59 protein-coding genes (1 of these 59 running past the window's edge) are annotated in these 57,671 nt (G+C 34.6%); 42 read left to right on the top strand and 17 right to left on the bottom strand.

Annotation, left to right across the window (positions count from 1 at the left end):
• The 6 genes from Q1V95_RS09905 to Q1V95_RS09880 all read left to right on the top strand — a co-directional run.
• Positions 1 to 618: the 3' portion of a hypothetical protein gene (locus Q1V95_RS09905; RefSeq protein ID WP_300673251.1), read on the top strand. 123 nt of this gene lie to the left of the window's left edge; 618 of the gene's 741 nt are visible here — the last part of the coding sequence; the start codon falls outside the window, past its left edge; the stop codon is at positions 616 to 618.
• A 429-nt stretch (positions 619 to 1,047) separates the two neighbouring features.
• A complete protein-coding gene (locus Q1V95_RS09900; RefSeq protein WP_300673249.1) occupies positions 1,048 to 1,767 on the top strand; it encodes a DUF2931 family protein in 720 nt (239 codons plus the stop codon).
• A gap of 2 nt (positions 1,768 to 1,769) precedes the next feature.
• Complete coding sequence (locus tag Q1V95_RS09895) at positions 1,770 to 2,951, top strand: hypothetical protein (RefSeq protein WP_300673248.1); 1,182 nt, start codon at positions 1,770 to 1,772, stop codon at positions 2,949 to 2,951.
• Between the two features lie 9 nt (positions 2,952 to 2,960).
• Entirely contained in the window at positions 2,961 to 3,524 is a 564-nt protein-coding gene (locus Q1V95_RS09890; protein ID WP_300673246.1) for a LemA family protein, read from the top strand.
• Positions 3,505 to 3,900 carry a hypothetical protein gene (locus Q1V95_RS09885; protein ID WP_300673244.1) on the top strand — a complete coding sequence of 132 codons (396 nt, stop codon included), beginning with the start codon at positions 3,505 to 3,507 and terminating at the stop codon, positions 3,898 to 3,900. Before Q1V95_RS09890 ends, Q1V95_RS09885 begins: the two co-directional genes overlap by 20 nt.
• A gap of 49 nt (positions 3,901 to 3,949) precedes the next feature.
• The gene (locus Q1V95_RS09880; RefSeq protein WP_300673242.1) at positions 3,950 to 4,321 is read left to right on the top strand and encodes a hypothetical protein; all 372 of its coding nucleotides are present in this window, start codon (positions 3,950 to 3,952) and stop codon (positions 4,319 to 4,321) included.
• Between the two features lie 10 nt (positions 4,322 to 4,331).
• Here Q1V95_RS09880 and uvrC read toward each other — a convergent pair whose 3' ends face one another.
• Positions 4,332 to 6,128 (bottom strand): excinuclease ABC subunit UvrC, encoded by a 1,797-nt coding sequence (gene uvrC, locus Q1V95_RS09875; protein ID WP_300673240.1) that lies wholly within the window; start codon positions 6,126 to 6,128, stop codon positions 4,332 to 4,334.
• A gap of 73 nt (positions 6,129 to 6,201) precedes the next feature.
• Here uvrC and hutH point away from each other — a divergent pair, with 73 nt between their 5' ends.
• Both hutH and Q1V95_RS09865 read left to right on the top strand, forming a co-directional pair.
• The gene (gene hutH / locus Q1V95_RS09870; protein ID WP_300673238.1) at positions 6,202 to 7,692 is read left to right on the top strand and encodes a histidine ammonia-lyase; all 1,491 of its coding nucleotides are present in this window, start codon (positions 6,202 to 6,204) and stop codon (positions 7,690 to 7,692) included.
• Position 7,693: 1 nt separating this feature from the next.
• Positions 7,694 to 8,161: a DUF2059 domain-containing protein gene (locus Q1V95_RS09865; protein ID WP_300673236.1), complete on the top strand. Its 468-nt coding sequence runs from the start codon at positions 7,694 to 7,696 to the stop codon at positions 8,159 to 8,161.
• A gap of 29 nt (positions 8,162 to 8,190) precedes the next feature.
• On the opposite strand, the gene Q1V95_RS09860 is transcribed toward Q1V95_RS09865, so the two are convergent.
• From Q1V95_RS09860 to Q1V95_RS09845, 4 genes are all read right to left on the bottom strand, one after another.
• Positions 8,191 to 9,357 (bottom strand): carboxypeptidase-like regulatory domain-containing protein, encoded by a 1,167-nt coding sequence (locus Q1V95_RS09860; RefSeq protein ID WP_300673234.1) that lies wholly within the window; start codon positions 9,355 to 9,357, stop codon positions 8,191 to 8,193.
• Positions 9,358 to 9,696: 339 nt separating this feature from the next.
• Complete coding sequence (gene ygiD / locus Q1V95_RS09855; RefSeq protein ID WP_300673232.1) at positions 9,697 to 10,524, bottom strand: 4,5-DOPA dioxygenase extradiol; 828 nt, start codon at positions 10,522 to 10,524, stop codon at positions 9,697 to 9,699.
• A 72-nt stretch (positions 10,525 to 10,596) separates the two neighbouring features.
• A complete protein-coding gene (locus Q1V95_RS09850) occupies positions 10,597 to 11,109 on the bottom strand; it encodes a YceI family protein (RefSeq protein ID WP_300673230.1) in 513 nt (170 codons plus the stop codon).
• Positions 11,110 to 11,324: 215 nt separating this feature from the next.
• Positions 11,325 to 12,500 carry an MFS transporter gene (locus Q1V95_RS09845; RefSeq protein WP_300673228.1) on the bottom strand — a complete coding sequence of 392 codons (1,176 nt, stop codon included), beginning with the start codon at positions 12,498 to 12,500 and terminating at the stop codon, positions 11,325 to 11,327.
• Between the two features lie 271 nt (positions 12,501 to 12,771).
• On the opposite strand from Q1V95_RS09845, the gene Q1V95_RS09840 reads away from it, so the two are divergent.
• The 7 genes from Q1V95_RS09840 (at position 12,772) to Q1V95_RS09810 (ending at position 18,771) form a co-directional block, all read left to right on the top strand.
• The gene (locus Q1V95_RS09840) at positions 12,772 to 14,100 is read left to right on the top strand and encodes a hydroxymethylglutaryl-CoA reductase, degradative (RefSeq protein WP_300673226.1); all 1,329 of its coding nucleotides are present in this window, start codon (positions 12,772 to 12,774) and stop codon (positions 14,098 to 14,100) included.
• Positions 14,100 to 15,179 (top strand): hypothetical protein, encoded by a 1,080-nt coding sequence (locus Q1V95_RS09835; protein WP_300673224.1) that lies wholly within the window; start codon positions 14,100 to 14,102, stop codon positions 15,177 to 15,179. The genes Q1V95_RS09840 and Q1V95_RS09835 overlap by 1 nt, the downstream gene beginning before the upstream one ends.
• A 194-nt stretch (positions 15,180 to 15,373) precedes the next feature.
• The gene (locus Q1V95_RS09830; RefSeq protein ID WP_300673223.1) at positions 15,374 to 15,760 is read left to right on the top strand and encodes a DUF423 domain-containing protein; all 387 of its coding nucleotides are present in this window, start codon (positions 15,374 to 15,376) and stop codon (positions 15,758 to 15,760) included.
• Between the two features lie 19 nt (positions 15,761 to 15,779).
• On the top strand, positions 15,780 to 16,316 hold the full coding sequence (locus tag Q1V95_RS09825; RefSeq protein ID WP_300673221.1) for a hypothetical protein: 537 nt from the start codon (positions 15,780 to 15,782) through the stop codon (positions 16,314 to 16,316).
• 5 nt (positions 16,317 to 16,321) lie between these two features.
• Positions 16,322 to 16,582 carry a hypothetical protein gene (locus Q1V95_RS09820; RefSeq protein WP_300673220.1) on the top strand — a complete coding sequence of 87 codons (261 nt, stop codon included), beginning with the start codon at positions 16,322 to 16,324 and terminating at the stop codon, positions 16,580 to 16,582.
• A gap of 108 nt (positions 16,583 to 16,690) precedes the next feature.
• A complete protein-coding gene (gene sucC, locus Q1V95_RS09815) occupies positions 16,691 to 17,884 on the top strand; it encodes an ADP-forming succinate--CoA ligase subunit beta (protein ID WP_300673219.1) in 1,194 nt (397 codons plus the stop codon).
• A gap of 98 nt (positions 17,885 to 17,982) precedes the next feature.
• Positions 17,983 to 18,771 carry a T9SS type A sorting domain-containing protein gene (locus tag Q1V95_RS09810; protein ID WP_300673217.1) on the top strand — a complete coding sequence of 263 codons (789 nt, stop codon included), beginning with the start codon at positions 17,983 to 17,985 and terminating at the stop codon, positions 18,769 to 18,771.
• On the opposite strand, the gene Q1V95_RS09805 is transcribed toward Q1V95_RS09810, so the two are convergent.
• A complete protein-coding gene (locus Q1V95_RS09805; protein WP_300673215.1) occupies positions 18,761 to 19,633 on the bottom strand; it encodes a mechanosensitive ion channel domain-containing protein in 873 nt (290 codons plus the stop codon). The genes Q1V95_RS09810 and Q1V95_RS09805 overlap by 11 nt on opposite strands.
• A 148-nt stretch (positions 19,634 to 19,781) precedes the next feature.
• Here Q1V95_RS09805 and Q1V95_RS09800 point away from each other — a divergent pair, with 148 nt between their 5' ends.
• From Q1V95_RS09800 to Q1V95_RS09765, 8 genes are all read left to right on the top strand, one after another.
• The gene (locus Q1V95_RS09800; protein ID WP_300673213.1) at positions 19,782 to 20,276 is read left to right on the top strand and encodes a sigma-70 family RNA polymerase sigma factor; all 495 of its coding nucleotides are present in this window, start codon (positions 19,782 to 19,784) and stop codon (positions 20,274 to 20,276) included.
• Positions 20,269 to 20,955, top strand: a complete 687-nt coding sequence (locus Q1V95_RS09795) for a beta-carotene 15,15'-monooxygenase (RefSeq protein WP_300673211.1) — start codon at positions 20,269 to 20,271, stop codon at positions 20,953 to 20,955. Before Q1V95_RS09800 ends, Q1V95_RS09795 begins: the two co-directional genes overlap by 8 nt.
• 79 nt (positions 20,956 to 21,034) lie before the next feature.
• Complete coding sequence (gene nusB / locus Q1V95_RS09790) at positions 21,035 to 21,940, top strand: transcription antitermination factor NusB (RefSeq protein WP_300673209.1); 906 nt, start codon at positions 21,035 to 21,037, stop codon at positions 21,938 to 21,940.
• Positions 21,941 to 21,960: 20 nt separating this feature from the next.
• Positions 21,961 to 22,491, top strand: coding sequence for a DUF1573 domain-containing protein (locus tag Q1V95_RS09785; protein WP_300673207.1), 531 nt, complete (start codon positions 21,961 to 21,963; stop codon positions 22,489 to 22,491).
• A gap of 8 nt (positions 22,492 to 22,499) precedes the next feature.
• The gene (gene yajC / locus Q1V95_RS09780) at positions 22,500 to 22,823 is read left to right on the top strand and encodes a preprotein translocase subunit YajC (protein ID WP_300673206.1); all 324 of its coding nucleotides are present in this window, start codon (positions 22,500 to 22,502) and stop codon (positions 22,821 to 22,823) included.
• A 158-nt stretch (positions 22,824 to 22,981) separates the two neighbouring features.
• Complete coding sequence (gene rpoN / locus Q1V95_RS09775; RefSeq protein ID WP_300673205.1) at positions 22,982 to 24,448, top strand: RNA polymerase factor sigma-54; 1,467 nt, start codon at positions 22,982 to 22,984, stop codon at positions 24,446 to 24,448.
• Between the two features lie 722 nt (positions 24,449 to 25,170).
• Positions 25,171 to 25,737 (top strand): NfeD family protein, encoded by a 567-nt coding sequence (locus Q1V95_RS09770; RefSeq protein WP_300673204.1) that lies wholly within the window; start codon positions 25,171 to 25,173, stop codon positions 25,735 to 25,737.
• Between the two features lie 13 nt (positions 25,738 to 25,750).
• Positions 25,751 to 27,325 carry a flotillin family protein gene (locus Q1V95_RS09765; protein WP_300673203.1) on the top strand — a complete coding sequence of 525 codons (1,575 nt, stop codon included), beginning with the start codon at positions 25,751 to 25,753 and terminating at the stop codon, positions 27,323 to 27,325.
• Between the two features lie 41 nt (positions 27,326 to 27,366).
• Here Q1V95_RS09765 and Q1V95_RS09760 read toward each other — a convergent pair whose 3' ends face one another.
• Positions 27,367 to 28,386, bottom strand: a complete 1,020-nt coding sequence (locus tag Q1V95_RS09760; RefSeq protein WP_300673202.1) for an LLM class flavin-dependent oxidoreductase — start codon at positions 28,384 to 28,386, stop codon at positions 27,367 to 27,369.
• A gap of 120 nt (positions 28,387 to 28,506) precedes the next feature.
• Here Q1V95_RS09760 and Q1V95_RS09755 point away from each other — a divergent pair, with 120 nt between their 5' ends.
• Positions 28,507 to 30,336, top strand: coding sequence for an alpha-L-fucosidase (locus Q1V95_RS09755; protein ID WP_300673201.1), 1,830 nt, complete (start codon positions 28,507 to 28,509; stop codon positions 30,334 to 30,336).
• Positions 30,337 to 30,440: 104 nt separating this feature from the next.
• Here Q1V95_RS09755 and Q1V95_RS09750 read toward each other — a convergent pair whose 3' ends face one another.
• Both Q1V95_RS09750 and ppk1 read right to left on the bottom strand, forming a co-directional pair.
• Entirely contained in the window at positions 30,441 to 31,322 is an 882-nt protein-coding gene (locus tag Q1V95_RS09750; protein ID WP_300673200.1) for an exopolyphosphatase, read from the bottom strand.
• A 9-nt stretch (positions 31,323 to 31,331) separates the two neighbouring features.
• Entirely contained in the window at positions 31,332 to 33,395 is a 2,064-nt protein-coding gene (ppk1, locus tag Q1V95_RS09745; protein ID WP_300673199.1) for a polyphosphate kinase 1, read from the bottom strand.
• 215 nt (positions 33,396 to 33,610) lie between these two features.
• Here ppk1 and Q1V95_RS09740 point away from each other — a divergent pair, with 215 nt between their 5' ends.
• The 3 genes from Q1V95_RS09740 (at position 33,611) to dnaK (ending at position 38,984) form a co-directional block, all read left to right on the top strand.
• Complete coding sequence (locus Q1V95_RS09740) at positions 33,611 to 35,191, top strand: T9SS type A sorting domain-containing protein (protein ID WP_300673198.1); 1,581 nt, start codon at positions 33,611 to 33,613, stop codon at positions 35,189 to 35,191.
• 108 nt (positions 35,192 to 35,299) lie between these two features.
• Positions 35,300 to 36,988 (top strand): LuxR C-terminal-related transcriptional regulator, encoded by a 1,689-nt coding sequence (locus Q1V95_RS09735; RefSeq protein ID WP_300673197.1) that lies wholly within the window; start codon positions 35,300 to 35,302, stop codon positions 36,986 to 36,988.
• Between the two features lie 100 nt (positions 36,989 to 37,088).
• Positions 37,089 to 38,984, top strand: coding sequence for a molecular chaperone DnaK (gene dnaK / locus Q1V95_RS09730; RefSeq protein ID WP_300673195.1), 1,896 nt, complete (start codon positions 37,089 to 37,091; stop codon positions 38,982 to 38,984).
• A 378-nt stretch (positions 38,985 to 39,362) separates the two neighbouring features.
• On the opposite strand, the gene Q1V95_RS09725 is transcribed toward dnaK, so the two are convergent.
• A complete protein-coding gene (locus tag Q1V95_RS09725) occupies positions 39,363 to 39,668 on the bottom strand; it encodes a hypothetical protein (protein WP_300673194.1) in 306 nt (101 codons plus the stop codon).
• 190 nt (positions 39,669 to 39,858) lie between these two features.
• Here Q1V95_RS09725 and Q1V95_RS09720 point away from each other — a divergent pair, with 190 nt between their 5' ends.
• The 7 genes from Q1V95_RS09720 (at position 39,859) to Q1V95_RS09690 (ending at position 47,100) form a co-directional block, all read left to right on the top strand.
• Entirely contained in the window at positions 39,859 to 41,661 is a 1,803-nt protein-coding gene (locus tag Q1V95_RS09720) for a hypothetical protein (protein WP_300673192.1), read from the top strand.
• Between the two features lie 178 nt (positions 41,662 to 41,839).
• Positions 41,840 to 42,310: a sporulation protein gene (locus tag Q1V95_RS09715; protein ID WP_300673190.1), complete on the top strand. Its 471-nt coding sequence runs from the start codon at positions 41,840 to 41,842 to the stop codon at positions 42,308 to 42,310.
• A gap of 11 nt (positions 42,311 to 42,321) precedes the next feature.
• Positions 42,322 to 43,035, top strand: a complete 714-nt coding sequence (locus tag Q1V95_RS09710) for a WG repeat-containing protein (protein WP_300673188.1) — start codon at positions 42,322 to 42,324, stop codon at positions 43,033 to 43,035.
• Positions 43,036 to 43,099: 64 nt separating this feature from the next.
• Positions 43,100 to 43,861, top strand: a complete 762-nt coding sequence (locus Q1V95_RS09705) for a toxin-antitoxin system YwqK family antitoxin (protein ID WP_300673186.1) — start codon at positions 43,100 to 43,102, stop codon at positions 43,859 to 43,861.
• Positions 43,862 to 43,951: 90 nt separating this feature from the next.
• Positions 43,952 to 45,325: a toxin-antitoxin system YwqK family antitoxin gene (locus tag Q1V95_RS09700; RefSeq protein ID WP_300673184.1), complete on the top strand. Its 1,374-nt coding sequence runs from the start codon at positions 43,952 to 43,954 to the stop codon at positions 45,323 to 45,325.
• Between the two features lie 42 nt (positions 45,326 to 45,367).
• Complete coding sequence (locus Q1V95_RS09695) at positions 45,368 to 46,459, top strand: hypothetical protein (protein WP_300673182.1); 1,092 nt, start codon at positions 45,368 to 45,370, stop codon at positions 46,457 to 46,459.
• Between the two features lie 2 nt (positions 46,460 to 46,461).
• Positions 46,462 to 47,100: a hypothetical protein gene (locus Q1V95_RS09690; protein ID WP_300673180.1), complete on the top strand. Its 639-nt coding sequence runs from the start codon at positions 46,462 to 46,464 to the stop codon at positions 47,098 to 47,100.
• Positions 47,101 to 47,302: 202 nt separating this feature from the next.
• Here the strand turns inward: Q1V95_RS09690 and Q1V95_RS09685 are convergent, their stop codons facing one another.
• Positions 47,303 to 47,662 (bottom strand): hypothetical protein, encoded by a 360-nt coding sequence (locus Q1V95_RS09685; protein WP_300673178.1) that lies wholly within the window; start codon positions 47,660 to 47,662, stop codon positions 47,303 to 47,305.
• Positions 47,663 to 47,690: 28 nt separating this feature from the next.
• Positions 47,691 to 48,092, bottom strand: a complete 402-nt coding sequence (locus Q1V95_RS09680) for a hypothetical protein (protein ID WP_300673177.1) — start codon at positions 48,090 to 48,092, stop codon at positions 47,691 to 47,693.
• 150 nt (positions 48,093 to 48,242) lie between these two features.
• On the opposite strand from Q1V95_RS09680, the gene Q1V95_RS09675 reads away from it, so the two are divergent.
• The 4 genes from Q1V95_RS09675 (at position 48,243) to Q1V95_RS09660 (ending at position 51,235) form a co-directional block, all read left to right on the top strand.
• On the top strand, positions 48,243 to 48,383 hold the full coding sequence (locus Q1V95_RS09675) for a hypothetical protein (RefSeq protein ID WP_300673175.1): 141 nt from the start codon (positions 48,243 to 48,245) through the stop codon (positions 48,381 to 48,383).
• A 279-nt stretch (positions 48,384 to 48,662) separates the two neighbouring features.
• The gene (locus tag Q1V95_RS09670; protein ID WP_300673173.1) at positions 48,663 to 49,610 is read left to right on the top strand and encodes a BatD family protein; all 948 of its coding nucleotides are present in this window, start codon (positions 48,663 to 48,665) and stop codon (positions 49,608 to 49,610) included.
• Positions 49,611 to 49,665: 55 nt separating this feature from the next.
• A complete protein-coding gene (locus tag Q1V95_RS09665) occupies positions 49,666 to 50,211 on the top strand; it encodes a hypothetical protein (protein WP_300673171.1) in 546 nt (181 codons plus the stop codon).
• 577 nt (positions 50,212 to 50,788) lie between these two features.
• Positions 50,789 to 51,235, top strand: a complete 447-nt coding sequence (locus Q1V95_RS09660; RefSeq protein ID WP_300673169.1) for a KTSC domain-containing protein — start codon at positions 50,789 to 50,791, stop codon at positions 51,233 to 51,235.
• A 67-nt stretch (positions 51,236 to 51,302) separates the two neighbouring features.
• On the opposite strand, the gene Q1V95_RS09655 is transcribed toward Q1V95_RS09660, so the two are convergent.
• The 5 genes from Q1V95_RS09655 to Q1V95_RS09635 all read right to left on the bottom strand — a co-directional run bounded on the left by Q1V95_RS09655 (position 51,303) and on the right by Q1V95_RS09635 (position 54,358).
• Positions 51,303 to 51,881: a hypothetical protein gene (locus Q1V95_RS09655; protein ID WP_300673167.1), complete on the bottom strand. Its 579-nt coding sequence runs from the start codon at positions 51,879 to 51,881 to the stop codon at positions 51,303 to 51,305.
• 99 nt (positions 51,882 to 51,980) lie between these two features.
• Positions 51,981 to 52,619 (bottom strand): porin family protein, encoded by a 639-nt coding sequence (locus tag Q1V95_RS09650; protein ID WP_300673165.1) that lies wholly within the window; start codon positions 52,617 to 52,619, stop codon positions 51,981 to 51,983.
• 6 nt (positions 52,620 to 52,625) lie between these two features.
• A complete protein-coding gene (locus Q1V95_RS09645) occupies positions 52,626 to 53,267 on the bottom strand; it encodes a porin family protein (RefSeq protein ID WP_300673163.1) in 642 nt (213 codons plus the stop codon).
• A gap of 6 nt (positions 53,268 to 53,273) precedes the next feature.
• Positions 53,274 to 53,909 (bottom strand): porin family protein, encoded by a 636-nt coding sequence (locus Q1V95_RS09640; protein ID WP_300673161.1) that lies wholly within the window; start codon positions 53,907 to 53,909, stop codon positions 53,274 to 53,276.
• Between the two features lie 17 nt (positions 53,910 to 53,926).
• On the bottom strand, positions 53,927 to 54,358 hold the full coding sequence (locus Q1V95_RS09635; protein ID WP_300673159.1) for a lipocalin family protein: 432 nt from the start codon (positions 54,356 to 54,358) through the stop codon (positions 53,927 to 53,929).
• Between the two features lie 175 nt (positions 54,359 to 54,533).
• Here Q1V95_RS09635 and Q1V95_RS09630 point away from each other — a divergent pair, with 175 nt between their 5' ends.
• From Q1V95_RS09630 to Q1V95_RS09615, 4 genes are all read left to right on the top strand, one after another.
• Positions 54,534 to 55,460 (top strand): hypothetical protein, encoded by a 927-nt coding sequence (locus Q1V95_RS09630; protein WP_300673157.1) that lies wholly within the window; start codon positions 54,534 to 54,536, stop codon positions 55,458 to 55,460.
• Positions 55,461 to 55,650: 190 nt separating this feature from the next.
• Positions 55,651 to 56,043: a hypothetical protein gene (locus tag Q1V95_RS09625; RefSeq protein ID WP_300673156.1), complete on the top strand. Its 393-nt coding sequence runs from the start codon at positions 55,651 to 55,653 to the stop codon at positions 56,041 to 56,043.
• 10 nt (positions 56,044 to 56,053) lie between these two features.
• Entirely contained in the window at positions 56,054 to 56,956 is a 903-nt protein-coding gene (locus tag Q1V95_RS09620) for a C-type lectin domain-containing protein (RefSeq protein ID WP_300673154.1), read from the top strand.
• Positions 56,957 to 56,994: 38 nt separating this feature from the next.
• Entirely contained in the window at positions 56,995 to 57,507 is a 513-nt protein-coding gene (locus Q1V95_RS09615) for a nitroreductase (RefSeq protein WP_300673153.1), read from the top strand.
• Positions 57,508 to 57,671 lie beyond the last annotated feature (164 nt).

The raw sequence follows: 57,671 nt of genomic DNA, 5'->3' as shown, positions 1-57,671 counted from the left end.
TTGCGAAATGTATTAATCCAACAATTAACCGCAAAAAAATATAAAGTAATCCAAGAAGATAATAAGTCTTGTGCAGTTCTAAAAGCCAATCTACTAGACGACAGTTCTTTTCTTAAAAACAAAGTAAAAATTGATTTTACAGACTGTAACGGAAAACTAATTACCGAAGCAAAAGGAAGTTCGGATGATAAAGATTTTGAAACAGGCTATCCTGAAGCATTGAAAAATGCCTTTCTGAAAATCTCGATGTCTAATCCAAAAACCACAACTACGCTCGAGGAAATTAAAGGTAAAAATGAAGTGGCAGTATTAAAAGAAATTACCGAACCAACGAAAACCACTTCGTTACCCAATCAATCTGTTAGCAACGCTTTGTCGTACACTAATGGTGAGCAGACCTATCAATTGGTAAAACTGGGTCAAAATCAATTTATACTTGTATCATCACAGAGTTCGGTTCCGTTTGCAAAATTAACCGAAAGCAGTAAAGCTGGTATCTTCCATGTGGCATTGCAAGACAACACGCCAACAATGGGCTACTCAGAAAATGGAAACATCATAATAGATATTCCAAAATCTGATGGTACTTTCTCCAAAGAAATTTTTATCAAAAAATAACCACCCAAAAGCAGCGAATCTCTCGCTGCTTTTTTTTTCAAAAAATAATATTTTGCTTTTAGAAAGTTTTTAAGAAAAAATACTTAAATTCAAATATTTAAACATCAATTCGTCATTATTAATATGCAGTCACAAGGAGACCTCAAAAATCTAAACAAATCAATTTCCGTCGTGTTATTGGTATGCATTTGTGTTCTCCTAATGATTTTCACTCTACAAGGACCTTATGACGAGTCGGCAATTTTTGAAGCATTTTTCTTTTTACTAATACCAATCACCGTTTTCCAGATTTTATATGTTATTGTGTATAAAGTTTCAAAAAAAACTATTGCCTTCTGGTTGATGATTGTACTCATAATATTTTCAGTAATTTTTTGTGGACTTCTCTGGTATGCAAGTCAATTAGCAAAAGGATTTAATCATTAGACTATGCTGAAAAAACTAAATATTTTTAACAAGATACTAGCATTAATTGTCCTTGCTTTAATTGGTGCTAACATTTACTATCTATTCCGATACAAAAGTTGGGATCGTTATTATTTCGCGTCCAGCGTTACAGTACCAAAGTCCTACCCTATTCATATTGACGAAATCTTTTTTAAGTATCCAAATGACGACATCGGAGCGAGCTTTTACAAAAGCACCGACGAAGTCAACAATTTTGGTAGCGATTGGGGACATGCTTATTACTTTCCAGAAGCGCCACATCCAATACGCCTACCAAAAGAATTAGCTTTATCTTATTTCGATTATCGCGCGAACAAATTTTATTCTACAAGAATTGCATTATCTCCAGACGAAATCAAAAAACACTTCACGGAAGCTGAAAAAGGAAAAAACTTTACAGATTTGTACAATGTTAATGGTGATGTCAAGGGTTTGATATTTCTTGTAGGAATCGCAAACAATGGTAACATCATGCTTTGGTTAAAAGGAAAAAACTACGCCAAACTTTTGTTCAAAAAACATTTGGAGCCAATCCCAATTTCGAAATCTTTTAATTACGAAAATTTTAAAACAGAGGAAGCATACAAAGCAAAATTTTTCGAATATTTATCGGACTCTATCAAACAAAAAATAAATGCTGGTTGGGAAGCAAAAGCAAACTACATCGATAGTACAAAACAATTTAAAGAATCTCTTGATTAACAATGTATGATTTAATTACTAAAATAACCAGCGAGCCAACACCTTTACCATTGCTAATTTTTTTAGTTGGTTTTTCGCTTGGCATCGCATTATTTCATTATATCTTTCTGTCGGCACTTTTTAATATGAACGCCAAAATAGCACGTCTATTTTTCATATTAGATCCCGTCGTACTAATTGTCACATGGCTTATTTGGCCACATTACACCATTGTCAGTCTTCTACTTTTATTTTTATCACTCATTTTATTTGCGATAATCGGAATGATTCTCTCCTTGTTTCGAAAAGATGAAGATACCGACGATTATGTTAGCAACAGAAATTTTAATAAAAAATACAATCAAAAAGCCGAAAAAACCTCTGCAAAGCAAATATTCTTTGTCATCTTATTTTTCGCATCAGGAGCTCTTTTATTTCACTTTTGGGGAGCTAGCGGAATTGTCCTTTTATTTGTCGGAGCATTAGCGATTGGTTTTGCAGCACCAACTAATAACAAACGTTTTCTAAAAGCGCAAGCCAATCTACCAACTTCAAAAGTGCGATCTGTCGCAATGGGCTTGGCAGAACTGCAAGGAAAATGTCAAACTCTGACGACTGCAAAATCTCCGATTATGGCGAAAGATTGTATAGGATTTCGGTACACCATCGAGGACGAAGACACCGATAAAGATGGTCACACAACTTACACAACAAAACTAGACAAAACGGTCTGCGAAGATTTTATGCTGATGGATGACACTGGATCTATTCTGGTGAAAGGTGCAAATATTTCTTTTGTTTGGTTAGAGCAAGACACCCAATATTATGACAACAGCCAGCGTTTCACGCAATACTTGCTAAAAGCGAATCAGGAAGTCTTATTAGTTGGTAACGTTAGTTTGGAAAACAACAAACCTGTCGTTGCCTATGATTCTTACAACAAAACTTTTGGCTTAAGCGATGTTAATCAACTTGAGCTCTACAACAATTCGGTTCCATTGTTGAAGCAAGCAAAAGCTTATGCTACAATTTTTGCGATTCTAAGTGCTATAATTTTGATAACACCAATGTATTTCAAAGGCAATAAACTTATTATTGAAAAGCCAAACTTCAACTTTTTCAATTTTAAAAAAGATAAAGAGCCTAAAACAATAACAGACTTTAGTGAAGAAGATAATGCTGAACAACCAAGCGCAACAGAGTAATTTAAAAAAATGAACGAAGAAATACTTTTCTATATAATAATTGCAGTTGTCATTATATTGATAATTGCCTTCATCATTGGTATATTTAACAAAATCATATTCTTAAAAAACAATGTTGACAAATCTTTTGCAAATATTGATGTTGTCCTAAAACAAAGAACAGACGAAGTTCCGAATCTCGTTGCAGTTGTCAAAGAAGCAAAAAACTACGAAGCAACAACTTTGGAAAAGTTGACAACTTTACGTTCTCAATATCAAAATACAGCTTCAACAGAAGATAAGGTTAAGCTTACAAACCAGTTTGAAAAAACTTTAAAATCAATACTAATCATTGCCGAAAATTATCCCACGCTAACTGCCAACAACAACTTTATGGCGCTACAGCAGAGGCTCACAGAGCTAGAAAACATTATCGCTGACCGCAGAGAATATTACAACGACAGTGTCAACCTTTACAATATTGGTATTCAGGAATTTCCGAATCTGATTATGGCAAAAGTCTTTTCGTTTAAGAAAAAAACAATGCTAGAAGTAACAGAACAAGAAAAGAAATATGATGGAATTAAATTTTAGCATATTCACGAATCTTCTTATCACCATTGAAAAGAATCCTTCTACAATGCTGCTTATCGCAACAATTGGCGTATTCTTTTATATGATTTTCTTGGGTTTAGTTCTTTGGCCATTTGACAATTTTATCAAAGCCAAAAATTTATCTCCTAAAATAAAAACATATTTCTATGCTCTCGGAATAACACTGTTATTTGGTTCGCTGACACAGATTTTATTTTATTTGCTAGGTGTTTCAGGACTCCATCTTGCAGCAATTTGGTTAACACTTCATACATTGAGTATCTTTTTTAGTTGTTTCCATTTCACTAAAATGGATAAAATTATGAGCAAACTAATTCAAGAAAAGAAGGCAAAACTAAATATGAAAACAACTTAGCTTAAAACACATTTTGAAAAATAAAAACATCGACAAGGCATAACACATCATGGAGTTAAATAGTTATATCCGCGAAATCATTACTACAATTGCAGTAGAACCTGCAACGATGGTATTTGTAGCTGCTTTCGGCATTATTTTGTACATGCTTGCCATTGGCTTATTGCTTTGGCCTTTCAATAGATTTTACAAAAATGCAAAATATGCAATGGTCGTTAATATCTATTTTTATGCAATCGGAATTACTTGGATTGTCGGTTTTGTGACCATGGCAATTCTCCTGCTGTTAGGCGTTTCGGGATTACATTTATTAGCAATTTGGCTTACGCTTCATGTTGTTTGCGTTTTCTTTTGCGCCTTCAACTACCAAAGTTTACAACGCGCAATCAACAAGTTATCATCTGCGAAAAAAAACAAATAGCTTCTTTACACTATTCTCCAGAATTAAAATATTCCCAAACGACTTTAGCTTTGGACTTTCCGAGGATTTCTTCCAAAGTTTCGAGGCTCGCCTCTTTTATTCTTTTTACAGATTTTAATTTTGATAGAAGCAATTCGATTGACTTTGGCCCAACGCCTGGTATTTCTTCCAACTCCGATTTTATAGTTGAATTTTTACGGCGTGTTCTATGATGTCTTACGCCAAATCTGTGCGCTTCATCGCGTACTCTTTGCAAAATTTTTAAAGTTTCAGACTTTTTATCTAAATATAACGGAATAGGATCATTCGGGAAAAATATTTCTTCCAAACGTTTTGCAATACCTACAATTGTAATTTTACCGTAAAGACCTAGTAATTTAAGACTCTTCACCGAAGAAGATAGTTGACCTTTTCCACCATCAATCAAAATTAGTTGTGGCAACTCTTCACCTTCGTCCAACATTCTTTTGTAGCGTCGATAGATGACTTCTTCCATCGTTGCAAAGTCATTAGGACCTTCCACAGTTTTGGGATGAAAAATTCTGTAATCGGCTTTGCTAGGTTTTCCATCTTTAAAAACAACACAAGCCGAAACAGGATTAGTCCCTTGTATATTCGAGTTATCAAAACCTTCGATATGGCGCGGTTCCACAGGCATTCTCAGCAAAGTTTTCATCTCTGCCATAATTCGGTTGGTGTGGCGATCAGGATCAACAATTTGCACTGCTTTCAATTTTTCTAAACGATATTCGCGCGCATTTTTCTCCGACAATTCTACGATACGTTTTTTATCGCCAACTTTTGGGACGATTAACTTAACATTCGGAATCTCAACTGACAAATGAAATGGTATCAAAATCTCCTTAGAATCCGAACCAAATTTCTGACGAATTTCGATTAACGCTTCTTCCAAGATATCTTCATCGGTTTCATCCAAAATCTTTTTAATCTCTGTAGTAAAACTCTGGATAATGTTTCCGTTTCTAATTTTAAAGAAATTAACGTAAGCCGCCGTCTCATCACTGGTCATCCCGAATACATCTACATCATCAATATTAGGATTGACAATGGTATTTCTGGTTTGATAATCTTCCAAAGCATCGATTCTTTCTTTAATCATCTGCGCATTTTCGAACTTTAGTTCTGCAGCATAACGCATCATTTGATTGCTCAAATACTCTTTTGCTTTTCGGAAATCACCTTTAATAATACCTCGTATCGCGTCAATTTTTTCATTGTATTCCTCTTCGGACTCCAAACCTTCGCAAGGTCCTTCACAATTTTTGATATGATATTCCAGACAGACTTTATACTTCCCAGCTTCTATTTTGTCCGCCGAAAGATTTAGGTTACAAGTCCGAAGTTTGTAGATATGTTTAATAGTATCAAGCAGAATCTTCGCAGGTCTAATCTTGGCATAAGGACCAAAATATTCCGAACCGTCTTTAATAACCGTCCTCGTCATAAAAATCCGTGGAAAAGGCTCGTTCTTAATACAAATCCAAGGATAAGTTTTATCGTCCTTTAACATCACATTATAAAACGGTTGATGCTCCTTTATCAAATTATTTTCTAATAAAAGTGCCTCATACTCACTATTAACAATGGTCGTCTCTAACCGAAAAATCTTCCCAACCATAATTTTGGTTCGGTAGCTCGACAGGTTTTTATTAAAATAAGACAAAACCCTTTTCTTAAGATTCTTGGCTTTACCAACATACAACAATTGATTATTCTTATCATAATATCGGTAAACGCCTGGATCGGAGGCCAAGGTTTTCAGCTGAAGTTCTAAATCGGAGTTCATACAACAAAAATACTAAATATGTCACTGCCAAAAGCTCATTAAATTTCATTATTTTTAACCAAAATTTACAAAAATGATATACGGTATTGACCAATTCTCTTATACAGATGTTTTAGAAATTTGTAAAAACCCTTCTAAAGCAAAACTTAACAAAACGGCAAAAGATCAAATTCTAAAGTCACAAAAAAACGTTGCAAAAATTGTTGCTTCGGATGATACGGTATATGGCATCAACACTGGTTTTGGACCACTTTGTGATGTGAAAATTTCTGAAGAAGAAACTGCACAACTTCAACATAATCTTATTATTTCGCACTCTGTTGGTGTTGGAAAACCGATTGATAAAGAACTTTCAAAAATTATGATTATTGCGAAAGTTCATGCCTTGTCAAAAGGATTTTCCGGTGTTTCTTTGGATGTTATCGAACGTTTGATTTTAATGCTCGAAAAAGATATTATCCCTGTTGTGCCAGAGCAAGGTTCTGTTGGTGCTTCAGGAGATTTGGCGCCTTTGTCACATTTGGTTCTTCCATTGCTTGGTCTTGGTCAAGTTTGGGATGGCGATACAATTGTTGAGACAGAAGTTGCCCTTAAAAAACATAAACTAAAAGCCTTGAAACTTGGTCCAAAAGAGGGTTTAGGCTTAATCAACGGAACACAATTTATTCTAGCACACGCGATTAAAGGTTTAGAAAAAATGGAATATCTTCTTGACCTTGCTGATATGACTGCAGCGATGAGTCTTGAAGCTTACAGAGGTTCGGCAAGTCCTTTTAAGAAAGAGTTGCACGAGATTCGTCCATTTGCTGGAAGCAAAAAAGTAGCTGCTAGAATGGTGAAATTCCTAAAAGGTTCTGACAATCTAAAATCGCATGAATTCTGTGATCGTGTACAAGATCCATATTCTATGCGTTGCGTTCCACAAGTACATGGCGCAAGTCGTAATGCTTTTGAACATCTTAAAATGATGGCAGAAACGGAACTAAATTCTGTAACAGACAATCCAATCGTGTTAAGCGCAGAAGAATCAATCTCAGGAGGAAATTTCCATGGACAATTGATGGCTTTACCTCTTGATTACGCTACTTTGGCAGCTGCTGAATTGGGAAATATTTCCGACAGAAGAAGTTATCTTTTATTAGAAGGAAAATTCGGACTTCCGAGATTATTGACAGAAAGCTCTGGACTTAACTCAGGATTTATGATTCCACAATACACCTCAGCAGCTTTAGTAACAGAAAACAAAACCCTTTGTTTCCCTGCTTCAGCGGATTCTATCCCGACAAGTTTAGGTCAAGAAGATCACGTATCAATGGGAAGTATTTCGGGAAGAAAGTTCAATCAAGTTTTGGATAATTTAGTGAATATTCTCTCAGTAGAATTGATGTTTGCCGCGCAAGGATTAGAATTCCGTAGACCTGCAAAATGTTCAAAAATTATTGAAGAAAATTTCAGCATCATTAGAAGGGTTGTTCCAAAATTAGAAGAAGACAGACTTATCGGAAAAGATATGTTAGCAATTGCAGATTTAATTAGAAATAGAAAACTAAACGTAATCGTTTAACATGAAAAAGATATTTCTAGTATCGGCATTTTTGGTTTCAGCAATATCTTTTGCACAAACAAAAGAACAAAAGGTCGAAAAACTATTAGACTTAATGGGAACAACCAGCAATATGAAATTGATGTTTGAGCAAATGATGAATCAATATCAGAAATCATATTCTTCCGTTCCTTCTGCATACTGGGAAAAAGTTCGATTAAAAGTCAATTATAAAGAACTTCAATCGAAAGTGGCGATAATCTACGCGAATCATTTCACAGAGGAAGATATTGATGGTTTGATTAAATTCTACGAAACGCCTTTGGGGAAAAAGACCATTAAAGAACTTCCACTTATTATGCAAGAAAGCATGACTGCTGGACAAGAATGGGGAATGGAAATAGCAAGAAAAGTTTTAGAAGATCTAGACAAAGATGACTCTATTAAAACGATGTCACCGCCACCGCAAATGCCTTCAAAAAGTAAATAATATAAAATCCCGAAATGCTCGGGATTTTTTTATTCACCAAATTTGTAATCGAGTGGTAACAAATTTTCAATTTTATTCCTTCCAAAATCGCCATCGGTCAACAAATCATCGGGTGACGAACAATTGCCATCAGGATAGATTTCAAAACTTTGACCTTCGACATACATATAAGAAGACTGCGAAATCGGAAGTTGACTTTTCACAAAACCACTTCCCTTTTTCTCATAAAAATACTTGCTGAACTTAACTTGCAAGATATCGGGAAAAGTCAAATACTTTTGTCCATTGGAAATTTCCAAAATTTTTGAATCTGCCAAATCTCTTTCTACCAACGCCAAAACAAATTGCGACTCTTTGCTTCGTTTTGCAATATCCATAACATCTTCGGGCAGTTTTATAGTATTATTTTGCTTTATCATTTTACGAAAATCAGCCAGCTTTTCGAGTTCTGCTTTTGTGGGATATTTCGGATTGGGGATTTTAATAATCTTGTTGATTTCAAAAGCTTCTTCTCTGGTCTTTTCCAAATAAAGACTTCGTAAAAAATGCATCAGACTGCCGTTGTAAGCATTCATCCTATTGATTTTTGTTTGACCGCTATTTTTGGTTTCTTTAAAAAAACTTGTGCCCGAAAATTTCTGAATTTTAGAATTAAAATCAACGCTAAAATTGATAAGATTGTATTGAATTTCGTAACCCAATTTTTTGTTTTCGATAATTAAAGTTTTGGGGGCTTTAACTTGCAGAAACTTCTTTTGTTTATCATAAGAAAATTTTAAACTACGGACATTTTTGATTTTAACATCATTTTGATTTTCACCAATAAAAGCACTAAGAAAGTAATTGATGTAATTGCGGTAAGCCTCCTCTGTATAAGGAATAATAACAACTTCTTCGATTTCGCTGACTTTGTTAAGGACAACTTTTAAGCTTTTATCAAAATAATCGGAAGCTTTGACAGAAACACTTTCGTAGTCATCTTTTTTAAACACCAAAATTGCATTTTTCTGTCCCAAAACATCCAATTGAAAACTACCATCTTGCGAAGAAGAAGTCGCAATTTTCGTTCCGTCAATATAAACCGAAACGCCCGATATCCTTTGAGACGCATCATTAACAACGCTGCCTTTGATAACTTGTCCGAAAACATTTAACATCGAAAAAAGCAGCAGCACAAAACTCAAAAATACTTTCATAATTCAATATTACTAAAATATTAGTGATAAAAAAAGCTTTTGCTGAGTAACAGATTTAACCTTCGGTAAATGCAATATCAAAAAAACAGATGTGAGAAATCCCCTAACAGGTCGCTCCTACGGAGCTCACACTTTTCCAACATTCAATTTTCTACTAACAGCGCGTTCCTACAGAACTTTTCATTCAGTTAATATTTTCTGAGAAATTTTCTTAATTAACTTAACACAAGCCTATTTGTAGACGAAAACAAATTGATTTTAAGAATTTTATTTTATTCACAAAAAAGGTTTTGCTCTTTTGGAACAAAACCTTAAAAAAATAAAACTATGAAAACTAAATCAATGAACCAGAACACTGGTCATACTTAGACTTCCGCCGATTAATGCATCGTTAAAAAGCGAAAGATTTTCTGATTTATCCTTTAATCCTAAAGTATAGATTAAAGGCAAAAAATGATCAGGCGTCGGTACTGCATATTGCAAACTTGTGCCTTGTTTTTGATAATCAATTAATTTTTGAAAGTCGCCATCCATCAACCAATGATTTGTTTTTTCGCGGGCTTCAATCGCCCAGTCCCAGCCAGAACCAACAGTGTTGATATTCTGCCAATCGACCATTCTTAGGTTATGGACAATGTTACCACTACCAATTATTAAAATTCCTTTTTCGCGCAATTTGTTAAGACGTTGCGCCAATTCAAAATGATATTGCGGCGACTTGGTATAGTCGATGCTTAACTGTATCACAGGAATATTAGCCTCTGGATACATGTGTCGAATTACTGACCAAGCGCCATGATCCAATCCCCAATTGTGATCTTCTTCAACCAAAGTCGGCGACAAAAGTTCGACGGTTTCGAGCGCCAATTCGGGGCTGCCAGGCGCAGGATATTCAACTTCGAATAATTCTTTTGGAAAACCATAAAAATCATGAATGGTCTTCGGATGTTGCATCGCTGTTACAAAAGTCCCTTCTGTAAACCAGTGTGCAGAAACACACAAAATCGCATTAGGCGTCGGGATTTCTTTCGAAATTTTTCTAAAGCCTTGCACAAAAATATTATCCTCAATCGCATTCATTGGAGAGCCATGTCCCAAAAAAAGCACAGGCATTTTTGGTGTCTTCTGAAAGCCTTCGGATATTTGATTTAGATCGTTTAGGTTCATATTTAAAAACGAAAAATTTAAGAAGCGAATGAACACTTCTTAAATCTTCCTGTGATATATAGATAGATAAGTTTAAGCTTGTTTTACAAACTGTAGGTCACCTGAGATTTTTACATCATCGCCAACCATAACACCACCAGCTTCTAGTGCTGCATTCCAGTTAAGACCGAAATCTTTTCTGCTAATTTTTCCTTCGAAAGTGAAACCAGCTTTTGTATTCCCCCAAGGGTCAACATTAACACCACCAAATTCTACTTCCAATTTCACTGGTTTTGTAACACCATTGATTGTTAAGTTACCAGTAATATCTTGGTTAAGTGAATCTGATACGAAAGTGATTTTTGGGTTAAGTTCTGCGTTAAAGAAATCTGCAGATTTAAGGTGATTATCACGATCTGTATTGTTTGTGAAAATTGAATCTACATCGATAAAGGCAGTTGTTTTTGCATTTTGGAATGTGTCATCGTTAGCTTCGATTTCTGCATTAAAGTTTCTGAACTCTCCTTTAACATTAGAAATCATCATGTGTCTAACTTTAAAATTTACTTCGCTGTGTGTTGGGTCTAATAACCATTTAGTTGCCATAATATTTGTTTTATTTGTTTGTTTAAATTTCTATTGCAAATCTAGCACCGCAACAGCTTAGTAAACATTGATTTATGATAACTTTATAGCTTAACCTATGTTAAGAAAAATACACTTTTGGTAGCTTAAAAACCCGAAAAGCTTTATTAATGAATAACTTAGAAAAATTTAAACCAAAAATTTAAAAATTGAGAAAAGTTCGACTTAACAAAAATTTATGATTTTTTGAAGTAAGAACTCACAAACATCATCACGACCATTGCCAATCCAAACAACGAAAATAAAGTGAACGACCAACGCAAATTTGACAACTCAGCAATATAACCAATTAAAGGTGGTCCCATCAAGAATCCCAAGAAACTGATACTCGACACCAAAGCAATTGCCATACTCGGCGGAATACTCGGATGAGTCCCAGCCAAACTATAGACTGTCGGCACACAACAGGCAACGCCCAAACCAACCAACATAAAGCCAATGGTTGAAGTCACCACAAACGGAAACAACACTGACATCATCATTCCGACAAACATAAGCAAACCACTAATCATTAATACTTTTCTGTTTCCCAATTTGGTTATGAGAAGTCCTCCCAGAAAACGTCCTGTTGCCATCATCACCATAAATGAGGTATAGCCGAGAATAACTAACGACGCAGGCGATTTAATAACATCTTTAAAGTAAACGCCCGTCCAGTCGAACATCGCGCCCTCCGTTGCCATACTAAAGAAGCCGACAATTCCTAATTGTATCAAAATAGAATCTGGTCGAAACTTTACTTTTTTACCAGCCGAACTTGCGTGTTCAATTTTTGGAACAAGATATTTAACATTCCAAAACGTGTTAATGATTACCAATCCTAAGATGATTAAAAAATGATAAGTGGTATTAATATGTAGATTAATCGTCAAAAGTCCAATTAAAGCGCCGAAGAATCCTGCCAAGCTCCATCCACCATGAAAAACAGTCATTATCGATTTTCCATACATTTTCTCTACAGCGACTGCTTGCGTGTTAACTGCGACGCTCGCCATATTTCCTGCAACACCGAAAAGCAATAATGAAGCAGCCAGCATATAAACATTGGTCGCGAAAGAAATACTCACCAAAATCAACGCATATATTATAGATACAATTGTGATAACTTTTGCGCTTCCATATTTTGTGTTGATTTTGCCCGAAAGTGCCATTGTGAAAAGTTGCCCCATTGGCAACATCAAAAGCATCGTTCCCAATTGTCCTTCGCTAAGGTGCAGATTTTCTTTAATCGTCGGAATACGGCTTGCCCACGATGCAAAGCAAATTCCTTGACAAAAGAAATAGCCAAAAACGGCTCTACGATATTGTGATAATTGGATGGGTGGCGACGACATTTTAGAAACTTCCGACATGATATTCTGCTTAAAAAAGAATGCAAAAATACGGCTATTTATTAAAAGAGTTTTTGTTCTTTAATTAAATTTAAAATTGATTTGTATTGAGACAAACGATTGTTGAGTTTATTAATTCTTGTTTTAAAACAAATCTTAACAAAAGTTTTAAGATTCAAAATCGATAATAGGAAAATATCAAAAAAAATGACAATTTTCAGACTTTCAAAAGCTTATTCCTAGATTTTAGCTGAAACGAATTCCTTATCTTTGAAACTTAAAGTCGTATTAAATGAATCATCAACCAGTAGAAGGATTTTCAAAATTATCCAAGCAAAGAAAGATAGATTGGCTTATCAGCGAGTATCTATCGAATGACAGAAGTTACGAACAAATTTTACAACAATATTGGAACAACGATTCTGATTTACAAAAACTACACGAAGAGTTTTCGGAAAACACAATTTCCAACTTTTATATGCCTTATGGGATTGCTCCAAATTTTTTAATTGATGGCAAACTTTTGGCGCTTCCAATGGCAGTTGAAGAAAGTTCGGTCGTTGCAGCAGCATCCAAAGCCGCAAAATTTTGGTTGGATAAAGGCGGTTTCAAAACAACCATTATCAATACCAAAAAATTAGGACACACGCATTTTATCTTAAATGTTGAACCTCATAAACTTCAGCATTTTTTCAATTTTAAATTAAAGAAAAAATTATTCGAAGCAACTGAAGATATTACTGCCAACATGAGAAAACGTGGTGGTGGAATTCTTAATATTCGTTTGATTGACAAGACGGAGGAAATGCCAAATTACTTCCAACTAAAAGCAAGTTTTGACACGCAAGATTCGATGGGTGCTAACTTCATCAACTCTTGTCTGGAGCAATTCGGAAAAACTTTAAAAGAAGAAGTAGCTAACGAAGCGGACTTTACACAAGCGGAAAAAGATTCCCTACAAGTTGTGATGAATATCTTGTCCAACTTTACGCCAGATTGTATTGTTCGTGCGGAAGTTTCTTGCCCGATTGATGAGCTGAAAGATGACAGCGGCATTTCTAACGAAGAATTTGCTTGGAAATTTAAACAAGCTGTTAACATCGCCGAAATCGAACCTTATCGTGCAACAACGCACAACAAAGGCATCATGAATGGTGTCGACGCTGTGGTTATTGCAACTGGAAACGACTTCCGTGCTACTGAAGCTTGCGCACACGCTTATGCATCACGCAATGGAAAGTATTCGTCGCTGACACATTGTACAACAGACAATGGTATTTTTAGATTTTGGATTGACTTGCCAATTTCAGTTGGTGTTGTTGGTGGTTTGACCAATCTTCATCCTTTGGTTAAATTTTCGTTAGCGCTTTTAGGGAAACCATCTGCACAAGAATTGATGAGTATTTTGGCTGTTTCGGGACTTGCACAAAATTTTGGTGCTTTACGTTCCTTGGTTACAACAGGAATCCAAAAAGGTCACATGAAGATGCACTTGTTTAACATTCTTAATCAGTTTGGAGCAACCGAGGAAGAGAAACAACATTTTGTCACTTACTTTAAAGATAAAACGGTGAGCCACCACGAAGTGATTGCAGAATTGAACAAATTGCGCGAAAAATAATGAGAAATTTGGGCGTTGCTTTCTTGGTTTTGTCTTTTAGCCTTTGCTTTTCGCAAAGGACGAAAGTCATTGTCACTAATTTGGCGCCCAAAACAGAATCTTCAACTTATCCCTTTGTAGAAATCCCGTCAAATAAAATTGCAAGCGAAAAAATAAATCTTTTTTTGCAGGTTACAGATTTAGAAAATATTCCGAACACACGAAAAAATCCTTTTCAATTAGTAAGTACGGGAACGACTTCTTTTTCGAATTACGTTTCATATTACGAATGGAAAAATTTTCGACCAAAGGAAAATATCTTGAGTTTATTTTTCAGTGGTGAAGCCTCTGGTGCCTATCCTGAAAATTTTGAACAGTGGAAAAGCTTTGACATCAGAACAGGAAATTTTGTTAATCTAAAAGATTTAATCGCACCCAGCGCAATTCCTAAAATTGAGAATTTAGCAGCGAAAAGCATAAAAAAGGAAATCGGAAAATTCCTCAAAGAGATTTCTAAAAACCCTGACGAAAGGGAAAAAGATCAAATTGATCTTTATCAAAATTGTCTCGAAGGCATCGACGTTCGCAGTATAGATTATTTGACTTATTATTTTGAAAAAGATAATTTGGTTTTAATTTCTAGCAAATGCTCTGTTCATACTAATCGTGCGATAGATGATTTAGCGGAGTTTTATATTAGAATTCCTTATAAAAACCTCGATCAATATTTGACAACTTATGGCAAAAATTTAGTTTCAGACAATCCGACTGCCATTCCGCAACCGACTTTAATGAATCGACTTTACAAAGGAAATATTGCTGGTAAATATCCAATCACCTTACTTATTAATGAAATTTTTGATGACACTTCTTTTGGTGCAAAATATTGGTATAACAAGCACAATATATTAATCGACCTTGATGGAAAGCAAAATGGCAATCACCTTTCTATAACAGAAAATGATCATCACGACGAACAATCAATGCAATGGATAAAGCGTGCAAAAATTGAACTCGATGCCAAAGGAAATACACTAAATGGTACTTGGGAAAATCAACAAACCAAAGAAAAATCAACAGTTGAGCTAACCGCTTATTAATTTTAAAACAACAACTAACAATGTTCGGACTCGGATTATCCATTTTTATACTCGCATTTGGAATCTTTTTAAAAGTAACAAAACATCCTGGATTTGCGCCTAGCAAAAGATTTGCATGGTTCTTTATTATCCTCGGAACCCTAACAACAGCAGGAAAAATATTCATATTAATTTCTCAAAATAAAATTTAAAAAATGAAAACATTTACATTAGTATTTGGAGCGTTTTACGGAATGCTTTCAGTGATATTAGGTGCATTTGGCGCACATGCTTTTAAGAGTATGCTTTCTGCGGAACGTCTAGAAAGTTTCGAAACTGGTGTTAGATACCAAATGTATGCAGCATTCTTTCTTTTAATTGTTGGTTACATTTTAAAATTCGATACAGGAAGTCAAAAATGGATTTCGTTAGCGATGATTATCGGAACATTCTTGTTTTCATTCAGTATTTATTTCTTGAGTTTCCAAGATTATTGGGGTGTTAACTTAAAATTCTTAGGACCAATCACACCACTTGGTGGACTGTTTATGATTATCAGCTGGGCAATGTTGATTTGGTATTTTGCAAAGAATAAAATTTAAACATAAAATTAAATATAAGATGAAAATAAAATTATTACTTAGCTTCCTTATCTTAAGCTGCTTGGCTTTTGGACAATCAACCGAAATTAAAGTTGGAAAAATTTTTAAAATAACCTATCCTGATAGTTACATGAGAGCTTATGATCTCAATAATGATGCTGCCTCTCAGAGATCAAATGGCGCACAAGGTAAGTACAGCATTGTTATTCAGGATGAAAAAGCACCTCTTGAATTTTTTAGTGTTAAATTCTCCACAATTGAGGAAACTTTAGAGTTTTATACAAAAGGACTTTTAGAATTAACTAAAGAAAATTCTGTAAAAGAAACAACACCCAAGAAGTTTAAAATCAATAATCAGAATGCCATACAAAAAGAAATAGAGGCCGTTATTTTTGACGAAGCAACGTCAAAGGACATTCCTATTTTCTATTTGTTCACAGTCATCGAAACACCAGAATATTACTATCAAGTTCTGTCTTGGACTCCAAAAGAAAATAAGGCAAAATTTTTGGAAGAGTTTCGCAATATTGCAACAAGCTTTAAAGAAGTCGATTAACAATAATGTTCTTTTTCATTTTCGGAATTAAATCCAAATCTGTCGCAAAAGAAGAGCGCAAAATAATGCGAAATGGATTTCCTGTCAATGCGATAATCACGGTTTCTAAAAAGTATATTGAATTATTTTTTATCCCGATTCTCCCAATTGGAAAGGAATACAGTATTTACATTCCGCACTCTGACGAGTATTTTGAAACTGGTCCATTTTCGAAAATGCCTACCGAATACTTGCAAATTTGTAAAGAGGTCGGCAAAAAGTATTGACACGATAAAAAATGTCAAATTAAATAATTGGGTTTAAATTATTTTATTCCCTCAATTTTATTAAATTTGTAATTCTTAAAAAACAGTAAATAAAACAATAAAAATATTATGAATCTTCACGAATACCAATCTAAAGAGATTTTATCAAAATACGGCGTTGCAATCCAACGTGGTATTGTTGCGAATAATGTTGATGAAGCTGTAGCTGCTGCTGAAAAATTAACTGCTGACACAGGCGCACAAGCTTGGGTAGTTAAAGCTCAAATCCACGCAGGTGGTCGTGGAAAAGGTGGTGGTGTTAAGTTCTCTCCTAACATGGAAAAACTTAAAGAAAATGCTAACAACATCCTTGGTATGCAATTGGTAACGCCTCAGACGTCTGCAGAAGGTAAAAAAGTACATTCTGTATTAATCGCTGAAGATGTATATTATCCAGGTGAGTCAGAAACTAAAGAATTTTATGTTTCTGTATTATTAGACAGAGCGCAAGGGAAAAACATGATCGTATATTCTACTGAAGGTGGTATGGATATCGAGCACGTTGCTGAAGTTACACCACACTTGATCCACCACGAAGTTGTAGATCCTGCTGTAGGTCTTCAAGGTTTCCAAGCTAGAAAAATCGCTTTCAACTTAGGATTAGAAGGTACTGCTTTCAAAGAGTTTGTTAAATTTATCACAGCGCTTTACAACGCTTATGTTGGTATCGACGCTTCTCTTTTCGAAATCAACCCAGTTCTTAAGACTTCAGATAACAAAATTATCGCAGTTGATGCAAAAGTATCTTTGGATGACAACGCATTGTTCCGTCACAAAGATTTGGCAGAACTTAGAGATAAGAGAGAAGAAGATCCAACAGACGTAGAAGCTGGTGACGCAGGTCTTAACTTCGTAAAGCTTGATGGTAACGTTGCTTGTATGGTAAACGGTGCTGGACTTGCAATGGCGACAATGGATATCATCAAATTATCAGGTGGTAACCCTGCTAACTTCCTAGACGTTGGTGGTACTGCCGATGCGCAGAGAGTTGAAACAGCTTTCAACATCATCTTGAAAGATCCAAACGTAAAAGCAATCCTTATCAATATCTTCGGTGGTATCGTAAGATGTGATAGAGTTGCACAAGGTGTTATCGACGCTTACAACAGCATCGGAAATATCCCAGTTCCATTAATCGTAAGATTACAAGGTACTAACGCTGAAATCGCTAAGAAAATGATTGACGATTCTGGACTTAACGTTCACTCTGCAATTACTCTTGAAGAAGCAGCTAACAAAGTAAAAGAAGTTTTAGGAGCTTAATTCTAGAATTTTCACAATAAATGAAAACCTCCAGATGTTATAATCTTGGAGGTTTTTTTATTTATTAAATTTTATTTAACTTTAATCAAAGTAAAGTTATGAAGTATTTGTATCTCTTGTTAAGTCTATTTTCCGTCTCTGTAATGGCACAAAAAGCACCAACTTATGGTGTAACAGATTTTAATTTCATTACACTGTATGAAGAAGATACTTATAATAGTGATACGTGGCTTTACAACATTCTCGATACTGGCTGGGATGTAACAGCATTTGACAACAATGGTCAGTTCAATTTCAAGCGTTTTCCAAATGGTGGAATCACCAATCTTGATGGCTGCATCAGCCTAGACAATTGGGACATGAAATACCTCAGAATTAAATCTAACGATGGTTCAGCATTCAAGTTTAATTCTATATATCTAAAACCTGATGCGAATCTTTTGGTGAATTTTAAAGGCTACCTGAAAGGAAATGAAGTTCCCAACGCGTCAAAAGATTTTAGAACGAATACACCAGAGCGTTGGTCAAAATTTGATTTCGCGGACACTCCCGCATTTGAAAACATTGACGAAATCCGAATCACGCTCAATGTAAGAACACATTTTGTAGGCATTGACGAAATCGACATTTCTGCACCAATTTTGGCGACAACGGAAATCAAGAAAAATCCGATTTCGATTGCAACACTTAGCAATGATTTAATAATCACATCACCATTTGACACTGCAATCAAAATTTTCGATTCACACGGCAAATTAATTTTAAGCCAAAATATTAAAACAGGAAAAACTTCTTTAAAAATGAAAACTTTAGCAAAAGGTGTTTATTTCCTGAATTACACGAATCAAGCCAACATCTATAATCAGAAGTTTCTGATTAGGAATTAGAAGCTTTTGGCGCATCAGTATTTTGCACCATAATATTTGTAGGACTCGTAAATCTAATACCACGTTTAGCCATCTCTTCTTTCACCGCAAGGATGGCATTACTTTTCAAAATCGCTGGACTCGAGCCTGGTTCAACTAAAAATTTAGCTTGAACGCTTACCAAACCACCGTTAATATTGGTAAACAAAACATCAGGTTGTGCTTCTTTGGCTTTATCAAGGTTAGAAATAACACTTTCTATCGCCTCTTTTACTTGAGTTAAATCTTCACTTAAGGGAATGTCAAAACTCAGAATCACTTTTCTTTGAGGCGAAGCTGTGATGTTATAAAAAGGCGCATTAAAAATAACTTGGTTCGGAACATAAACCTTTTTACCTTCGTCATTAATAAGTTTAGTCGTTAAAAATCCAATCTCTTGCACCGTTCCAGAATGGGCACCAATCGTAATGTTATCGCCAACAACAAAAGCTTTGTCAATCCCAACCAACATACCAGAGAAAATACTTGACACCAAATCTTTAAGAGCAACACCCGCAATAACTCCGGCAACACCCAAACTTCCCAAAAACTTAACAAAGAAACCACTGAAGCCCATTATTTCTAGGGAAATAAAAGTTCCCATAATCATAATCAAGAATCTGAAAACACCAACCAGCATCGCAACAGATTCGATTTTACTTTTTGGAAAGGCTTTATGAAAAAGCTTTACAGCAACTTTACTTAGATATTTACTTGATTTAAAAAAGAACAAAAACACCAATAATCCCACAATGAGATTTGGCGTGATCTCGGCAAGACGAACATACCAATCTTTTAACACACCATAGACTAACTCAATATAAGACGAAGTTTGCTCTCCCATAACATAAATTTGAAGTTCGGTATCAAAAAAAATACCATTTTTAGAATTCTTAAACCTTAGAGATTATCTTTCCTATTTTCTTTACAAAATAAAGTCAAAAACCATTATCTTTATCAAAAATAAATCAAAAAAAATCGCTTTCTAAAAATTGGACTCAAAACAGAAAGAATTTTCTCAACTTATCAAAGGCAACCAAGGACTTATCATCAAGGTTTCGCGTTTGTATACCAATTCTTTAGAAGACGAGCAAGACCTCTTCCAAGAGATTGTTTTGCAATTATGGCGCTCCTACGACTCCTTCAAAGGAAATTCCAAAATCTCAACTTGGATGTATCGTGTCGCGCTAAATACCGCAATTACTTTATTCAGAAAAAAAACAAAATCGCCATTAACGAGTGAGTTAGACGAAGTCCACTTCGAATACGAGCAAGAAGAGGACGACGAAAAACAAGCGCAGATTTCGTTACTTTATAAAGTGATAAAACTTCTCCCAAATGTAGAGCGTGCAATTGTGATGATGTATCTAGATGATGTATCGTACAAAGAAATCGCCGAAACATTGGGTATTACAGAGGTTAATGCTCGTGTAAAAATGAATAGATTAAAAAAGACGCTTAAAGAATTAATGACGCAACATGCCTAACAACGACTTCGACATAGACGACCTAAAATCGGTTTGGCAGAACCAAAAAGTAGCGGACGCTTATGAGCAATCCGACATCGAAGCCATGCTCAACACAAAATCCAGAAATTATGTGAAGTATCTTTTATGGATAAGCTTGGCAGAGTTTTTTGTGTTTATAGCTTTACTCATTTTTTCGCTCGTTTCCAAAGATGACCATGTCAATTTCCGCGAAATATTATCGCGTTTGCATATTCAAAATCAAAGTGAAGTCCTACACACGATGGACAAAATCTATTTGGTCATCAAAATTATGAGTCTAAGCTTGACAGGAATTTTCGTGTATTTATTTTATAAAAGCTACCAAAGAATTAGCGTCGAGGATAACCTAAAAGAATTCATTCTCAGAATTATAAATTTTAAAAGGAAAGTCAATGCTTTCATCGCGATTAACATTATTTTATTAATAGGATATATTGTTTCATTCAGCATTTATGTATCCGTTGTGTTGGGAGAGCAAAGCATACAATTAAGCCAAGCAACCAAGCTGGGATTCATTATTGGGATAATTGTAGCATTAATTTTAAGCATTTTGTTAATTGTTCTTTACTACAAAATTTTCTATGGAATTTTGTTAAAACGTCTAAGTAAAAACCTTGAACAACTTCGTCAAATAGAAAGCGAAAAAGAAAACCAATAATTTCACTTTTTTGCTACAAAAGTCAGCTTTTTAGAAAAATTAAAATGCGTATCTTTGCAGCCACATAAAGTTCTTTGAAATGCTTGGAAGACGACAAATCCGCGAAAAAGTAATAGAAAATCTCTATTCTTACTACCAAAACCCTATTAGACAGGAGAATGTAGAGAAAAATCTCATCAGTGAGATTAACAAAATCTACAACCTGTACATTTACCAACTTAATTTTATCGTAGCGTTAAAACACGTTGCAGAAAATCAAATTGAAATTGGTAAAAATAAATACCTTAAAAAAGAGGGCGACATCAATCCAAATCAAAAATTTGTAAGAAATCAAATTCTTGAAAGTTTGGAAAACAATGAAGAACGTAGAAGCTTCACGGACAAACACAAAGAACTAATCTGGGATTTCAACGATGAAGTCCTTGTAAAAACTTTCCAAAGAATAAAAGCTGGCAAACGTTACCAAGAGTATATGTCAACGGAAGATATCTCTTTTGACGAGGATCAAAAATTCATTGGAAAATTATTCCTAAGATACGTTGCTGAAAACAACGACCTACACGATAGATTCGAAGAAATGGAAATGAGTTGGGCAGACGACTATCACATCTCAAACTCCATGATACAGAAAACAATTGGTTTCCTAAAAGAAGATACTCCTAGCCATACTTTAGTTCGTGCAATTAAGGATGATGAAGACGAAGAATTTGCAAGAAAACTTCTTCGCCAAAGTCTTAACAACTGGGAAGATTCTGAAAAGAAATTGGAAGAAAGATTGGTTAACTGGGAGCTGGACAGAGTTTCATTAATGGATAAAATCATTTTGGTGGCAGCTATCACAGAGATGGATTATTTCCCACAAACGCCTTCTAAAGTTATCATTAACGAATACATTGACATTTCTAAAGTCTACGCAACTGAAAAGTCAAACATCTTTATTAATGGTATTTTGGACAAGTATAGCAAAGACAAAAACAGAGCATAATTCTTAATTAATATATTATTATGAGAAAATCATTTAAGTATTTAACAATCGCTGCAATGGCAATTAGCATCGTAGCTTGTAAAAAAAAGGACGAAACTACAGTTGTAGAAGATAATAGTTCAGCAGTTGTGGAAAACCAAGCAACTCCAGAGGCTGGCGCTGAAGACCACACAGGTCACGATCATGCAAATGAAGAGGCAGCAGATCCAGCGTTGCAAGAAGCACAAAAGAATCCTTTAACGACTGTAGCGCTTAAAGAATCGGACTTCGATTTTGGTGAAATTAAAAAAGGAGACGTTGTTAGCCATGTTTACGAAATTACAAATACAGGGAAAAATCCATTAATTATCTCTTCTGTTAAACCTGGTTGTGGTTGTACAGCTCCAGAGTTTACGAAAGAACCGATCCTTCCTGGAAAAACTGGAAAAATTACGCTTAAGTTTGATTCTACAAGTTTTGATGGTCTAGTAAGCAAAGCTGCAGACATCTATACAAATGTTGAGAAAGCACCAATCAGAATTGGTTTCACAGCAAATATCCAACCTAAATAATCACTGATATGACAATATTTTTGCAAGCTGCAGGAGGAGCTTCGATGACACCAACATTAATTATGATGGGTCTTATGTTTGTAGGATTTTACTTTTTGATGATCCGTCCTCAAATGCGTAAACAAAAGCAAGAAAAAACCTTCCAAGAAGCTTTGAAGCCAGGCGCAAAAGTTGTAACAACTTCGGGTATGCATGGGACAATTTTCAGTATTAATGACGATGGTGTTGTGCTAGAAACTTTGGCTGGAAAACTAAAATTCGAGAAAGCTGCAATCTCTAGAGACTTTACAGCAGCACGTTTCCCAGAAACTCTTGGTATTGCTAAAAAATAAGACGTTCTTATTTCGAGATACAAAAAAAGCCTTTCAAATTTGAAAGGCTTTTTTGTTGTTAATATTAAGCATCAAAAATCGTGCAAAACCCATTGCCTTTTAGAAAAAATTTGTAAATTCGTATCGCAGATGTATTTATTTAGTCCGCACATAAAGCTATGTTGAAACAAAATCTACAACTTAAACTAGGTCAAAAACTTGCTCCTCAACAAATTCAATTGATGAAGTTAATTCAGCTTCATACTTTAGAGTTTGAAGAAGAGTTGGAGCGCGAATTGGAAGAAAATCCGGCTTTAGAAAAAGTTTCGGAGAACGAAGGCGAGGAAGACTACCCAGACTCTGGTGAAAATGATTTTGACGACGAAGGCAACGAAAGCATCGAAACAGATTTTGATGTAGACGAATATCTTTATGATGACGAACCTAGCTACAAAACGGCTTCTAGCAACTATTCTCCAGACGACGAAGAATTTGATAATCAATCTTTATTAACAGAAGGCCAAAGTCTCTACGACTATCTTTTGGAACAAATTAGATTGGTGAAAATAGATGGCGAAGATTTACAAATTGCAGAATACCTTATCGGAAATCTTGACAACGACGGTTATCTTCGTCGAGAAATCAAATCTATTGTTGATGATTTAGCATTCTCACAAGGCATCTATACCACAGCAGAAAATGTGACAGAAATCCTTGAAAACTATGTTCAAAAACTAGATCCTGCTGGTGTTGGCGCACGTGATCTTCGCGAATGTCTTTTACTTCAAATTGAAAAAAAGGTAAGCGCTGATCATGCCGTTGGTTTGGCTGCAAATATTTTGAGAAATCAATTCGACGCACTTAGCAACAAGCATTACAACAAGATTATTCAGAAATATGACATCGAAGAGGAAGATCTGAAAGATGCTTTGGAAGTGATTTCAAAACTATCACCAAGAATCGGCGGTAATTTCGACACCCAAACGATTACCATTAACCAAGAGATTATCCCAGATTTTGTTATACAGATTAAGGATAACCAAGTGATCCCAATGCTGAATAGCAAAAATGCGCCTACACTGCGTGTTTCGGAAGAATATAAAGAAATCCTATCAACCTATTCTCATGATAAAAAATCTGCAGAACATAAACAAGCGGCTTTATTTATCAAACAAAAATTAGATGCAGCAAAATGGTATATCGACGCAATTAACCAACGTCAAAATACACTTTTGCAAACCATAACTGCCATTGTCAAACTTCAAAAAGATTATTTCTTAACAGGCGACGAAAAGAACATCAAACCAATGATTCTAAAAGATGTTGCAGACATTACGGGTTTTGATATTTCGACAATTTCTCGTGTTGTTAAAAGTAAATACGCTGACACGCCTAACGGAATCGTTTATCTTAAAAATCTATTCTCTGATAGTTTGACGAATGACGATGGTGAAGAGGTTTCGACTAAAGAAATTAAGAATCACTTGCAAGAAGTTGTCGACAACGAAGACAAGCGAAAACCTTTGACAGATGATGCTTTGGTTGGCATCTTAAAAGAAAAAGGCTACAACATTGCCCGTCGAACGATTGCCAAATATCGTGAACAACTCAACATTCCGGTTGCTAGACTTAGAAAAGAATTATAAAAATAGAGCGCTTCAATTTTGGAGCGTTTTTTCTTTTTGCAAAAGACCACAAAGCCACCGTGTATGTGTGTGATTTTCGTTAATAATTCAGACCGCTCCTACGGAGCTCGGCAAATTTTTGCTTCAAACATTCTATTATCAGAAAGCTCCGAAGGAGCTTAATAATATTTCTAATATCATTTTATTAAAAAAAGCGAATGCGTTTTGTCAAAAAGTTCCAGAGGAACATTCTATTAATAATAATTAAAAATCAAACAGAAAACCTCATTTCACTTCGGCAACAAAACATGAATTCGCTTCATTAAAGCGTTCCAGAGGAACGCTCTGTTAATAGCAAACAAAAACTATCGTTGCGAGCTCCGTAGGAGCGACCTGTTAATGTTATAGATCGCTCCTACGGAGCTAGGTTGATGTTTGATTCAAACTATCTATTAGCAGAAAACTTCTAAGGAGCTTAACAACATTTCCAATATCATTTTATTAAAAAAATATGTTTTTGTCAACAAGTTCCAGAGGAACGCTCTGTTAATAGCCTACAAAAAACTATGCGAAAAGATCCGAAGGAGCTTAACAACATTCACAGCATTATTTTGTTTCGCAAAATGGCAAATACATATCATCAAGCATTTAGCAAAAAGTTTATAAAAAAATAATGTCAACATTAAAAAAAGCTTTCATTTCTGCATTTTTTTTAGTATTTTTAAACAATTCTAAATAAAACTATGTTAGACTTTTTACAAGGGATGGACTCTTTGCAGCAAGCTTTTTGGTGGACTGCAATTGCAGCGAGTTTAATTTTTCTAGTTCAAACAATTTTAACGCTAGCAGGTAGCGATGCTTCCGACGGAATCAATGCGGATTTTGATGGAAATCTCGACCATGCCGATGCACCTTTTCAATTGTTTTCTTTCCGAAACTTGATTAATTTTTTACTTGGTTTTGGTTGGGCTGGCGTTGCATTTTACGAAACAATCAGCAACAAAACTCTATTAGTCATTGTTGCAGCCTTAGTAGGTTTGGTTTTCATCGTTTTGTATTTTGCGATTATCAAACAAATCTTAAAACTTTCCGAAGACAACACTTTCGATATCAACAAGTTGGTCGGCAAAAGCGGTGAGGTATATCTGACAATTCCGTCCGAAAAATCGGGACAGGGAAAAATTTTAATCTCTCTTAATGGTAGTAACCACGAGTTAACAGCTGTTTCAGAAAATGAAAGCATTCAATCTGGAAAATTGGTAAAAGTGGTTCGTATCGAAGACAAAATTCTTGTTGTTGAAAAAATTTAAATAAAACTATAAAATGATTGATGGAATTAATGGGACTTTTATCCTAATTGTAGTACTCGTTTTTGTACTATTCGTAACCTTTATGGCACTTATCTCGCGGTACAAACGTTGTCCGTCGGATAAAATTTTGGTAATCTATGGAAAAACTGGAGGAAGCTCAGCAAAATGTATTCACGGCGGTGGTGCTTTTGTTTGGCCAGTAATCCAAGATTTTGCTTATTTGGATTTAAAACCAATTTCTATTGAAGCCAATTTGACCAACGCCCTTTCTCGACAAAACATCCGTGTCGATGTGCCTTGTCGTTTTACGATTGCGATTTCTACAGAGCCAGACAGCATGGGAAATGCAGCAGAAAGATTGCTAGGACTTTCTCCAGAGCAAATTCAGGAACTTTCTAAAGATATTCTATTTGGTCAGTTGCGTTTGGTTATTGCAACCATGACGATTGAGGAAATCAACTCAGATAGAGATAAATTCTTAGATAACATTTCTAAAAACGTCGATACCGAATTAAAGAAAATTGGTCTAAAACTAATCAACGTTAACGTTACCGATATCCGCGATGAGTCAGGATACATCGAGGCTCTTGGTAAAGAAGCTGCTGCAAAAGCGATTAACGAAGCGATTATCTCAGTTGCGGAACAAACCAAAATCGGGGAAACTGGTAAAGCTGTTGCTGATAGAGAAAAAGACACGCAGATTGCAGAAACGCAAAGAGATCGTGATGTTAAAATTGCAATCACGCAAAAAGATAGAGAAATTAGCATTGCTTCTGCAGGAAAAGATGAGGCGATTGGTAAAGCGGAAGCTGAAAGAGATGCGCGTATTGCGACTTCGGAAGCTAACTCTTTAGCGATTAAAGGGGAAAATGAAGCGAAAATTACCATTGCAAATTCTGATGCCGAAAGAAGACAACGTGAAGCAGAAGCTTTGAAAATTGCCATTGCTGCAGAAAAAGTACAATCGGCAAGAGCTTTGGAAGAGTCTTATTTAGCAGAACAAAAAGCAGAAACTGCCAGAGCGGAAAGAGAGCGTTCTACACAACAAGCCAACATCGTTGTACCAGCGGAGATTTCGAAACAGAAAGCCATTATCGATGCGGAAGCGGAAGCAGAAAAAATCAGACTTCAAGCGAAAGGGGAAGCTGACGCAATCTATGCGAAAATGGAAGCAGAAGCGAAAGGTCTTTACCAAATCCTTACAAAACAAGCTGAAGGTTATGATCAAGTTGTTAAAGCGGCTGGCGGCGATACGAACAGTGCATTCCAATTGTTGTTGATTGAAAAGCTTCCTGAGTTAGTGAAAACGCAAGTTGAAGCGGTTAAAAATATCAAAATTGATAAAGTTACTGTTTGGGATGGTGGCAACAATCCCGAAGGCACCACATCAACAGCCAACTTCGTTTCTGGTATGATGAAAACGGTTCCACCTTTAAATGATTTATTCAACATGGCTGGACTTAATCTTCCTTCTTATCTAAAGGGTCAAGACGAAAAAACAAAAACTGTTGAATCGAATGTCGTTAAAGTGGTTAAAAAAGAAGAACCACCAAAATCAAATGATTCGTCAGGAGAAAATAAAGCATAACAAAAACGCCTTTCAAAAAATTTTGAAAGGCGCTTTTAATTTTATCGAACTTGGTCAGAAACTTTAGTTCCGAAAAGTTCAATTGATTTCAACATGATGTCGTGTGATGGATCACCAATGTCCATATGTCCAATAAATCTTGTCAAACCAAAAGCTTCTTTAACACGATTAATTTTCTCCGCAACCTCATCAGCATTTCCTATGAATAAAGCACCATCGGCGCTGCGTCCACCATCATACTGCATTTTTGTGTAAGGCGCCCAACCACGACTCGCTCCTATCCTATCCATTTGCGCTTTGTAGTTTTCGAAATAATCCTCTATTACTTGCGGATCTTCACTAACAAAAGTGTGCGAATGTATTGCGATTTGCATTTCACTTTCTGGATGACCAGCTTTCAGATATTCTTGTTTGTAAAAATCAATCAATGGCTTGAACTGCATTGGCATTCCTCCAATAATTGCAACAATTAAAGGCAAGCCCAAAGTCGCTGCTCTCAACACAGATTCTGGTGTTCCGCCAACTGCAACCCAAATTGGCAATTTACCATTATTTGTAGCTCTAGGATAGACGGTTTGATTGTTCATTGGTGCTCTTAGTCGACCTCTCCAACTTACATTTTCACCTGAATTTATTTTTAAAAGTAAACCTAATTTTTCTTCAAAAAGTTCATTATAATCCGATAAATCATAACCATAAAGTGGAAAAGATTCAATGAAGCTTCCACGACCAACAACAATCTCGGCACGACCATCCGAAATTTGGTCAATCGTTGCAAAATCTTCATAAACTTTTACAGGTTCTGAAGAACTCAAAACCGTAACACCACTTGCCAATTTTATATTTTTAGTAATACTAGACGCTGCAGCCAAAAGGATTTCTGGTGAGGAAACCGCATAATCTTCGCGGTGATGTTCGCCCATTGCAAAAACATCAATCCCGACTTCGTCCATTAATTTTACTTGGTCCAAAATTTCACGCATTTTGACACCAGCATTTCTATATTTTCCAGTTGTTGGGTCTATTGCTAAGTCTCCAAACATTCCTATTCCTAATTCCATTTTCAATTATTTTTATCAAAATTACGACGCTTTATTAAGATTAATATTGACTTAGGTTAAGAACGAACAAAGCAGAAATCGACAAAAATTTTATATATTTAAAATCAATAAATTCTCAACATGAAAAAGCTCTTTTGTTCCGCATTCGTTAGCATTTCACTACTTTTTTCAGCGCAGAAAAGCAATCAACCAACTTCCAAAATGGAATGGTTTCAGGATGCTAAGCTTGGCATTTTTATACATTGGGGAATTTATTCGGTTAAAGGCATTTCCGAGTCGTGGGCATTTTTTAACAATTATATCAACCACGACAATTATATGAAACAATTGGATGGCTTCACAGCTTCCAATTATCAACCAGAAACTTGGGCTGAATTAATTAAAAACTCTGGTGCAAAATATTCGGTGATTACGACAAGACATCATGATGGTGTTTCGTTGTGGGATTCCAAAGCAGACAAAGCCATTACAACGCTTAGAGATTCGAAAGCTAAAAAAGATGTTTTGACAGCATTTGTTGCAGCCTTAAAAAAGACAGGTCTCAAAACGGGTTTGTATTACTCACTTCCCGATTGGAGTCACGATTACTACGATGTTGCGACACGAACTAAAAAGCGTTATGACATTATCAAAGAACCTCAGCGTTGGAATAATTTTGTTAAATATTACCAAGCTCAACTTGACGAACTATCACAGCAATATCAACCCGATTTAATTTGGTTTGACGGCGATTGGGAACACACTTCCGAAGATTGGAAAGCACCGCAAACTTTAACCAATCTGAGAAAATTTAACAAAGATATCATCATCAATTCTAGACTCAACCAACATGGCGACTATGCGACACCAGAACAAGGCGTTCCAGTTGTAGCGCCAGAAGATGAATACTGGGAACTGTGTTACACAATGAATGATTCTTGGGGTTACCAGCCTTTTGACACACATTACAAAACACCGAATATGATTGTCAGAACTTTGGCTGACGTCATTAGTATGGGCGGAAATCTTCTGATTGACATTGGTCCAAAAGCTGATGGAACGATTGTTAAAGAACAACAAGATGTTTTAGAAAATCTTGGACGTTGGACAAAAAAGTATCCTGAAGCCGTCTATGGAACACGACGAGGTTTGGATTCTAAAAACTATCTAGGAAAATCTGCTTTTTCAAAAAATGAAAAAAAACTTTACCTCTATCTCGATCGCAACAAAGAGCATCTTAGTCTTCATGGTTTGCAAACAGAAATTTTAGGTCTTAAAATGTTAAATGATAATGCTGCAAAACTAGATTTTAAAAGCGATAAAAAAGGAAATCTCGACATCGACATTACCAATGCAAATTACGACCAAGATGTTAGCGTTATTGAGTTAAGTTTTAAGGAAAAACCAAAATTTGTGGAACCGACTTTGGAAAACAATTTTGATTTTAACCAAGTTATCAATTCTAAAAATACCAAACAAGCCGTTTATCAACTTGCAGAAGAAGTTGGTAAAACTAAAAATTTCGGTCTGTTTCAAAAATTGGGAATTACGGAAGATGGTCAAAATATGGCAATAAAAACGCAAAACGCCGAAATTAAAAATTGGCTTAGCAAGCATTCCGAAGCTTTTTACAATACTGGTGATAGTATTCCGAATGGTCATTATGATGGTTTGACAACGCTAAGTAAGGACCGACAAACCTTGTATCTTTTCGTAGACGGAAAACCAAATGGTCCAATCGCCATCAAAGGTTTGAAAAATCAAATTTCGCGTGTCAGAATTGTTGGTGAAGGATCGGTTATTAATCATCAGGTTTTTAATAAACTTTACTGGAGCAAAATCCCCGGCATCGTATACATCGACATTCCCGAAGATCGACTGGATAACAACCTCACTGTTATTGCAGTCTTGCTTGACAAACCTGTGGAACTTTTCCGAGAAAACATCAATGTCGTCGACAGTAATCTATAAACGAAAAACCTCCTGAGTTGGAGGTTTTTGTATTTTATATTTAACCATAAAAGATGAAAAATACTATCTTTTAAAAGTTTGCAAAAGCATTGATTGCAAAGCGGTTATTTCTTTTCAAGTTTTGAATAAATGCTTTTAATTAAACCATCTGCAACGGAAATTTTCGGAACAAAAATATGGTTAATGTCAGCCCAATTCATCACCGCATTGAAAATCTGAAGCGCTGGCACCAAAACATCCGCTCTATCTTCTCTAAGTTGATAGAAAGACATACGCTCGGGAACGCTCATTTCTTTCATGGTTTTATAATATTTTTTCAGTGTCGCCGCAGACATTGGTTTTCCGTCTTTGGTTTTGCTTAATGAAAAAATCTTGTTAATGTTACCACCCGAACCAATTGCTACGACATTGTTTTTGGAAAGAATATTCTTTTTGATTTCGGACTTCATTTCGAACCACATATCTTCGGTTACCAAACCTTGCAACAAGCGAATAGTTCCTATATTAAAGGACTTTTCATACAACATTTTATCGTTCTCATAAAATGTTAATTCTGTTGATCCACCACCAACATCAATATATAAGTAAGCTGTTTTTTTGTCAAGACTTTCGGCAACATGGTTTTCATAAATCAAAGTTGCTTCTTCGTCACCCGAGATTATTTCGATATTAATATTAGCTTCTTTTTTTGCTAAAGCAATAAGCTCTGCACCATTTTTGGCATCGCGCATCGCACTTGTCGCACAAGCTCTGTAATGTTCAACATGGTAAACTTCCATCAATTGATGAAAAATCTTCATAGAACTAAGAAACATTTTTTGACGTTCTGCTCCAATTTCGCCAAGGTTAAAAACATCCATTCCCAAACGTAACGGAATTCTTAACAAATTAAGTTTTGTAAATTCGGCTTTACCATTAACCTCTTGCACATCGTTAATCAAAAGACGTGCGGCGTTACTTCCAATATCTATTGCTGCAATTTTCATAATATAAAATTACAGATTTTTTAAATAATGATAGATTTCAATCTGTGAACGAATCGGCTTTTTACCATCTGCCTTAACATATTCGTTGCGGATATTCTTGTCCAAAATCCTAGCTTTCACATTATCATTTAGCTGAATCTCTAACATATCTTTAAGCTGCTTTTTAAGATCCTTTTGCAAAATCGGCGTCGCTGCTTCGATACGGAAATCGAGGTTCCGCGCCATCCAGTCTGCCGATGAAAGGTAAAAATTCTCTTGACCTTTATTATAGAAATACATAATTCTTGCATGCTCTAGATATTCGTCAACAATACTAATTGCATGAATTTTCTTTTTGAAAGTCTTTTGATTAACCGCACAATAGATTCCACGAACAATCATCTTGATATCGACACCAGCATTGGCAGCTTCATAAAGTTTGTTTATTAAAATTTTATCACTTAGCGAATTAACTTTGATAATCATTTCGGCTTTGCGTCCTGCTTTAGCTTCATCAATTTCTCTGTCGATATGCCAAATAATTTTATCTCTCATAAACTGTGGACACACCAACAAAGATTTACAAGTTTTGAGAACTGGCATTGGATCAGCTTTTGGCTTTTTAAGAACATTAAAAACTTTATTAATATCCGCCATTATCGAACGGTTTGCTGTCATCAACAAACTATCGCCATAGATTCTTGCCGTTTTCTCGTTAAAATTTCCGGTGCTAATAAAACCGTATTGTATGGTTTTGTTGTTCACTCTTTTCTTGATAACGCACAACTTAGCGTGTACTTTCTTGTTTGGAATTCCCACTAAAACTTTTACACCCTCAAGCTCCAAACGTTCTTTCCAAAATAGGTTGGCTTCCTCATCAAATCTCGCACGAAGCTCTAACATCACAGTCACTTCCTTACCATTTCGTACAGCATTAACCAACGCGTTGATAATTTTGGAATTGCTTGCCAAGCGATAAGCTGTAATCTGGATTGATTTAACATGTGGATCCATCGCAGATTCTCGCAACAAGTCGATAACTGGTACATAAGTATGATATGGGAATGTCAGCAAGACATCATTTTTGATGATAACATCCGTCACTCTTTCTTTTTGGGCAAATGCTGGATGTGTAAATTGCGTTCTCTCAACAGGTTTTTCATAAGCTTTGAAGACATCTGGAAAGTCCATAAAATGCCTAAAATTATGAATCTTTTGCCCCGGAATAATGCTATCTTTTTTGGAAAGATTTAATTTTTTAATCAAAAATTCCAAAAGCGCTTTATCCATCTCTTTATCAAAAACGAAACGTGTCGGTTTTCCTTTTCGACGACTTTTGATACCTTTTTCAATTTTGTCGGCAAGCGTTGTTTTGATATCGTTGTCCAAATCGAATTCGGCGTCTTTTGTTACTTTAAAACAATTGGCTTCGAACTCATCATATCCAAAATACGAGAAAATATGTGGCAAATTATAGATGATAACATCTTCCAAAAGCATCACATTTTTTTCGTTTTTATCTTCCGTTGGCAAAATCACGAATCTGCTGTTGGTTGTCGTTGGCACTTCAATCATCGCAAACTTACTTTCGTAAGTCCAGTCTTTACGACGCATCGCAATACCAATGTACAAACTTTTGTCGCGCATATAAGGCATCGGCACATTGTCATGCAAAAGAATCGGAATAACATTACTTTCCACCTCTTCGTCAAAATACTTAACAACAAAATCTTTTTGTTTTTCTGTTAAGTTTTTCGCATCCTTGATGTAGACATGCTGCTTCGCCATTTCCTTTTGAATGTCACGCCAAGTTTTATCAAAATCTTCCTGCTGTGTAATTACAGTTTTGGTAATCTTTTCCAAAATTTTTGAAGGTGCTTCATAAAAAGACTCTTGGATAATTTTGGTTTTAAAATCCATCGCTCTTTTTAATCCTGCAACTCTTACTCGGAAAAACTCGTCCAAATTATTTGAGAAAATTCCTAAAAATCGAATTCGAAGAGGTAACGGAACTGTGTTGTCTTTTGCTTCTTGTAAGACTCTTTCGTTAAAACCTAACCATGTAATATCCCTAGGATTATATATTTGCGCCATAAATAGAAATGCTAATTCTCAAATTTACGTTTAAAAACCCATTTTAAGAGGATTTTAATATTAAATAAAGATTATAAAACAGCCTTATTAAAAAAACAACAACCAACTAATAATCAAACGACTAAGCAAATTGTCTATATCATGTCTATACCATATACAATGAGTTATCTTAATTTTTTTTAATCTTTGAATCACCAACTCAAAACAAATTAGATATGAAAAAACTCTTCTACCTACTAACAATATTGTGTATTCAGTTGACCTACGCACAATACTTTTTTGAAGACTTCTCAGGTGGCGCAATTCCCTCCACTTGGACAATCAAAAAAACAAACCCAAAACATAATTGGGAAATATCTTTAGAACAATCTGACGGACGTTATGAAGCTGTTTGTAGTGCAGAAGGCGATTCTGGCACTGTAGACGAATGGCTCATTACACCATCATTCAGCCTACAAGGCAGCACTAAACCTTATATGGAAATGTTTACCAATTTTAGCACTTATGATGCTGGACAAAATGCTTTGAGCTTTGAGGTTCTATCATCAATTGACAATGGTACTACTTGGAAAAAATTATGGGACACTTCCGATTTCTACTATTGGTATGACTTTTCTACTATGTTAGTTAATGCAAAACTAGATGCGCTGAAAGGTCAGGCAAATGTCAAGTTGGCTTTCAGATTTCAAGGTTTAGATCCAGAACTAAACTCAACAGTTTGGTTAGGAAAATTAACCGTTAAAGAAGATACGAGAATACAACCACAAAACGTGGAAATATCAGTAGAAGGTGGCGCGTCTACAAGTGTTGTCGTTGGAGGAAGCATCCAACTAAATGCAAAAGTAAATCCTAGCACTGCCAATCAAAAAGTTGTGTGGGAAATCGTTGAGGGAGCAGATAACGTGAGTATCTGGGAAGGTCAAGTATACACTTACATTCCAGGCAAAGCAACAATTAGAGCAAAAAGTGTAGATGACCCTAGCATCTACAGTGATATTGTTATCACAGTCCTGAGAGATAGCGATCCATGTCAGCAAAAATATGATGGTACAGCTTCTTATTTGGCTGGAATAAATGGACAAAGCAATCAACTTGTCGCAAACGATATTAGTATCCAAGCTAACAATAAGTTTACTTTTAAAGGAATAAAAATGTCTGTTAACTATGACATAGACCACGCAGAAGATTATCCGCCATTCATCATTAACATCCACGAAGATAACAATGGAAAACCAGGAACAATCATCAAAACCTTTGACAACCTACAAGTTAAACAACCTTTCAGTGGAGGATTGTACCAAAGCATACAAATTAACTTCCCGACCACATTTGACTTCCCTATTAATGCGTCTGTTAAAAAGTATTGGTTAAGTGTTACAACGGCTTACAACGAATATCCAATCCGTTGGGTTGCTTATGACATCGACGACAACAGTTTACCAGCGCTAGGTTCAACTGACAACGGTGCGACATGGACTCCAAAAATCAATGACAATGGAAAAGGTGTTGAAAACATTTTCCAAATTCTAGGAACTTGTACGCCTGTATTAGCAACCGCAGAAGCTAATAACAAAAAAATGATTTCGGTATATCCAAATCCAACAAAAGGAACGCTATACATCGATTCTAAAGTTAAAATCGCCGAAGCACAATTATTCGACATGCAAGGAAAAAGTCTTAAAACGACATACAACCAAACCAGCATTTCGTTAAATGGACTTCCAAAAGCGGCTTATCTTTTAAAAATAAAAGATGTCAATGGCAATATTACAACTCAAAAAGTTATCAAAGAATAATTTTAAGTTATCAAGTTTGTGAGGCTGTCTCTTTTTAGAGGCAGCCTTTTTTTATTTAATAATGTCTAAATTTGCTAGTAGTAGATTAATATCTTAGCAAAAAAACAAATGCCCAATAACATTTTTAGACTTATTTCTGTAAAAATTATCATTCTATTTTTGATTACAAATTGTAGTTTGATGTTCGGGCAATTGTCGGAAAGTGATAGTTTAAAAAATGTAGTCACCTCGTTATATAAAGATGGTGACATTTTAGAAATCAATAGAATCGTTAACAAAAATGATTTCACGGACATCAATTATCCACTGTCTTTACTTAACAAAAACCTTGAAATTTCTAAAAAACAAAACAACAAAGATTGGCTTGCTGACACCTACCTCAGCCTTGGCATATTTTGGGGACAAAAGGGCAATCTCAAAAAAGCTTATCAATATTTTCTAGACTCAGAACGTGAAGCTAAGCAAGCAAAAAACATTAAAAAACAAGGTCAGGCCATTCTCAACCAAGCCAATGTTGAAACCGACCTCAACAGAAAGATTGTAAAATTCAAACAATCGATTCCTCTTTTGGAAACTCAAAAAGATACACTTAGCCTTATAAAATTATATCTAAATGTCGGCTACGTCTATTTTGAAAAGTTCAAAACCACTAAACCACAAGATTCGCTTTCTTATTTTACTGCACAGTCAAAATTGCAATATGACATTGCAAAGAAACTAAACGCCAATTTCCGAAATACGGAAATGCAAGGTTTAATTCTGAATCGTGAAGCCCAGTGGTACACCGAAGAAAAAAAATACGACCAAGCATTGGATTATTTTGAAAAATCAAAAGCATTGTTCCAATCTGGCAAGCAATTACGTTTAAAAATCTTTTCAGACATTAATATTGCCGAAATTTATTTAGCCAAAAAAGATTATTCAAATTTTGAAAAAACGATTGCCAGCGCCGAAAAAGAAGCCCTTGATTACAATATTGAAGATTATCTTGTAACCATATATGATGACTATAGGGAGTATTACACCGAAATCGGAAATCCCACAAAAGCATTAGAGTACACAAAAAAATATTACGAGATAACAATTTCACAAGCTGAAAAAACGAGCTCGGATAAAATAAAGGTTGTTGAACTCGAAAACGAAATCAAAACTAAAGAGCTTTCTTTATCACAACTGGAAACCAAGCAACGCACTTATTACATCATTTTTGCAATTTCGGCACTGCTGCTTTTAATTGCTTGTTTTAGTATTTATTTACTTCGAAAAAATAACAAGCGCAAACTAATCAGCATCGAAAAAGACAAAAAAATCATTGAAGTCGAACTCGAGAACAAACGTCTGAAAGAACTTATTTTGCAAGAAAAAGATAGCCTTAATCAGCAATATCTTTCATCTTTTGTAAAACAGTCCGAAGGTCTTAACACGTTCTTGGAAGACCTTTCTTTAAGATTAAAGAAAACTGAGAACCTTAGTCAAGCAGACATTAACCAAATCAAGTTGGAGTTTTCAAAACTAACCAATCAAAGTTCTGAAATCAAAAATATTTCAAACATTTCAAAATCAAATCTGCAAGAGCTTATTGTTAAATTAAAACAACAATTCCCAGAAATAACGACGGCGGACACCAATCTTATTTCATTATTGTATGAAGGTTTTAATTCCAAAGAAATTGCAACAGCGCTTAACATCTCTGCAAACAGCGTCAATACTAAGCGTTATCGTCTTCGTAAAAAATTAAAACTTGAGAATGATGACTCTTTTGACGTCTTCTTCAAACAGATTATTGCTCAAAACTGACAATTTGTCATTGTTGATAACTATTTGTGTCAGCATTTTGCAATGGCACAAAGATTGAGAATTCCATAACAACAATTTTAAAAATTAAAAAAATAAAAATATGAGCAAAATAATCGGAATTGACTTAGGGACTACCAACTCTTGCGTAGCAGTAATGGAAGGTAAAGATCCTGTAGTTATCCCTAACGCAGAAGGGAAAAGAACAACCCCATCTATTGTAGCATTTACTGAAGATGGCGAAAGAAAAGTAGGAGATCCTGCAAAAAGACAAGCGGTAACTAACCCTACAAAAACAGTTTACTCAATCAAAAGATTTATCGGGACGCACTTCAAAGATGACGCTTCAGAAATCACAAGAGTACCTTACAAAGTAGTTGCTGGACCTAACGATACTGTAAAAGTAAAAATCGACGATAGAGAATATACACCTCAAGAAATCTCTGCTATGATTCTTCAAAAAATGAAGAAAACAGCTGAAGATTATTTAGGTCAAGAAGTTACAAGAGCGGTAATTACTGTTCCTGCGTACTTTAACGATGCACAAAGACAAGCTACTAAAGAAGCTGGAGAAATCGCAGGTCTTAAAGTAGAAAGAATTATCAACGAACCAACAGCTGCAGCTTTAGCTTACGGTCTTGATAAAGCACATAAAGATCAAAAAATCGCAGTTTATGACCTTGGTGGTGGTACTTTCGATATCTCAATCCTTGATTTAGGTGACGGTGTATTCGAAGTATTGTCAACAAACGGAGACACGCACCTTGGTGGTGACGACTTCGATGATGTTATCATCAACTGGTTGGCTGACGAGTTTAAAGCTGAAGAAGGTGTTGACCTTAAAGCTGACCCAATCGCATTACAAAGATTAAAAGAAGCTGCTGAAAAAGCGAAAATCGAATTATCAGCGTCTTCTCAAACAGAAATCAACTTGCCATATATCACAGCAACGGCTTCTGGACCTAAGCACTTGGTTAAAACTTTAACAAGAGCGAAGTTCGAGCAATTATCTGCTGACTTGGTAAGAAGATCTATGGAACCTTGTAAAAAAGCTTTATCTGACGCAGGTTTATCAGCTAACGATATCGACGAGGTTATCTTGGTAGGTGGTTCTACACGTATCCCAATTATCCAAGAAGAAGTAGAAAAATTCTTTGGTAAAAAACCTTCAAAAGGTGTTAACCCAGACGAAGTTGTAGCGGTAGGTGCTGCTATCCAAGGTGGAGTTTTAACAGGTGATGTTAAAGATGTACTTTTATTAGATGTTACGCCACTTTCTTTAGGTATCGAAACTATGGGTTCTGTGTTCACTAAATTAATTGACGCGAACACAACGATCCCAACCAAAAAATCTGAAGTTTTCTCTACAGCGTCTGACAATCAGCCTGCAGTAAGCATCAGAGTTGGACAAGGTGAGAGACCAATGTTCAGCGATAACAAAGAAATCGGTAAATTCGACCTTACAGATATTCCACCAGCGCCAAGAGGAGTTCCTCAAATCGAAGTAACTTTCGATATCGACGCTAACGGTATCTTGAGCGTTTCTGCGAAAGATAAAGGAACTGGTAAAGAGCAATCTATCAAAATCCAAGCTTCTTCAGGTCTTTCTGATGCAGAAATCGAAAGAATGAAGCGTGAAGCTGAAGAAAATGCTTCTGCTGATGCTAAGAAAAAAGAAGAAGTTGAAGTTTTCAACAAAGCAGATGGATTAATCTTCCAAACTGAAAAACAATTGAAAGAGTTTGGTGACAAGCTTTCAGCTGACAAAAAAGCGGCTATCGAATCTGCAGCAGCAGAATTGAAAACAGCTTTCGAGGCTAAAGATTTTGATGCTACAAAAACTAAAACTGAAGCTTTAGATGCTGCATGGATGGCTGCTTCAGAAGAAATGTACGCTCAAGGTCAACAAGCAGGATCAGATGCTGGACAACAACAAGGAGGTGCTGCTAACGGCGGTGCAGACGATGTTCAGGATGCTGACTTCGAAGAAGTAAAATAAACTCAGCGAGTTAAGCAATATAAAATCCCTTCACGAAAGTGAGGGGATTTTTTTGTATTTTTTAGGAGCTATTTCCCGCTTTTCGCACTCGCTTTTGCAGTCCTTTTCAAATCCATCACATCTGCAAAGAGCTCAAACAATTGCTACAATCGGGGCTAAAATGTGCTTTTTTTGAAACCTTGTCAAGGTTCTGAACCTTGACAAGGTTAAGTTTCCCCAAAGAACTTAGCTTTCTGAATTCCCCCAAACCTGTTAGGTTTCTAAAACCTAACAGGTTTATGTTTTTCACTTCACAGCATGTTGTTCTAAATGACAATCCGCATGTCATTCCGAGGTACGAGGAATCTCTTATAAATATGTGTGAATTTTACAGAAAACTTACCAATTCCGAATGGCTATTGGTAATGAAAGTAACAAGGTAGTGGTTTCCAAAATTCTCAAGGAAGATATACCAAGTTGTATTTGCGTTTGCTTTGTAGAATAAAATTTATTTTTCCAAGGCAATGCTTTAATAAAATCCCTTGTTCTGGCTCTTAATTCTTCCACCGAAATTCCTCTTTCCCATTCCTTTTCGAAATCGAAGGATTTTCTTTTTCGGATTCTGTTGATTTCTTCAATCAATGCTGGATTTTCTAATGATTGAATCCATTTGATTATTTCAATTTTTTCGGCAGATAGATTCATTTTTTGGAAAATTTTTATTAACAAAAATAGCTAATTTCGAAATTTATATCAATTCGAAATTCTTGTAAAAAAGATAATCTTTTTACCATATCTTTTAAAGAAAGTGATTTTTCAAACAAATTACTTTTCTTAACCAATATTAATTTCTTAATTCTAAATCAAAAATTTATATTTGTTACACAATACAAAGATGAAACGGATATCCCTAACTTTCTTTATAGCATTCTTGACTTTAATAACGATTAAAGCTCAAAATCTTACGCCTATTTTTAAATCCGATAAAAAGACGGATGAACTCTGCGATAAAGCGCGGACCGAAATGCTAAAAAACGACAACAATACTGTTGCTTTAAATTTAGCGTCTGAGGCTAAACAATATGCTATTTCAGAAGGGAGTCCTTTGTCAATTGCAAAAGCCAATTCAACTTTTGGGTGGATATTTTTGGATAGCAAAAATTTGCCTGTAGCGGAAGAATTTGTCAATAAAGCGTTTAAGGATATTGAAGGTTTAAAGGAACCTGAAGCCATCGGTATTCTAAATCATCAATATGCGATTGTTGTCGATAAGAAAGGAGAATTAAAGAACGCCTTATCTCACTATTTTAAGGCTTATAAATATTATGTGGATTCGAAAGATTACTTAAAACAAGCTCAGGTGGCAGGCGAGATTAGTCGGATTTACGCGATGAATAAAGATTTTGAAACTTCTGATAAATATTCTAAGATCGAAGAAAATTTACTGAAAACACATCCCAACACAAAACTTCAATTGTCATTTAACAATAAGAAGAACTATGTATTAATGGATCAAAAAAAGTTTCAGGAGGCGTATCAACTAAACATGACATCTGCAGAACTTGCCATGCAAAATAAATTACCCGAAGAAGCTTCTTCCGCGTATTATAATGCTGCTGGCGCACAATTTGAAATGGGTAATGCAAAAGAGGCGATTGATCTTGTTAATACTGCTATAAATACTGCAAAACAAGGAAAAGTTGACTATACTTCTTACCTTGTAGGTTATTCTCAAATTTTAATGAGTTTAGGAAAGAATAAGGAAGCGGAGGAACTCTTGTTGAAAACAATTTCTGATGTCCATAAAAGTGGCGACAAATTCATGGAATTGCAAGCGCGAGACCTACTTACGGAATTTTATAAAAGCCAAGGAAAATCTGAGGATGCTGCAAAACAATTTCTTGTAAATTCTAAAATAAAAGATTCTATTTCCAGCGCAAAGCAGGCGATTTCTTTAAAAGAATTGGAGTATCAATATAAAGATGAAGAGAAACAAAAACTTTTGGAGAGTTACAAATTATCTTCACATCTAAAAAATTGGCTTATTTTATTGGCATTCGTACTTTTTGCAGGTGCTTTATATCTGTTTTTTAATACCAGAAAAAATTTCAAATTAAAACAAAGCCTTTTCGAAAAAAAGGAAAAGTTGTTGCTTTCTGAAAAAGACATTGCATTAAAAGAAAAGGAAATTGCTCAAAAAGAGGAAGAAAAAGCAGTTTTGAACAAAAAACTTGCGGTAGAAGAGCAAAAATCTTTACTATTAGAAAAAGAGAATACAGATCGCGAATTAGCGTCTATCACTTTGTATGTTCAGGAAAAGAATAGAATGTTGGAGGATTTACAACTAAAAATGCAGCAACTTCTTAACGATACTTCGATTGAAAACCGCGACAAACTTTTAGAAATTACAAGAAATCTTAAACAAAGCATTAGTTTTGAAAAAGATTGGGACAAAATAAAATTGCATTTTGAAAAAGTGCATCCCGATTTTTTCATCAAGCTGTCGGAAACATATCCTAACCTTACTCAGAATGAGTTAAAGCATTGCGCTTATATCAAAATGAATATGAGTAATAAAGAGACTGCTAACCTTTTGGGCGTCGATCATACGACTGTGAAAATGTCTCGTTACCGCATTAAGAAGAAAATTAATTTGTCGCAGGAAGACGATCTCGCGCAATTCATTCAAAATATTTAGCGAAAATAAAATATTCAATATCAATCCGTTACGAAAGATGTAGACCATTTGTAACGGATTTTTTTTTGCATGGTAACCATTTTGTAAACCCCGTTTTTTTTTATTTCAATACTGACACTAATAGTTTTGAGTAATAATTATTTATTCAAAATAGTACTAATCTAAAAAGTTTAAAAAAATGGGATTATTCGGAACAATCAAAAACAAATTAGGAATCGGCGGTGTATCAATAGAATTCACAGTGCCGTCACAAGTTGAAAAATCATCAAGATTCGTTGATGGAAAAATCACGCTTACTACAAAAAGCGATCAAGAAATCGTAAAAATTCAGGCTATTTTAGAGGAGGAATTTACTACCGGAGTTGGCGAAAACAAAAAGAAGAAAAAATTTGAATTGGGGAAATGGAGCAGTTTTGAAGCATTTACCATCCGAACTGGTGAGGTAAAAGAAATTCTGTTTCGCATTAATTTCGAAGAGTCAAAATCGGATATGGACAAACTTTCCGAGAAAGGTGGCTTGATGGGAGGTTTAGGAAAAGGTTTAAAATTTATGAATCAAGAAAAATCTGCATTTTTTGTGGTTGTTGATGTCGATGTAAAATCTGCAGTTCTGGATCCATCAGAAAAGAAAGAAATCAAGTTAATCTAAATTTTATTCTGATGAAAACACAATTGAAAATTATAGCAATATCTTTCTTAGGATTGTGCACACAGACTAATGCACAGATTTTGGGGAAAATTTTAGATAAAGCGGACAAAGCAGTAAAGAAAGTAGACGATGTATCGCGCAGCGCCAAAAATACGATCAATACAGCTACGAATAGTACGACACTTTCCACATCTAACACTGCCGGAAGCGGAAGCTCAGATTATTTTGATGATAATTCCATAACGTTCAGTAAATCCAGAAACGGAGCATCAGAAAAGAATTTTTCCAGCGAGGATATCAACAAAAAAAAATTGGTCAATGTTTCCTATGGAATTCTGGATTTAAAAGGAAATGAAATCCTTCCCGTCGATTATGATGATATTAGTTATTTTGGAAAGGCTGAAATCTACTTAGTTCGCAAAAATGATAAAGTTGGCGTATTTGATTTAGAAAATAGAATTTGGAAGTTTCCTATCAAATTTGAAGAGATTAAGTATTTAAGTCCTGATTTTCCATTAACTAAGATTAGAAAAAATAAATATGAAAATGAATATTGGATTGATGATAAGGGAACGCAAATTCTTTCGTCAAAGACTAAAGTAATCAAAGTTTATTCTGAATGGGCGTACCATTATTTGATTTTTTCTAAAAACGATAAAAGTTACAAAATGGAATACGATGACCACGCCAAAGTTTTCAAGTGGCATCAAATAGAAAAGGAATAATTAGGGAGGAAAACAGGCAAATACCATTTAAAAAAGCATTTTATATAATCAAAAAGTCCATCAAATGAGAATAAAGCTTATTTTTTTAACAGTGTTTTTCGCGCAGCTTTTTGTAAGTGCGCAAACGCCGTTTAACACCTTTTACGATAATGGAACTAAAAATGAAGTAGGTCAACTTAACGAAAATAAAAATCCTACAGGATTGTGGGAGTATTATTATGACAATGGCCAATTGTGGAAAACTGGCAACTTTAATGACGGAAAATGCAATGGCGATTGGAAATATTACGATACAAAAGGCGCTTTGTTAAAGTACGGAAGCTTTGATAACAATAAGCAAATTGGCGAATGGGTTTTCTACAAAGATGGTTTTTTATACAATAAAGCGACTTATGAAAACGGCGTTATACAAATGGATAAATGGTTTTACAAAAACGGAAATCAAGAAGCTATCGGATATTACTTGAATGGTCAAAAGAATGGAAAATGGTCATTTTATTATGAAAACGGCGGTTTAAAACTAAGTGAAAATTATAAAGAAGGTAAATCGCACGGCGAATGGTTATGGTATTTCCCAAACGGCGCATTGGCTTGCAAAGGAACTTATAAAAACGGATTAGAAACTGGTCAATGGAAATGGTATTTTGAAAACGGAAATCTTAAAAATGTTTCCAACTACTCCGAAGGACAAAAAAATGGAAAATGGCGATTTTATCATGAAAATGGAAAGCTTGCGGAAAAAGGTATTTTTAAAAATGGTATAAAAGTCGGAAAATTCAAGTTTTATGATGAAAAAGGGCGGCTTAGTGAAACCAAAAATTTTTGATGGAATTGGTGATTAATTAATTTCAGAGTTTTATATCAAATCATAAATTTTCTTCTTTTATTAAGTTAACAACATTAAAAAAACACTGCAATGAAAACCTATACCCTTAGTCTATTTATTTTTTTTAACACTGTTCTAGTTTTTGGACAACGCGTTGCTATGGCGGATATTGACAGTGTAAAGTCAGAGGGAAAGTTTAATAAAGCGGAGCAAAAAACAGGCAAATGGAAATATTATTACAATAATGGAAACCTAAAATACATTGGAAAATATAAGAACGGACAATTGCAGGGTAAATGGATAGGATATTATGACAACGGGCAAGTAGAAATCATCTCGAACTATAAAAACGGCAAAAGACAAGGATTGTCCAGAGAATATCATAAAAATGGTCAACTCTCTGGAACAGGAAAGTACGAAAATGACTTAGAAACAGGAAAATGGGAAGGCTTTCACGAAAATGGAAAATTGCAAAATGTTGGTATTTTCTCTAACGGAAAACCAGAAGGAGAATGGAAGCGTTTTTATGATAACGGACAGCCAGAGACCATAGGATTGTATGTTGATGGAAAACATACTGGCGTTTGGACTGCTTATTTTAATAATGGAAAGATAGACAAAACGGGTAACTATGATAAAAGTCTAGAAGTTGGACTTTGGACGTATTATTATGATACAGGACAATTGAAAGCTAATATCAATTTCTTGGATGCTAAGTGGGATGGAGAATACACATTTTATCGTCCAAGTGGCAAAATAGAGGTTGTTGGTCAATATAAAAATGGAAAGAAAGTTGGAGAATGGAAAAATTTTAATGAAAATGATGTTCTTATTTTGGTTGGCAGCTATGATAACGATTTGGAAACTGGTGAGTGGAAAAAATTCTACGATAACGGGCAACCTTTTTTTACTGGTGTTAGAAAAGAGGGAAAGAAAACAGGCGAATGGAAATTTTATCATGAAAATGGTCAATTAAAATCAGTAGGGAAATATGCTGATGATTTAGCAACAGGAGAATGGAAAGCTTACTACATCAATGGACAATTGAAAAATATAGGTTCTTATCTTGCTGGAAAAACAATTGGCAAATGGGAACGATTCTATGAGAATGGAAACCCAAAGGCAATTGGAAATTTAGAAAACGCTAAAGAAAATGGCTTATGGAAAATTTATCATGAAAATGGAAAATTGTATTATTCTGGAAAATTTGTAGACGGTTTTGGGAATGGGGAATGGAAATGGTATAATGATGCAGGAAAGCTTGTTAAAATCTCAAACTATACAGATGGAAAGAAAGTCGGCATTTGGAAGTGGTACAATCCAAAAAATAAAAAATTGATACAATTAGATAATTACGACACAAAAGTTCGAACTTATTACAATGAAAAAGGTAAAATAATAAAGAAAGTTTCTACTGATGAACCTATGCAGGATGATGATATAGAACCCAAAAATCAGAATTAACATTCGAAATTAGTCTTCTCAATTTTTCAAATCCAGTTAAAAATGAATGAAAATCTAAATAATAAAAAACGTCGCAAAATCTTTTACATTTTAGGTGCTATAATCATTCTTGGCTTGCTGGCTGAAGGTTTGAGTGGAGAATTTTTCTTCAAAAATTTATTTCTTGACAAAAAAATTCCTGAAAAGTACAAAAACTACCTTGATTTGAATAAAAACAAAACTTACACTGCGGGCGATTATGTCATAAAACCCTTTATAAAAAGTGAGTTTTATACAGAGAAATTTGTGAGTTCAAAAAATGAATTAATTATTTTGTCTTTAACGAAAAATCCAAAAGAAGAATACTCGGGCCGAGATAATGCCAGTATTAATTATCAAAAAATAGACAGAACTGGTACAATTATATCAACTTACAAAAAAGTAAAAATCAACCAAGTAGATCAAGAGTTTGTTATGGGAGACTATATCGTGAATCCTAGATTTGGGTATTATAACACTTGGATTTTGGATAATGATACTATAAAAAAATCTTTCATACCTGTGAACAAGGATTTGTCTTGGAGCAACGAAAAACAGGAAGAACTGCTTGATAAAATCAATGAAAAATCACCTTATTATTACAAAACCAATGACTACGAACGTCCTGAGCGTTTTGGTTCTATTGTTTACTTTTTAAACAACAAATGGTATTATTTCTATACCAATTTTGAAAAAATTTCAATGATTAAAGATCATAAGGGAATATGGAAGGAAGAATACAACAATAATTCGCCAGAAGTGTTACCCGTCTATATGCAAATCACAGAATATGGTTCAGAAGACGTTTCTAATGGATCAATGGCGGTAGGAACACATAATGTAAAAACATTTGATGCCAACTTTTATTGTCAAATTCCATTCAAAACTGACACTTTGAAATTTAAAATGGCTAAAACTTTTTTTGATGACTATGATTTGGAAAAAAAATGGTGGCATATAAAAGGTGAAGACGTCCAAAAGTATAAAAAAGATTTTCAGAAATTAAATTGGGAATACTCTTTTTTCATCAATAAAGATTTTGATTTTATACTGTTCAATGGCGGAAGTTACGATGCTGAAAATACTTTGTATATTATAACATCTAAAAAGCAATAAATATGAAAACAATCTCAGTCTTCATCCTGCTTGCTGTTATTTCTTGCAACAAAAGAATGCAACAGCCAATTGTAGATCATTCAAAAAATGGAAAATCTGAAACTAGAGCTTCTCAAGAAAAGTCCGTTGATAGCGTTTACAAAAATTGGATAGCATATTATGTAAATCATGATAAACATTTCCGACCTGATGCTATAAAAAATCTTGGAGAATCTGATTTTGATGCTGATAGAGAAGGAGGCACAGTGCCTGTTTATGAAGCCGATTTTGACAAAATTTATACACCATTTTTGATTTACAACCCATCACGAACTAGGTACTTGGATTTTGAAAATTGGGTTCTTGACGACGATGGTAATGCAGGTTTTGATGTTGACCAAGAATTAAATTTGGTTGACCTAAAAACAAAAAAAGTTAAAAAGATAGCCTTTTATGGATCTTATTATTGGGTTGAAGATGCCTATTGGAAAAATGATGATGTATTTGTAACACTAGAAAATAATTATGATCATGTACTTAACAAAAGTGAATACAATCTAAAAACGCACAAAATGACTAACTATCAATTTGTTGACACGTTGAATTTTGTTAGTGAATATACACAGGAACGGCTTAAACGTCACGGAATAAAAACCGAATAAAACAAATTTTCATCTTTCAGAAATAAATGCTAGGAATTAAATTTTAAAAATAAAAGATTACACAACTACACCAATTCTCCTGATGGATAAAGGAAATTTCACTTTGCTTGCTATGTCGTTCTCAAAATAGAATCCTATATTTTTTATCGATTACCAAATATTTTTTATTAATATATCTAAATCAGCGAGCAATTTATTTCTATCAATTTTCAATATTTTCTTTTTCTATTCTTGTTATCATTTGCGTAATCGCTATTGTTAAATTCTCTCGCAAAAAAATGTCAATGTTTTCTTTTTTATCAAATAAATCATAGCCCACTCCTATCGTAATTGCAATTAAGTTTTTCTTTTTAAAGTACTTAAGATGAGAACATCCAGATGGATCGCCATATCGAAATAAATCGCCATCAACTCTTAATTCGATGTGAAATTGAATGCCGTTTATCGAGTAAGCATTATCATTCAATTCTTCCAATATTTTCACGATTTTCTTTTCAAAAGGACGAACAAGAGGACTGGTATCTGCTCCACCATACTTCGAAAACATTGAAAATTTATTCATCAATATCCATTTTACAAACTATATTGTCTTAAATTTCTTGCCAATTAATTAATAGCGGGCGATATTTTGTTTCATAAAACGCCAACACTGTCGCTTCAATTTCATTTTGAGATAGAATACTTTTTTGGGGCAGTTTCACTAACGCACCTTTTGAATTTTCGTAAAAAATCTCTGTTTCACCTACATTGATTGGCTCTGGATTACTCGAAATAAATGTTTGATTATTGTCTAGGTAATACACAACTCCATAATTATTTTTCACAAAAATTGCTAGCTGAGGAAATCCTGTTTCGCTAAAAGTAAAAATAAAATAATTTGAATTCAATGCGGGGCGATTATCCAAAAACTTAATTAGTTCATCCTTTTGTTTAATAACTTTTTCACCATTAAAATCACTAGCATACATTTCAGAGGTATTATTTTTTTCCATAGTTATTAATAATTTAAGTATCTTTTTGTGTTTCTACTTTTTATAAATGTCATCAGCATTAAGTTGCATCACTATTTTATCAAGAAGGTTTTATACGATGTCTTTTCCATAAACAAAAAGCTACCTAAATATAAACGAAAACTGCTTTAAATGAAACATTTCCTTTCTAATAAAAAAAATGGAATGACATATGACTTTGTTTGTGAGGACGAGAAGTATGTCGAAAAAAATAACGGACTGATTGTAACATTAGAAAACAATTATGACAAAGTACTTCATAAAACTGAATAGATTTTATGCCTTAAAAAAAATCGCACATTCCTAAACTCAACAAACGTTAATAATAAGCAATAAATCATGTTCTTTTTTAAAAAATTAATAATAAGATTAAAATTAAAAAAAACACGAACTCCTCTCCTACTACTATTTCCTTAATTTTCGTATTTTGGTAGTATTGAAAAATATAAGCTGATTCAATATTTCGATTGACTTTAAAACTAGCATTTGTTTTATTAAAAATGTGAAATAAATCTTACCAAATAATTTCAATAAAAACTCTAAAAAACACCGATGAAGAATTTTAAATATACTTTTCTGCTCGTACTAATAATAGTAATTTTTCCATGCACTAATTTTTCTTCCCAAATAAAAAAGGAGAAAGAATTCGTTTGGTTTGTTGTACAACCTGAGGTTGAATTAGGTAAAAATATTGATTTCAACGTATATTTTGAAGATAAGCCAGAATCTATTTCCATCAATGCCAAAGTAATCGATGGTTTAGAACTTACGGACGGCTTAGATAATGTACGACCAAGCTACGCAACTAGCATAACAGACGATAATGATAAAGTCATTACAAGCTTTTATAAATTCTACACTTACGCCAAACCAACCAAACTCGGACGTATTGACTTTCCGACAATCACGGTAAAATACAAAGGAAAGGAGTACAAAAGCACTCCTTTCCACATCAATGTTGTGGACAATATTTGTGTTAATCCCAACAATGTTAAAGTCGTTTGGTCAACAGATAAATCCAAGTACAAAAAAGGAGATAGCATAAAACTTAGCCTTTACGAATATTCAAAATTTTCGCAAACACAAAGAATACATTTACCTGCTAAAAATGTGTCTCTTGCAGGAAAAGACAATCAAATCAACCTAAACGTTGAAGATACTTTGGACAATATTGCGGGGATTGACGATTTTGAAGAAACGCTCTCAAAGAATTTCGACATTGTAAATATTGATTGGAACATGTCCAACTTTCGACAATCGATGGAACAAGTTGGTAATGAAAATTACGTGAAAACTTTAATTGTTGAACTTGCCCTAACTCCAAAAAATAAAGGAACTTATAGTTTTGGTCCTAGTACATTCGATTATCAGATATATAAAAGTAATACTGATTATTTTGGCAAATTTACTCCCAACGATCAAGGGAGCTATACTGTGACTGACAAAGGCGCTTCAAAACTAAAACTTATCTCAAACAAAGCATCAATTGATGTTGAATAAAATTTAATTTCATTCCAATTTTAAAAATTTAAATTACCTAAAACACAAAAAACTTATGAAAAATAAACTATTACTAAGCTACCTCTTTCTCGTTTTCTCAACCATTATGACTTTCGCATGTCGCCCAGTGAGAACGCCATACAAAGATCTTTTGGAAAATTATAATGCCAAAATGAATATTATTGTGGAAGGTTATTATCAAGAAAACACGCAAAAGACAGGCGTCGTATTCTATGTTACCAAATCTTCGGATCCAACTATTAAAACAAAGAAAGAATATAAAGTTTTTGAATACGGTCCATTTGGAAGTCGGTGTGAAATGTATGAAATGGAAGCACATGTAGATTCCAAAATTATAGGAAAAGACAAGCCTCGATTATTGATTTTGTATAAAGATAGGAGTAACACTGAAAAGTTGGTGACTCCAATTTTTTGGGATGCTGGTGCAGATGCTTCCAATAACAAAATTAAAACGACTGAATATGATTACTCTAACAATAAAACTTTTTTCAATGAATGTGTAATTCGTTTAGCAGAAGTTTGGAAAAAAATCGCTTCTGAAAATACTAAAGGTTTATCATGGAAGAAAGCTAATTCGTAATATATTTTAAGTCTTTTTTTACAAAACCATGATACCTTTACCACTAATTCTGATCTTCATTTTTGTCTTGTTAATACGCTTAACAATTAATAATGCTAAAATAAAAACTGATCCTCGCAAACACGACATTATAAGAGTTAGCGTTCTGCTTGTTGCCATTCCACTAATAACTTTGATTTGTTATTTAATTGACCAAGATCAAGGACTCTTAGGTGCCTTCTATCTAAGTTATTATTTTACAGGAGTCTGGCTTTTATATCTTCTTGTTGAGGCCATTAGCCTATACATTGCGAAACAAAATGAGCTAGCAAGCACAAGCCTATTCTTATTTTTCATCTCGGCAGTTGTCATCGGATTAGGAACATATGCGCTTTTCAACGCTATTAATTAAAGAATAAAAGTTTTGCTTTAAATTGCAATACTTACTTAAACCAAAAAAACGCTTACTTTATCCGAAGCCAATATACAATCAACACATTATCAATTTTTTAACATTGAATTTCAAAAAATATTTTGTAGTTTTGCACTCCGAAATTCAGAACATAAGTATAACTGAAATCATTTAAAATCTAGAAAAATGAAAAGAATTGGCGAACACAGAAAACTTCTTGGTGTAGATAAAGATGTAACTCTTAAAGAGTTGAAAACCATTTACAGAAACACAATGAAGGATTCGCATCCTGATAAATTCGTCAATGATGAAGAGGGAAAACTAGAAGCGGAAGAAAAAAGCAAATCTGTTATTGAAGCTTATCATTTTTTGGTGAGCATCAACAAAGAAACGCAAGAAAAATACAAAGAAGAATACACCGAAACTATTTCTAAAAGCAATATTGAAGATTTCGATTACGAAAAATCAATCTTGAAAATTCAACATTTGAATGGTAAAATGTACGAGTACATTGGTGTTCCAAGAAATACATTTATCAAAATGGTAAATGCAGATTCACCAAGTCGTTTTGCAAGAAGACACATCTACGGCAACTTCATTTACCGTAAGTCTGGTGAAGCGATGGTTGACTAAGCAACTTTTTACAAAATAAAATCCCTCCATATATTTGAAGGGATTTTTTATGCTAAAATTTAAGATTCTAAGGTACCAACTTATTAAAAGGAAGATACAATTTACCATCGGTTACCGTAATTGTTTTTCCAGGAAAATCTCTAGAAGTTAAAGTTCCAGAAAAAGTAGCTTTTATTCCATTTTCTTTGCTAAGTTCCGTAATATTCAAAACAAAATTTTTGGTATCAGCTGCATCAAATTGCGTGGTTACACTTGGTAGATATTCTGCATCCAAACTGTAAGTATCAGGGCTGTCATCATCATAGCTTCCGCCTTTTACACCATCATAAATACCAGCGGTAATATTCCCACCCATATTCCAAATTTCAAAAACAAATGCTGGAGGCGTATCATTAGCATTTCCTGTTGTAGGAAACGATTTGATGTAACCAGCCAACACAATATGCTCCATACGACCACCATTTCCGCCACCTTGTAAAATTGCGGTGTGCAAAAAGTTAGTTTCCACACCATCTAATTTTGCTGTGTAATAATATTTGTTGGAAGTCGTAGAAAAATCATCATCGTTAGAACTGCTGCTTCGACAGCCTACAACCAGTACTAACACTAATAAACCTAAAATAATTTTACTAAAATTCTTTTTCATAATTGATATTTTATTTCAAATATAGAAATTTAATTAAAAAGCCTCTTGAATACACAAAAGACTTTTCGTTGTAAATTAATTTGAATATGAAGTTTTGCATTACTTAAAAAAGTAGGTAAGTCCGAGTTGGAAATTGTTCAATCTAAATTCACTCACTTTAAGGTCACTTGTTTTAGCAATAGGAGTTCCTACCCCAAGATTGGCTCTTAGATTTACAGCTAGATTATTTGTAAAATAGTATCCACCTCCAAAACCAATAGCAATATTAAATTTAGTTGACCTGTCTTTCCATTCATTTTCTTTGCTAGATTCTTTATCCTTCAGTTTTGAGTCAACCAAAAAACTAAACTCAGGACCGCCTTCAATATAGAGTTCTCGTGAAATCTTGAGTTGAGCCATTATCGGCAAAACAATGTAAGACATATTTAGATTTCCATTATTAATATAATCTTCTCTCTTTGCTTTCATGCCTGTTCCTAACATACTGCAAAGTAGTTCTGCTTGCAAATCAAATTTTGGAGCTACAGAATATTTCGCAACTAATCCACCATAATATCCCACCTTATTATTGTAAGTATAATACTCATCAGGACCCGTAATTTTAGATAAACTAGCTCCTGCCTTTACCCCAAATTCAACTTTTGGTTTTGTTGATGATTTGTGGTTTTTCTTTTTCTGTGCATTGACCGAAATAGAACCGAGCAACAGCGCGCAGACCAGTATTTGTAACTTTTTCATTTTGCTTTATTTAAAGTAATAAACTAATCCCAGCTGAAAATTATTCATCCTAAAGTGATCCGAAGTTCCCTCCGCGTTTACCGTTTTGAAGAAAGGTGAATTCATTCCAATATTAGCTCTGAAATTTGCTGCAATATTTTCGGTGAGATAATACCCTGTCCCAATTCCCCAAAAAAATGTTATACGCTTTGTATCTTTCATTATGAAAACTTCACCAGTATCTATGTTCTTATTTTTTGAACTTAAATTAACACCTATTTCAGGGCCAGTTTCTAGATAAAACTCAGGTGAGATTTTGAATTGAAACAAAATTGGAACGGAAACATAAGCTATCTTGGAGTTGACTCTAAACGGATCCAAAGCTGGCTGATTTTTAGCCTTTGATCCAATCATATTATAATAGGCTTCACCTTGCAAAGACAATGTTTTTGACAAAGGATATTTGACAACTAGTCCTCCAAAATAACCAATTTTACTACTAAAAATATAGGAGTAATCATCTCCATTAATTTTAGAAATATTCGCACCAGCTCTTATCCCAAATTCAACTTTTGGTTTTGTTGATGATTTGTGGTTTTTCTTTTTCTGTGCATTAACCGAAACAGAACCAAGCAACAGCGCACAGACCAGTATTTGTAACTTTTTCATCTTGCACTATTTAAAGTAGTAAGTGAGTCCTAACTCAAAACTCATTAACCTAATTTTTTCCGAGTTTCTCTTTTCAATGTTTTTGAAAGGACTTGCAGCGCCAATATTTGCACGAAGATTAGCAGCGAGATTATTAGTAATGTTATAGCCGCCTCCTAACGCCCATGCAAAATTCATTTTTTTTGTCCCGTATTTCCAATCAACTACCTCATTATTATAGGTGACTGATGTGAATTGCGATTTAATATTATAACCAATATTAGGTCCAGTTTCAATATATATTTTATCCGTAATACCGTACTGAAAAAGTATTGGTACGCTTACATAGCTCATTTCTGCAAAACCCGTATTACCATTTTCTCGTTCCTTGCTATTGGATTGCATTGCATCGTACAAAACTTCCCCTTGCAAACTCATTCTTTCTCTAAAAGAATATTTAACTAGAAAGCCACCATAATATCCGAATTTATAGCTAAAATCTCGGGAAGCGTCTTTGCCTAAAAAGTTTGAGAAATTTCCACCAGCTTTCACTCCAAATTCAACTTTTGGTTTTGTCGAATTCTTGGTTGACTTCTTTTTCTGTGCGTTTACCAAAATCGATGAAAATGATAAAACGCACAGAAACATAAATAGCTTTTTCATTGTAATCGGTTTTAAAATTATTTTCTAAAAGAGAAGATAAATGTTGATCCATTAGAGGCAAGTGTCAGTTGCAAAGTCGCATTGTTATCCAATAGCTTTATCGGAAGTACTTGCTGTTGCCCATTTTCAGTATAATAATAAGTACCATCTTTTTTCGTCCATTGATAAGTATCCGAAGAACTTTCACAAGCGCCAGTATCCGAATTCGGAACTACAAGTGTGAATTTTGCGTTTGATTTATCGACATTCAAATTGCTATCTTTCCAGCAAGTTGCATTGCTTACATCTTGACTTTGTCCTTGGTAAGTCACTACTTTCAATTTCCAATTTCCTACGAAAGGATCAGAACTTGCGCTTCCTCCATCTTCACTATCACGTTGGCAAGACAAAAGTCCAAAACAAACAAATACAAATAGTGAAACCAGTTTTAAAAATTTAGTGTAATTCATTTTATTTATTTTTAAGATTAGATTGTATTCCAAAAGTAGATTCCTAAAACCACAGATACAATCCTCAAAAAGATGGATTTTTTTCTCCCTGTTTTTAGGGAAATTGATTTTGAGTGTTTTTTACTTGCTTAAAGTCTCTTATTTTTACTAAAATATTTGCGTATTTTTAATCGAAATGAGAAATTTTTCAATTTTTGTATTCCTATTTTTCTTCTTACTGGGTTTTTCACAAAGTCCAGTAAAAGACAGTTTGGAAAAACGTTTTCGAGAAGCAAATACAAATCATGACAAAGCTTTGGCGCAAATGGAATTGTCAGATTATTGGTCGTATCGAGATACGGTAAAAGCTTTCCAAAGTCTCAAAACTGCCGACGAATATGTCCAAAAGGATAATTTTCTGAAAGGACTTTTACTTTTTTATAAAGCTGGTGTTTACTTCGATCACGATGTTGACAAAGCACAAAGCCTTTACAAACAAGCGGATGAAAAACTGAAAAATTATACAGATCCCAAAACTTTTGAATATCGTGCGAAACTTTGGCACAACTACGCGGTTCTGCAACAAGGCAAGGAAGATCAACAAGACTTCCTAAATATTACCTTAGAAAAGTGTATTCCATTTGCGGAAAAGTCGGGCAACAAAACCCTTCAGGCTACTTATTTGGTGGATGTCGGTTTGGTTTTCGCCAATTATAGAGAATTCCCGAAAGCGATTTCGTACTACAACAAATCTTTGGAAATTCTTAAAACTGCTGAAAATAAAAACGAAGCAGCAGCTTGGGCGTATCTTAATTTGGCAAATGCTTATCTTGAAATAAAGAATCTGAGCCTGATGAACAACGCTTTGAAAAATGCAGATGTTTATCTTTCAAAAATTCCCGAATCGCAATATAACGTCGTTGCTTATCTTCAAAAATCAAGGTATTACAATGCTATTGGAAATCCAAAAGAAGCTTTGGCAAACATCCAAAAAGGAATTGCTTTTGCAAAAAGTATGAATTTGGATTATGATTATTTTAATCTTAGTTACGAGTATTCGAGGCTTTTAAAAAAACAAGGTCAAAATATAGAAGCCAAATTGGTGGCAGGATTTCGGTTATGACCCAAAGACACCTGGTGCGTCTGCTCCTGAGAATTTTAAGATTGGAAGTATTAATGCAACTAAGATTAAGTGTGTAACATGGGAATTAAATGTTGGCGGGAATGGTCATACCTATTGTGGCTATGAGTTAAGTGGTAGCGTTGATTTTGGTCAATTGTTTGGTGCTGCGAAATCTCTTGACGCTTATATATTGACTGTAACTTCTAGTAACGAATGGAATTTTGTTAAGGAGAATCTTGTCAAAAATGTAACTAGTCCAATTTGGCTTGGGTATGCTACTGTTAGAACGCCTGGTAACCCTTATAAGTATAGATGGATTACTGGTGAAACTTGGAATAATAGCTGGGGAAACTCCGCAAGTGTACAGGCTGTTTTTGCACCTGGTAATCCTAAATCTACTGTAGATTATTATGGAGCTAATCCTTATGTTGGTGATTATGAAAGCAAAAATGCTGCTGGTCTCTGCGCTCTGATTTCTGGTAGTGCATATAATCAAAATAGGTTGTGGTATAGTGCGGGTTGTGATTCTAAGAATTTTGAATCTGCAGAAATAAAGCAAATCATCGTAGAGTTTAATCAGTAAAATAATAGTTTTGACAAGAAAAATATTTAGTTTAGTTGCGTTCGTTTTTGTAAATATATTTTTGTTTTCTCAAGTGGGGATCGGTACACAGACGCCGCACCCTAGTACCTCTTTGGATATCGTTTCAAAAGATCGAGGATTTTTGGGGCCGCACATTGCATTGAAGAGTAGGAAAGATAACATAACAATACCTAATCCAGCAGAGGGTTTGCTGGTTTTTAATACAACGACTTTGGATGGCGATAAGGATGTGTTTTTAAAGCCTTCTTACTATTTTTGGTCTAATGGAGAGTGGCATGCGTCCCAGCAAGGAGAAATTCTGAAGGTGACAACCAATGGTATTCTTCAGTCTTATTTGCCTTATGAAGCTAATGGCGTTCATAGAGAGGATAAAATTACCCATAATGGTATAGATTACGAACCTAAAGGATGTCTACAATGGACTGCTGGTGAGGGAGGAAATGGTCATTGGTATTGCGCTTATGTGGCAAGTGTGCAGAATCCATCTTGGCAAGAAGTGTATAATACTGCGGAGTCTGTAGGTGGTTATCTTGCAACTTTTACAACTCTTAAAGAGTGGGAATGGGTTAAAAAAAATATCGTTGAACCTGATGATGTAACTAAAAAATTAACCAACTCTATTTGGATAGGCTATAATAAAGTTAATTTTTCTGGCAATGGTGTCGAGTTTACTTGGATTACTGGAGAAGAATCTCAGATTACGTGGGGAAGCAAGTCAACTACAGAGCATTTTTTTAATACAGGTGAGCCTAACAATCAGAATCAAAATGAAGGTTGTGTTCATATAATTGCAAAGGCTAATAATAGTGAAAGGAAATGGAACGATATCCCTTGTGCAAATCCAGGATGGGCAAATCCTTATAATCACGTCATTATCGAATTCGAAAAATAATTAAAGTCGCTTAGGCGACTTTTTTGTATTTTTACCACATGGAAAATGCAAAGATTTTAAAACATATTATCGAAGAAAGACGTAGTGTTTTTCCAAAAGACTATACAGATACACCAATCCCAGAACATATTTTGGAAGAAGTTCTTAATGCTTCTGTTTTGGCGCCTAATCACAAAAAAACAAAACCGTGGCGTTTCAAAGTTTTTAGAAATGAGGAAAAGCTGCAACTTGGTGAAGAGCTACAATCTATCTATAAAAACATAACGCCACCACAAACTTTTCTTGAAAAGAAATATCAGGATATTGGTTTCAAAATAAGTAAAGCGAATATTGTAATCTCTATCGTTTGTGAGTTTAGTGGACTTGTTTCAGATTGGGAAGAGATTGCAGCAACGGCGATGGCTGTACAAAATATGTATTTAACTTGTACGGCGAATAGAATTGGCTGCTATTGGAGCTCGCCAGCTTTGGTTAATCATCTTAAAGATTCTTTAAAAATTGAGGAAAACCAAAAATGTTTGGGACTTTTCTATATGGGAAGTTTGGCTTAGTTTTTCTTAAAAATAGTTTTGATAATTAATTTTCTTCCAAATAAAAAGAAATTACTATCTTTGCACACTATTAAAATTTAACCGGGACGTGATCCCAAAAATTAAAACAATATGTCAGTAAAAATTAGATTACAAAGACACGGTAAAAAAGGGAAACCTTTCTT

The sequence above is a fragment of the Soonwooa sp. genome (genome assembly GCF_030151385.1).
Taxonomy (GTDB): domain Bacteria; phylum Bacteroidota; class Bacteroidia; order Flavobacteriales; family Weeksellaceae; genus Soonwooa.
This window is presented reverse-complemented; position numbering and strand designations above follow the sequence as displayed.

What these genes read in the sequence shown, in the direction of transcription:
- Q1V95_RS09900 (WP_300673249.1), top strand. Translation starts at nt 1,048, where the DNA reads ATGCTGAAAAAACTAAATATTTTTAACAAGATACTAGCATTAATTGTC.
- Q1V95_RS09895 (WP_300673248.1), top strand. Translation starts at nt 1,770, where the DNA reads ATGTATGATTTAATTACTAAAATAACCAGCGAGCCAACACCTTTACCA.
- Q1V95_RS09890 (WP_300673246.1), top strand. Translation starts at nt 2,961, where the DNA reads ATGAACGAAGAAATACTTTTCTATATAATAATTGCAGTTGTCATTATA.
- Q1V95_RS09885 (WP_300673244.1), top strand. Translation starts at nt 3,505, where the DNA reads ATGATGGAATTAAATTTTAGCATATTCACGAATCTTCTTATCACCATT.
- Q1V95_RS09880 (WP_300673242.1), top strand. Translation starts at nt 3,950, where the DNA reads ATGGAGTTAAATAGTTATATCCGCGAAATCATTACTACAATTGCAGTA.
- uvrC (WP_300673240.1), bottom strand. Translation starts at nt 6,128, where the DNA reads ATGAACTCCGATTTAGAACTTCAGCTGAAAACCTTGGCCTCCGATCCA.
- hutH (WP_300673238.1), top strand. Translation starts at nt 6,202, where the DNA reads ATGATATACGGTATTGACCAATTCTCTTATACAGATGTTTTAGAAATT.
- Q1V95_RS09865 (WP_300673236.1), top strand. Translation starts at nt 7,694, where the DNA reads ATGAAAAAGATATTTCTAGTATCGGCATTTTTGGTTTCAGCAATATCT.
- Q1V95_RS09860 (WP_300673234.1), bottom strand. Translation starts at nt 9,357, where the DNA reads ATGAAAGTATTTTTGAGTTTTGTGCTGCTGCTTTTTTCGATGTTAAAT.
- ygiD (WP_300673232.1), bottom strand. Translation starts at nt 10,524, where the DNA reads ATGAACCTAAACGATCTAAATCAAATATCCGAAGGCTTTCAGAAGACA.
- Q1V95_RS09850 (WP_300673230.1), bottom strand. Translation starts at nt 11,109, where the DNA reads ATGGCAACTAAATGGTTATTAGACCCAACACACAGCGAAGTAAATTTT.
- Q1V95_RS09845 (WP_300673228.1), bottom strand. Translation starts at nt 12,500, where the DNA reads ATGTCGGAAGTTTCTAAAATGTCGTCGCCACCCATCCAATTATCACAA.
- Q1V95_RS09840 (WP_300673226.1), top strand. Translation starts at nt 12,772, where the DNA reads ATGAATCATCAACCAGTAGAAGGATTTTCAAAATTATCCAAGCAAAGA.
- Q1V95_RS09835 (WP_300673224.1), top strand. Translation starts at nt 14,100, where the DNA reads ATGAGAAATTTGGGCGTTGCTTTCTTGGTTTTGTCTTTTAGCCTTTGC.
- Q1V95_RS09830 (WP_300673223.1), top strand. Translation starts at nt 15,374, where the DNA reads ATGAAAACATTTACATTAGTATTTGGAGCGTTTTACGGAATGCTTTCA.
- Q1V95_RS09825 (WP_300673221.1), top strand. Translation starts at nt 15,780, where the DNA reads ATGAAAATAAAATTATTACTTAGCTTCCTTATCTTAAGCTGCTTGGCT.
- Q1V95_RS09820 (WP_300673220.1), top strand. Translation starts at nt 16,322, where the DNA reads ATGTTCTTTTTCATTTTCGGAATTAAATCCAAATCTGTCGCAAAAGAA.
- sucC (WP_300673219.1), top strand. Translation starts at nt 16,691, where the DNA reads ATGAATCTTCACGAATACCAATCTAAAGAGATTTTATCAAAATACGGC.
- Q1V95_RS09810 (WP_300673217.1), top strand. Translation starts at nt 17,983, where the DNA reads ATGAAGTATTTGTATCTCTTGTTAAGTCTATTTTCCGTCTCTGTAATG.
- Q1V95_RS09805 (WP_300673215.1), bottom strand. Translation starts at nt 19,633, where the DNA reads ATGGGAGAGCAAACTTCGTCTTATATTGAGTTAGTCTATGGTGTGTTA.
- Q1V95_RS09795 (WP_300673211.1), top strand. Translation starts at nt 20,269, where the DNA reads ATGCCTAACAACGACTTCGACATAGACGACCTAAAATCGGTTTGGCAG.
- nusB (WP_300673209.1), top strand. Translation starts at nt 21,035, where the DNA reads ATGCTTGGAAGACGACAAATCCGCGAAAAAGTAATAGAAAATCTCTAT.
- Q1V95_RS09785 (WP_300673207.1), top strand. Translation starts at nt 21,961, where the DNA reads ATGAGAAAATCATTTAAGTATTTAACAATCGCTGCAATGGCAATTAGC.
- yajC (WP_300673206.1), top strand. Translation starts at nt 22,500, where the DNA reads ATGACAATATTTTTGCAAGCTGCAGGAGGAGCTTCGATGACACCAACA.
- rpoN (WP_300673205.1), top strand. Translation starts at nt 22,982, where the DNA reads ATGTTGAAACAAAATCTACAACTTAAACTAGGTCAAAAACTTGCTCCT.
- Q1V95_RS09770 (WP_300673204.1), top strand. Translation starts at nt 25,171, where the DNA reads ATGTTAGACTTTTTACAAGGGATGGACTCTTTGCAGCAAGCTTTTTGG.
- Q1V95_RS09765 (WP_300673203.1), top strand. Translation starts at nt 25,751, where the DNA reads ATGATTGATGGAATTAATGGGACTTTTATCCTAATTGTAGTACTCGTT.
- Q1V95_RS09760 (WP_300673202.1), bottom strand. Translation starts at nt 28,386, where the DNA reads ATGGAATTAGGAATAGGAATGTTTGGAGACTTAGCAATAGACCCAACA.
- Q1V95_RS09755 (WP_300673201.1), top strand. Translation starts at nt 28,507, where the DNA reads ATGAAAAAGCTCTTTTGTTCCGCATTCGTTAGCATTTCACTACTTTTT.
- Q1V95_RS09750 (WP_300673200.1), bottom strand. Translation starts at nt 31,322, where the DNA reads ATGAAAATTGCAGCAATAGATATTGGAAGTAACGCCGCACGTCTTTTG.
- ppk1 (WP_300673199.1), bottom strand. Translation starts at nt 33,395, where the DNA reads ATGGCGCAAATATATAATCCTAGGGATATTACATGGTTAGGTTTTAAC.
- Q1V95_RS09740 (WP_300673198.1), top strand. Translation starts at nt 33,611, where the DNA reads ATGAAAAAACTCTTCTACCTACTAACAATATTGTGTATTCAGTTGACC.
- Q1V95_RS09735 (WP_300673197.1), top strand. Translation starts at nt 35,300, where the DNA reads ATGCCCAATAACATTTTTAGACTTATTTCTGTAAAAATTATCATTCTA.
- dnaK (WP_300673195.1), top strand. Translation starts at nt 37,089, where the DNA reads ATGAGCAAAATAATCGGAATTGACTTAGGGACTACCAACTCTTGCGTA.
- Q1V95_RS09725 (WP_300673194.1), bottom strand. Translation starts at nt 39,668, where the DNA reads ATGAATCTATCTGCCGAAAAAATTGAAATAATCAAATGGATTCAATCA.
- Q1V95_RS09720 (WP_300673192.1), top strand. Translation starts at nt 39,859, where the DNA reads ATGAAACGGATATCCCTAACTTTCTTTATAGCATTCTTGACTTTAATA.
- Q1V95_RS09715 (WP_300673190.1), top strand. Translation starts at nt 41,840, where the DNA reads ATGGGATTATTCGGAACAATCAAAAACAAATTAGGAATCGGCGGTGTA.
- Q1V95_RS09710 (WP_300673188.1), top strand. Translation starts at nt 42,322, where the DNA reads ATGAAAACACAATTGAAAATTATAGCAATATCTTTCTTAGGATTGTGC.
- Q1V95_RS09705 (WP_300673186.1), top strand. Translation starts at nt 43,100, where the DNA reads ATGAGAATAAAGCTTATTTTTTTAACAGTGTTTTTCGCGCAGCTTTTT.
- Q1V95_RS09700 (WP_300673184.1), top strand. Translation starts at nt 43,952, where the DNA reads ATGAAAACCTATACCCTTAGTCTATTTATTTTTTTTAACACTGTTCTA.
- Q1V95_RS09695 (WP_300673182.1), top strand. Translation starts at nt 45,368, where the DNA reads ATGAATGAAAATCTAAATAATAAAAAACGTCGCAAAATCTTTTACATT.
- Q1V95_RS09690 (WP_300673180.1), top strand. Translation starts at nt 46,462, where the DNA reads ATGAAAACAATCTCAGTCTTCATCCTGCTTGCTGTTATTTCTTGCAAC.
- Q1V95_RS09685 (WP_300673178.1), bottom strand. Translation starts at nt 47,662, where the DNA reads ATGAATAAATTTTCAATGTTTTCGAAGTATGGTGGAGCAGATACCAGT.
- Q1V95_RS09680 (WP_300673177.1), bottom strand. Translation starts at nt 48,092, where the DNA reads ATGGAAAAAAATAATACCTCTGAAATGTATGCTAGTGATTTTAATGGT.
- Q1V95_RS09675 (WP_300673175.1), top strand. Translation starts at nt 48,243, where the DNA reads ATGAAACATTTCCTTTCTAATAAAAAAAATGGAATGACATATGACTTT.
- Q1V95_RS09670 (WP_300673173.1), top strand. Translation starts at nt 48,663, where the DNA reads ATGAAGAATTTTAAATATACTTTTCTGCTCGTACTAATAATAGTAATT.
- Q1V95_RS09665 (WP_300673171.1), top strand. Translation starts at nt 49,666, where the DNA reads ATGAAAAATAAACTATTACTAAGCTACCTCTTTCTCGTTTTCTCAACC.
- Q1V95_RS09660 (WP_300673169.1), top strand. Translation starts at nt 50,789, where the DNA reads ATGAAAAGAATTGGCGAACACAGAAAACTTCTTGGTGTAGATAAAGAT.
- Q1V95_RS09655 (WP_300673167.1), bottom strand. Translation starts at nt 51,881, where the DNA reads ATGAAAAAGAATTTTAGTAAAATTATTTTAGGTTTATTAGTGTTAGTA.
- Q1V95_RS09650 (WP_300673165.1), bottom strand. Translation starts at nt 52,619, where the DNA reads ATGAAAAAGTTACAAATACTGGTCTGCGCGCTGTTGCTCGGTTCTATT.
- Q1V95_RS09645 (WP_300673163.1), bottom strand. Translation starts at nt 53,267, where the DNA reads ATGAAAAAGTTACAAATACTGGTCTGTGCGCTGTTGCTTGGTTCTGTT.
- Q1V95_RS09640 (WP_300673161.1), bottom strand. Translation starts at nt 53,909, where the DNA reads ATGAAAAAGCTATTTATGTTTCTGTGCGTTTTATCATTTTCATCGATT.
- Q1V95_RS09635 (WP_300673159.1), bottom strand. Translation starts at nt 54,358, where the DNA reads ATGAATTACACTAAATTTTTAAAACTGGTTTCACTATTTGTATTTGTT.
- Q1V95_RS09630 (WP_300673157.1), top strand. Translation starts at nt 54,534, where the DNA reads ATGAGAAATTTTTCAATTTTTGTATTCCTATTTTTCTTCTTACTGGGT.
- Q1V95_RS09615 (WP_300673153.1), top strand. Translation starts at nt 56,995, where the DNA reads ATGGAAAATGCAAAGATTTTAAAACATATTATCGAAGAAAGACGTAGT.